The organism is Alteromonas sp. LOR (assembly GCF_000753865.1).
Lineage (GTDB): Bacteria > Pseudomonadota > Gammaproteobacteria > Enterobacterales > Alteromonadaceae > Alteromonas.
In genome coordinates this window covers 115,344-173,014 of sequence record NZ_JQFW01000001.1, presented here as the reverse complement: position 1 = coordinate 173,014, position 57,671 = coordinate 115,344, and the positions used below count along the sequence as shown (strand labels likewise).

53 protein-coding genes and 1 tRNA gene (2 of these 54 cut by a window edge) are annotated in these 57,671 nt (G+C 44.6%); 30 read left to right on the top strand and 24 right to left on the bottom strand.

Annotation, left to right across the window (positions count from 1 at the left end):
• The 5 genes from JV36_RS0100730 to glpG form a co-directional block, all read left to right on the top strand.
• Positions 1-2,194 carry the 3' portion of a putative bifunctional diguanylate cyclase/phosphodiesterase gene (locus tag JV36_RS0100730; RefSeq protein ID WP_032094745.1) on the top strand. It extends 299 nt beyond the left edge of the window, so only the last 2,194 of its 2,493 coding nucleotides appear in the window; the start codon falls outside the window, past its left edge; the stop codon is at positions 2,192-2,194.
• Between the two features lie 141 nt (positions 2,195-2,335).
• Positions 2,336-3,532, top strand: a complete 1,197-nt coding sequence (locus JV36_RS0100725; protein ID WP_032094744.1) for a glycine C-acetyltransferase — start codon at positions 2,336-2,338, stop codon at positions 3,530-3,532.
• Positions 3,529-4,554: an L-threonine 3-dehydrogenase gene (tdh, locus tag JV36_RS0100720; protein WP_032094743.1), complete on the top strand. Its 1,026-nt coding sequence runs from the start codon at positions 3,529-3,531 to the stop codon at positions 4,552-4,554. Before JV36_RS0100725 ends, tdh begins: the two co-directional genes overlap by 4 nt.
• On the top strand, positions 4,554-4,865 hold the full coding sequence (gene glpE / locus JV36_RS0100715; RefSeq protein WP_032094742.1) for a thiosulfate sulfurtransferase GlpE: 312 nt from the start codon (positions 4,554-4,556) through the stop codon (positions 4,863-4,865). Before tdh ends, glpE begins: the two co-directional genes overlap by 1 nt.
• Before the next feature lie 231 nt (positions 4,866-5,096).
• Complete coding sequence (gene glpG, locus JV36_RS0100710; RefSeq protein WP_032094741.1) at positions 5,097-5,984, top strand: rhomboid family intramembrane serine protease GlpG; 888 nt, start codon at positions 5,097-5,099, stop codon at positions 5,982-5,984.
• Positions 5,985-6,015: 31 nt separating this feature from the next.
• On the opposite strand, the gene JV36_RS0100705 is transcribed toward glpG, so the two are convergent.
• On the bottom strand, positions 6,016-6,432 hold the full coding sequence (locus JV36_RS0100705; protein WP_032094740.1) for a flagellar basal body-associated protein FliL: 417 nt from the start codon (positions 6,430-6,432) through the stop codon (positions 6,016-6,018).
• 282 nt (positions 6,433-6,714) lie between these two features.
• Here JV36_RS0100705 and JV36_RS0100700 point away from each other — a divergent pair, with 282 nt between their 5' ends.
• On the top strand, positions 6,715-7,320 hold the full coding sequence (locus JV36_RS0100700; RefSeq protein ID WP_032094739.1) for a chorismate--pyruvate lyase family protein: 606 nt from the start codon (positions 6,715-6,717) through the stop codon (positions 7,318-7,320).
• A gap of 2 nt (positions 7,321-7,322) precedes the next feature.
• Entirely contained in the window at positions 7,323-8,183 is an 861-nt protein-coding gene (ubiA, locus tag JV36_RS0100695; RefSeq protein WP_032094738.1) for a 4-hydroxybenzoate octaprenyltransferase, read from the top strand.
• Positions 8,184-8,258: 75 nt separating this feature from the next.
• Here the strand turns inward: ubiA and ubiK are convergent, their stop codons facing one another.
• A complete protein-coding gene (gene ubiK, locus JV36_RS0100690) occupies positions 8,259-8,507 on the bottom strand; it encodes a ubiquinone biosynthesis accessory factor UbiK (RefSeq protein ID WP_032094737.1) in 249 nt (82 codons plus the stop codon).
• A 120-nt stretch (positions 8,508-8,627) separates the two neighbouring features.
• Here ubiK and rep point away from each other — a divergent pair, with 120 nt between their 5' ends.
• On the top strand, positions 8,628-10,643 hold the full coding sequence (rep, locus tag JV36_RS0100685) for a DNA helicase Rep (protein WP_032094736.1): 2,016 nt from the start codon (positions 8,628-8,630) through the stop codon (positions 10,641-10,643).
• Positions 10,644-10,675: 32 nt separating this feature from the next.
• Here the strand turns inward: rep and JV36_RS0100680 are convergent, their stop codons facing one another.
• Complete coding sequence (locus tag JV36_RS0100680; protein ID WP_032094735.1) at positions 10,676-13,276, bottom strand: sensor domain-containing phosphodiesterase; 2,601 nt, start codon at positions 13,274-13,276, stop codon at positions 10,676-10,678.
• Between the two features lie 104 nt (positions 13,277-13,380).
• Positions 13,381-13,788: a c-type cytochrome gene (locus JV36_RS0100675; RefSeq protein WP_032094734.1), complete on the bottom strand. Its 408-nt coding sequence runs from the start codon at positions 13,786-13,788 to the stop codon at positions 13,381-13,383.
• A 246-nt stretch (positions 13,789-14,034) separates the two neighbouring features.
• Here JV36_RS0100675 and JV36_RS0100670 point away from each other — a divergent pair.
• The 5 genes from JV36_RS0100670 to JV36_RS0100650 all read left to right on the top strand — a co-directional run bounded on the left by JV36_RS0100670 (position 14,035) and on the right by JV36_RS0100650 (position 18,647).
• Positions 14,035-14,111, top strand: a tRNA-Arg gene (locus JV36_RS0100670).
• A 201-nt stretch (positions 14,112-14,312) separates the two neighbouring features.
• On the top strand, positions 14,313-15,509 hold the full coding sequence (gene zigA, locus JV36_RS0100665) for a zinc metallochaperone GTPase ZigA (RefSeq protein WP_032094788.1): 1,197 nt from the start codon (positions 14,313-14,315) through the stop codon (positions 15,507-15,509).
• Between the two features lies 1 nt (position 15,510).
• Positions 15,511-16,152, top strand: a complete 642-nt coding sequence (locus JV36_RS0100660) for a DUF1826 domain-containing protein (protein ID WP_032094733.1) — start codon at positions 15,511-15,513, stop codon at positions 16,150-16,152.
• Positions 16,153-16,509: 357 nt separating this feature from the next.
• A complete protein-coding gene (locus JV36_RS0100655) occupies positions 16,510-17,751 on the top strand; it encodes a beta-propeller fold lactonase family protein (RefSeq protein WP_032094732.1) in 1,242 nt (413 codons plus the stop codon).
• Positions 17,751-18,647: a sulfite exporter TauE/SafE family protein gene (locus tag JV36_RS0100650; protein ID WP_235207724.1), complete on the top strand. Its 897-nt coding sequence runs from the start codon at positions 17,751-17,753 to the stop codon at positions 18,645-18,647. The genes JV36_RS0100655 and JV36_RS0100650 overlap by 1 nt, the downstream gene beginning before the upstream one ends.
• Before the next feature lie 92 nt (positions 18,648-18,739).
• Here JV36_RS0100650 and JV36_RS0100645 read toward each other — a convergent pair whose 3' ends face one another.
• Positions 18,740-19,642, bottom strand: a complete 903-nt coding sequence (locus tag JV36_RS0100645) for a LysR substrate-binding domain-containing protein (RefSeq protein WP_032094731.1) — start codon at positions 19,640-19,642, stop codon at positions 18,740-18,742.
• Positions 19,643-19,740: 98 nt separating this feature from the next.
• Here JV36_RS0100645 and JV36_RS0100640 point away from each other — a divergent pair, with 98 nt between their 5' ends.
• Entirely contained in the window at positions 19,741-20,865 is a 1,125-nt protein-coding gene (locus tag JV36_RS0100640) for a TauD/TfdA family dioxygenase (protein ID WP_235207723.1), read from the top strand.
• A gap of 10 nt (positions 20,866-20,875) precedes the next feature.
• Positions 20,876-21,499, top strand: a complete 624-nt coding sequence (locus tag JV36_RS0100635) for an HD domain-containing protein (RefSeq protein ID WP_032094730.1) — start codon at positions 20,876-20,878, stop codon at positions 21,497-21,499.
• Positions 21,500-21,639: 140 nt separating this feature from the next.
• Here JV36_RS0100635 and JV36_RS19170 read toward each other — a convergent pair whose 3' ends face one another.
• Both JV36_RS19170 and JV36_RS19165 read right to left on the bottom strand, forming a co-directional pair.
• Positions 21,640-22,887, bottom strand: a complete 1,248-nt coding sequence (locus tag JV36_RS19170) for a sensor histidine kinase (protein WP_052010043.1) — start codon at positions 22,885-22,887, stop codon at positions 21,640-21,642.
• A gap of 8 nt (positions 22,888-22,895) precedes the next feature.
• The gene (locus JV36_RS19165; RefSeq protein ID WP_052010042.1) at positions 22,896-23,441 is read right to left on the bottom strand and encodes a heme NO-binding domain-containing protein; all 546 of its coding nucleotides are present in this window, start codon (positions 23,439-23,441) and stop codon (positions 22,896-22,898) included.
• A 367-nt stretch (positions 23,442-23,808) separates the two neighbouring features.
• Between JV36_RS19165 and JV36_RS0100620 the strand changes: the two genes are divergently transcribed.
• On the top strand, positions 23,809-25,551 hold the full coding sequence (locus JV36_RS0100620; protein ID WP_081926472.1) for an amidohydrolase: 1,743 nt from the start codon (positions 23,809-23,811) through the stop codon (positions 25,549-25,551).
• Between the two features lie 12 nt (positions 25,552-25,563).
• Here the strand turns inward: JV36_RS0100620 and JV36_RS0100615 are convergent, their stop codons facing one another.
• Positions 25,564-26,325, bottom strand: a complete 762-nt coding sequence (locus JV36_RS0100615) for an SDR family oxidoreductase (protein ID WP_032094729.1) — start codon at positions 26,323-26,325, stop codon at positions 25,564-25,566.
• A 19-nt stretch (positions 26,326-26,344) separates the two neighbouring features.
• Positions 26,345-27,214 (bottom strand): acyl-CoA thioesterase, encoded by an 870-nt coding sequence (locus tag JV36_RS0100610; protein ID WP_032094728.1) that lies wholly within the window; start codon positions 27,212-27,214, stop codon positions 26,345-26,347.
• 524 nt (positions 27,215-27,738) lie between these two features.
• On the opposite strand from JV36_RS0100610, the gene JV36_RS0100605 reads away from it, so the two are divergent.
• On the top strand, positions 27,739-29,748 hold the full coding sequence (locus tag JV36_RS0100605; protein ID WP_032094727.1) for an ATP-binding protein: 2,010 nt from the start codon (positions 27,739-27,741) through the stop codon (positions 29,746-29,748).
• Positions 29,749-29,994: 246 nt separating this feature from the next.
• Here JV36_RS0100605 and JV36_RS0100600 read toward each other — a convergent pair whose 3' ends face one another.
• Genes JV36_RS0100600 through JV36_RS0100590 form a run of 3 tightly spaced genes read right to left on the bottom strand, consistent with a single transcriptional unit; the run spans position 29,995 to position 31,462 of the window.
• Positions 29,995-30,549, bottom strand: coding sequence for a DsrE family protein (locus JV36_RS0100600; RefSeq protein WP_235207722.1), 555 nt, complete (start codon positions 30,547-30,549; stop codon positions 29,995-29,997).
• Between the two features lie 45 nt (positions 30,550-30,594).
• A complete protein-coding gene (locus tag JV36_RS0100595; protein WP_032094726.1) occupies positions 30,595-31,014 on the bottom strand; it encodes a YeeE/YedE family protein in 420 nt (139 codons plus the stop codon).
• Positions 31,015-31,030: 16 nt separating this feature from the next.
• Entirely contained in the window at positions 31,031-31,462 is a 432-nt protein-coding gene (locus tag JV36_RS0100590) for a YeeE/YedE family protein (RefSeq protein WP_032094725.1), read from the bottom strand.
• Between the two features lie 293 nt (positions 31,463-31,755).
• On the opposite strand from JV36_RS0100590, the gene JV36_RS0100585 reads away from it, so the two are divergent.
• The 7 genes from JV36_RS0100585 to JV36_RS0100555 all read left to right on the top strand — a co-directional run bounded on the left by JV36_RS0100585 (position 31,756) and on the right by JV36_RS0100555 (position 39,443).
• On the top strand, positions 31,756-32,547 hold the full coding sequence (locus JV36_RS0100585; RefSeq protein WP_235207721.1) for a hypothetical protein: 792 nt from the start codon (positions 31,756-31,758) through the stop codon (positions 32,545-32,547).
• Positions 32,548-32,897: 350 nt separating this feature from the next.
• Positions 32,898-35,135: a TonB-dependent hemoglobin/transferrin/lactoferrin family receptor gene (locus tag JV36_RS0100580; RefSeq protein ID WP_032094724.1), complete on the top strand. Its 2,238-nt coding sequence runs from the start codon at positions 32,898-32,900 to the stop codon at positions 35,133-35,135.
• A 118-nt stretch (positions 35,136-35,253) separates the two neighbouring features.
• The gene (locus JV36_RS0100575) at positions 35,254-36,186 is read left to right on the top strand and encodes a heme/hemin ABC transporter substrate-binding protein (protein WP_081926471.1); all 933 of its coding nucleotides are present in this window, start codon (positions 35,254-35,256) and stop codon (positions 36,184-36,186) included.
• Positions 36,179-37,273 (top strand): FecCD family ABC transporter permease, encoded by a 1,095-nt coding sequence (locus JV36_RS0100570; RefSeq protein WP_081926470.1) that lies wholly within the window; start codon positions 36,179-36,181, stop codon positions 37,271-37,273. The genes JV36_RS0100575 and JV36_RS0100570 overlap by 8 nt, the downstream gene beginning before the upstream one ends.
• Positions 37,274-37,288: 15 nt before the next feature.
• Entirely contained in the window at positions 37,289-38,107 is an 819-nt protein-coding gene (locus JV36_RS0100565) for a heme ABC transporter ATP-binding protein (RefSeq protein WP_052010041.1), read from the top strand.
• The gene (locus JV36_RS0100560) at positions 38,085-38,813 is read left to right on the top strand and encodes a HugZ family pyridoxamine 5'-phosphate oxidase (RefSeq protein WP_032094723.1); all 729 of its coding nucleotides are present in this window, start codon (positions 38,085-38,087) and stop codon (positions 38,811-38,813) included. Before JV36_RS0100565 ends, JV36_RS0100560 begins: the two co-directional genes overlap by 23 nt.
• 237 nt (positions 38,814-39,050) lie before the next feature.
• Positions 39,051-39,443 (top strand): OsmC family protein, encoded by a 393-nt coding sequence (locus JV36_RS0100555; protein ID WP_032094722.1) that lies wholly within the window; start codon positions 39,051-39,053, stop codon positions 39,441-39,443.
• A 61-nt stretch (positions 39,444-39,504) separates the two neighbouring features.
• Here JV36_RS0100555 and JV36_RS0100550 read toward each other — a convergent pair whose 3' ends face one another.
• From JV36_RS0100550 to JV36_RS0100520, 7 genes are all read right to left on the bottom strand, one after another.
• Positions 39,505-40,314, bottom strand: a complete 810-nt coding sequence (locus JV36_RS0100550) for a substrate-binding periplasmic protein (RefSeq protein ID WP_032094721.1) — start codon at positions 40,312-40,314, stop codon at positions 39,505-39,507.
• A gap of 85 nt (positions 40,315-40,399) precedes the next feature.
• Positions 40,400-40,969 (bottom strand): hypothetical protein, encoded by a 570-nt coding sequence (locus tag JV36_RS0100545; RefSeq protein ID WP_032094720.1) that lies wholly within the window; start codon positions 40,967-40,969, stop codon positions 40,400-40,402.
• Positions 40,970-41,076: 107 nt separating this feature from the next.
• Positions 41,077-41,445 (bottom strand): plasmid pRiA4b ORF-3 family protein, encoded by a 369-nt coding sequence (locus JV36_RS19040; RefSeq protein ID WP_326938217.1) that lies wholly within the window; start codon positions 41,443-41,445, stop codon positions 41,077-41,079.
• Positions 41,446-41,625: 180 nt separating this feature from the next.
• The gene (locus JV36_RS0100535) at positions 41,626-42,939 is read right to left on the bottom strand and encodes a type II toxin-antitoxin system HipA family toxin (protein WP_081926468.1); all 1,314 of its coding nucleotides are present in this window, start codon (positions 42,937-42,939) and stop codon (positions 41,626-41,628) included.
• A complete protein-coding gene (locus JV36_RS0100530) occupies positions 42,939-43,205 on the bottom strand; it encodes a helix-turn-helix domain-containing protein (protein ID WP_052010038.1) in 267 nt (88 codons plus the stop codon). Before JV36_RS0100530 ends, JV36_RS0100535 begins: the two co-directional genes overlap by 1 nt.
• Before the next feature lie 295 nt (positions 43,206-43,500).
• Positions 43,501-44,832, bottom strand: a complete 1,332-nt coding sequence (locus tag JV36_RS0100525) for a type II toxin-antitoxin system HipA family toxin (protein ID WP_052010037.1) — start codon at positions 44,830-44,832, stop codon at positions 43,501-43,503.
• Positions 44,822-45,130: a hypothetical protein gene (locus tag JV36_RS0100520; RefSeq protein ID WP_032094719.1), complete on the bottom strand. Its 309-nt coding sequence runs from the start codon at positions 45,128-45,130 to the stop codon at positions 44,822-44,824. The genes JV36_RS0100525 and JV36_RS0100520 overlap by 11 nt, the downstream gene beginning before the upstream one ends.
• A 397-nt stretch (positions 45,131-45,527) precedes the next feature.
• On the opposite strand from JV36_RS0100520, the gene JV36_RS0100515 reads away from it, so the two are divergent.
• Positions 45,528-46,028, top strand: a complete 501-nt coding sequence (locus JV36_RS0100515; protein ID WP_032094718.1) for a hypothetical protein — start codon at positions 45,528-45,530, stop codon at positions 46,026-46,028.
• A gap of 17 nt (positions 46,029-46,045) precedes the next feature.
• On the opposite strand, the gene JV36_RS0100510 is transcribed toward JV36_RS0100515, so the two are convergent.
• From JV36_RS0100510 to JV36_RS0100500, 3 genes are read right to left on the bottom strand one after another with little or no spacing between them, the layout of a single operon-like run.
• Positions 46,046-46,867: a restriction endonuclease gene (locus JV36_RS0100510; protein WP_032094717.1), complete on the bottom strand. Its 822-nt coding sequence runs from the start codon at positions 46,865-46,867 to the stop codon at positions 46,046-46,048.
• Positions 46,868-46,923: 56 nt separating this feature from the next.
• The gene (locus JV36_RS0100505) at positions 46,924-50,220 is read right to left on the bottom strand and encodes a DUF3427 domain-containing protein (RefSeq protein WP_032094716.1); all 3,297 of its coding nucleotides are present in this window, start codon (positions 50,218-50,220) and stop codon (positions 46,924-46,926) included.
• Entirely contained in the window at positions 50,217-50,936 is a 720-nt protein-coding gene (locus JV36_RS0100500) for a class I SAM-dependent methyltransferase (protein ID WP_081926467.1), read from the bottom strand. Before JV36_RS0100500 ends, JV36_RS0100505 begins: the two co-directional genes overlap by 4 nt.
• Before the next feature lie 130 nt (positions 50,937-51,066).
• Between JV36_RS0100500 and JV36_RS0100495 the strand changes: the two genes are divergently transcribed.
• Entirely contained in the window at positions 51,067-53,133 is a 2,067-nt protein-coding gene (locus JV36_RS0100495) for a diguanylate cyclase (RefSeq protein ID WP_052010036.1), read from the top strand.
• Positions 53,134-53,173: 40 nt separating this feature from the next.
• On the opposite strand, the gene JV36_RS0100490 is transcribed toward JV36_RS0100495, so the two are convergent.
• Positions 53,174-53,899: a hypothetical protein gene (locus JV36_RS0100490; RefSeq protein WP_032094715.1), complete on the bottom strand. Its 726-nt coding sequence runs from the start codon at positions 53,897-53,899 to the stop codon at positions 53,174-53,176.
• A gap of 136 nt (positions 53,900-54,035) precedes the next feature.
• Between JV36_RS0100490 and JV36_RS0100485 the strand changes: the two genes are divergently transcribed.
• The 4 genes from JV36_RS0100485 to JV36_RS0100470 all read left to right on the top strand — a co-directional run bounded on the left by JV36_RS0100485 (position 54,036) and on the right by JV36_RS0100470 (position 56,535).
• A complete protein-coding gene (locus JV36_RS0100485) occupies positions 54,036-55,193 on the top strand; it encodes a sensor histidine kinase (protein WP_032094714.1) in 1,158 nt (385 codons plus the stop codon).
• 72 nt (positions 55,194-55,265) lie between these two features.
• Positions 55,266-55,925 carry a response regulator gene (locus tag JV36_RS0100480; RefSeq protein ID WP_032094713.1) on the top strand — a complete coding sequence of 220 codons (660 nt, stop codon included), beginning with the start codon at positions 55,266-55,268 and terminating at the stop codon, positions 55,923-55,925.
• Between the two features lie 69 nt (positions 55,926-55,994).
• Positions 55,995-56,243 (top strand): type II toxin-antitoxin system Phd/YefM family antitoxin, encoded by a 249-nt coding sequence (locus JV36_RS0100475; protein ID WP_032094712.1) that lies wholly within the window; start codon positions 55,995-55,997, stop codon positions 56,241-56,243.
• A gap of 1 nt (position 56,244) precedes the next feature.
• A complete protein-coding gene (locus tag JV36_RS0100470) occupies positions 56,245-56,535 on the top strand; it encodes a type II toxin-antitoxin system RelE/ParE family toxin (RefSeq protein WP_032094711.1) in 291 nt (96 codons plus the stop codon).
• A 67-nt stretch (positions 56,536-56,602) separates the two neighbouring features.
• Here the strand turns inward: JV36_RS0100470 and JV36_RS0100465 are convergent, their stop codons facing one another.
• Positions 56,603-57,671, bottom strand: the 3' portion of a protein-coding gene (locus tag JV36_RS0100465) for an alanine racemase (protein ID WP_032094710.1). Its footprint extends 116 nt past the window's final position; 1,069 of the gene's 1,185 nt are visible here — the last part of the coding sequence; its start codon lies beyond the right edge, outside the window; it ends in the stop codon at positions 56,603-56,605.

Genomic DNA, 57,671 nt, shown 5'->3' with positions numbered 1-57,671 from the left:
CCAAGTAGAAGAGCTTTTGTTGTTTGATGAGTCTGGTGTCGTGGGCACCAACATGAGCCACTCTCGTGAAGCAGTCGCCCAATTAGTCAGCTCAACCCGAACCAGCTTCGAAAGCCGTTCAACGATTGTCTGCGACAAAGTTTGTACTCACTATATGTCGATTCCTATTATGAGCGGCAGCGATACCGTACCTGTTGTAGTGGTATCTACTTCAATGCGCGAGCTGCTTTACCTATTTAATCGCGCAGCGGGAGTACACAAAGTTGCGATTGTGCAAATTACACAATCATTACCAACCGGGCAATCAGCGCCAACCAACGCAGAAAATGCTAACAAGGCAGGCACACCCTCGTTGACGCTATCCAGTCAATTGTCTGCAGCGAATCGAGAGTATTTACAGCAGGTTTTTGCTGGGCTACCTGCTGACTGGTCGGTGAATCGCTTAGTCACAAGGGGCAGCAATATAACCCTGAATAAAGAGCAGCTGCTTGTTAGCTTGCTACCATTTTCAAAAAGCAACGCCAACCGTCCTTATCTGCTACTTGTGCAAGATGTCACTGCAGCCGTTCAGCAGGCCAATCAATATCAAGCCATCGTTGTTGGCTCGGCCGTTACTTTGTTTGTTATCTTTTCAATATTGCTTTACCTATTTTTGAATGGATACAACCAGCGTTTGCTGTCTATCAGCGAGCGGCTTCCCATGTTGGCAGAGCACAAATTTACTGAATTTCATGCTAACGCCGCCAAACAGCGAAAGATGTCGAGTGTAAAGCTAGTAGATGAATTAGACGTTGTAGAAAGCGCGGCGAATAACCTGGCAAAGCAGCTTGAAGACTTTGATGGTCAAATGGCAATTAATACCGCCAAGCTAGAAAAAATGGCCATGTTCGATGTGCTGACTGGCTTGCCCAATCGGAACATGCTGACGTTTCAAATTGAAAAGCAGTTAGCCCGTTCATTTCGCGATGAAAAGCTTGTTGCTCTCATGTTCATGGACCTAGATGATTTTAAGAAAGTTAACGATAGCCACGGTCACGATGTAGGTGATGCGCTGTTGAGAGCCGCGGCCATGCGGATATCACGGCCTATTCGGGAAACAGACATTGCCTCTCGCTTTGGTGGCGATGAGTTTGTGGTATTGCTTTCAGACATTGAGAGTCGTTCACAGGTCGATCTTATTGCTAATAAACTGCTCAATGAATTTGCCGAACCCATTGTCATCAATGGTCAGAAATTCTATATCTCTGTGAGCATAGGTATTGCCATTACAAGCCATGCTCAAGCCACACCCGTTGAGCTATTGCGACACGCTGATATTGCGATGTATGCAGCAAAGTCAAAGCAAGGTGCAGCCTACCGAGTGTATGAAGCGAAAATGAATTTAGCGGTAATGCAAAAGGTGGAGCTAGAATCTGAGGCCCGCGAAGCACTGAGAGGTAATCAGTTTAGTCTTGCCTTGCAACCTCAAATAGAAATGCATACGGGTAAACTCATTGGCTTTGAGGCTCTGCTTCGTTGGTTCCACCCGACCAAAGGTGCAATTTCGCCTGCCGATTTCATACCGCTATTAGAAAATACCACTTTTATGCTTGAGTTAGACTACTGGGTTATCGCTAGAGCTTGCTCTCTTACTCAAGAGCTCGGTCATAGCGGTTATCGCAATATGAAACTGGCCATTAATGTGTCGGCAGGGCAATTTATCGATCCTAGCTTACCCGATTATCTACAGCAGCAAATACAGCGCAATGAATTAGCACCTGAGCAGATATGCTTAGAGCTTACAGAAACGGTGTTAGTCTCTGATATCAAAAGAGCCCGCGCTATTATGAACACCATTCATGAAATGGGTTGCATGTTGGCTATCGATGATTTTGGCACCGGTTATTCCTCATTGAGTTATCTCAAATCTTTGCCTGCAGATTTTATTAAAATCGATCGATCTTTTGTTTCAAATATTACCGACGATGCCGACGATAGAAACATTGTGAACTCCACAGTATCTATGGTGCGTAATATGGGAATGCAGGTGGTTGCCGAGGGCATAGAGACACAGGCGCAGTACGATTTGCTATGCGAGTTTGATTGCGACTACGGGCAAGGCTACATGATAAGTAAACCTATTCCAGAGCAACATATTTGGCGCGTACTAAGCACAAATGTTGAAAATGGTTATTGGAAACCACCTCAAGCGTAACGCCTAAAAGCTAGCGTATTTGGCAAGGTGTGCTAAATAATTTACACACTTCATCGGCTTTCCTACTAAATAGAGCGCATCACTGTATACCCACCTGTAGGCTTTTACTAAAATATCCTTTTACGAATTTCGGAGAACGGCATGTCAGCGGCATTTATTTCCCATTTGCAATCGCAAATTGAAGCCACCAAACAAGATGGTTTATATAAAAAAGAACGCGTGATCACATCTCAGCAGCAAGCTGATATCGATGTGGCTAACGGTGACCATGTCGTTAACTTCTGCGCCAATAACTATCTTGGGCTAGCAAATAATGAAAGCCTCATTGAGGCAGCTAAGGACGGTCTGGACTCTCACGGGTTCGGCGTGGCTTCCGTACGATTTATTTGCGGTACGCAGGATATTCACAAGCAGCTTGAATCGTCTATCAGCGAATTCTTAGGCACAGAAGACACCATTCTTTACCCGTCTTGTTTTGACGCAAACGGTGGGTTGTTTGAAACCATTCTTGGTCCTGAAGATGCCATTATTTCAGATGCCCTTAATCATGCGAGCATCATCGATGGCGTTCGCTTGAGCAAAGCAAGACGTTACCGCTATGCAAATAACGACATGGCAGCATTAGAAGAGCAGCTCATCAAGGCAAACGAAGAAGGCGCACGCTTTAAAGTTATTGCTACCGATGGCGTATTTTCTATGGACGGTGTTATTGCCGATTTAGCCTCTATCTGTGACCTTGCAGATAAATACGATGCCATGGTAATGATTGACGATTGCCATGCTACCGGTTTTCTCGGGGAAAACGGCCGCGGAAGCCACGAATATTGTGGCGTTTTAGACCGCGTAGATATTATTACCGGTACACTGGGTAAAGCACTTGGTGGAGCATCAGGTGGTTATACGTCGGGTAAAAAAGAAGTGGTTGAATGGTTGCGTCAGCGTTCACGCCCTTACTTGTTTTCAAACTCAGTAGCGCCTCCTATTGTGGCAGCGTCGCTGAAAGTATTTGAAATGATGAAAGAGGGCGATGAGCTGCGAGCTAAACTATGGCGCAACGCAGAACATTTCCGCAGTCGTATGGAAGATGCTGGCTTTACGCTATCAGGTAAAGACCACGCTATTATTCCGGTTATGCTTGGTGATGCCCGTTTAGCGAGTGACATGGCAGACAAGCTGTTAGAGAAAGGTATTTACGTGATTGGGTTCTCTTACCCAGTGGTACCAAAAGGGCAGGCGCGAATTCGCACCCAAATGTCTGCGGGGCACTCTATTGAGCACGTAGACAAAGCCATTGACGCGTTCATTGAAATTGGCCGCGAAATGGGAGTGATTTCATGAAGTCATTGGTAAAAGCAAAAGCCGAGCGCGGCATTTGGTTAGAAGACTCGCCAAAGCCCGAGGTGGGGCACAACGACCTGTTAATAAAAATTCGTAAAACCGCTATCTGCGGCACCGATATGCATATTTACAACTGGGACGAATGGTCACAAAACACTATTCCCGTGCCTATGGTTGTGGGTCATGAATATGTGGGTGAAGTGGTTGGAATGGGTCAAGAAGTTAAAGGCTTCGAAATAGGCGACAGAGTGTCTGGTGAAGGTCATATTACCTGTGGGCATTGCCGTAACTGCAGAGCGGGTCGCAGACACCTTTGTCGCAACACCGAAGGGGTAGGCGTTAATCGTCCTGGCGCCTTTGCTGAGTTTCTCGTTATTCCTGCTTTTAACGCGTTTAAGATACCTCATAATATCAGCGATGAACTTGCGTCAATTTTCGACCCGTTCGGCAATGCCGTGCACACCGCGCTCAGTTTTGACCTTGTTGGTGAAGACGTACTGATTACCGGCGCGGGACCCATTGGCATTATGGCAGCAGCGGTTGCAAAACACGTGGGCGCACGTCACGTTGTGATTACAGACATCAATCCATATCGTCTAGCCCTTGCTGAAAAAATGGGCGCTACCCGTGCTGTCGATGTGTCTAAAGAAGACCTGAAAGATGTCATGAACGACTTGGGGATGACAGAAGGCTTTGATGTGGGGCTCGAAATGTCGGGCGTGCCCGTTGCGCTTCGCGATATGCTTAATAAAATGAATCACGGCGGTAAGGTTGCCATGCTAGGTATTCCACCTAGCGATGTGGCTATCGATTGGAATCAGGTTATCTTCAAAGGACTCGTGATCAAAGGCATTTACGGTCGCGAAATGTTCGAAACCTGGTACAAGATGGCAAGCCTGCTTCAAAGCGGTTTAGACCTTACCCCAATCATTACTCATACTTATAGCGTAGATGACTTTCAGAAAGGGTTTGATACCATGGGGTCAGGGCAATCAGGTAAAGTTATTTTGGACTGGCAATAATGAGCACATTTTCTCATATCAGCGTGCAAGACGTTGCTGATTTTTCGGGCACGGTATCTATTGTTGATATTCGCGATCCACAATCTTACGCGAACGGGCACATGCCTAACGCAGCGCCGCTGAACAATGACAATTTCGCTACGTTTGTAGAGCAAACGCCAAAAGACACGCCTGTTGTTGTGGTGTGTTATCACGGTGTGAGCAGTCAGCAAGCTGCCCAAGTTATCGCGCAGCAAGGTTTTGAAACGGTATACAGCATGGATGGAGGCTTTGAGGCCTGGCGTTTAGCTAATCCAGTAGAAACCGAGTAAACCAGCTAGCTAGTTAGAAGCTTAATGAAGGTGCTCATTTCAACACGCCCTAGGGTGTGATGAGATGAGCACCTTTATTTTTATCCTTTCCCTCATAACGCTTTATCAATACACTTGTTCAATAGATAGACTGGTTTACCGTGTTATTTTCCTTTTTACACCCATGTTTATTGTATTCATATTTATTAGATTCGGTATTTCGAGTCATGTGTTTTGGAGCTACCTCAGCCTATGGGCCAACCATTAATCGCGTTCAATCAGCAAAGTGCTGCGCACCTTCTCGCCAATTATCTCAATAGCCAAGGGGTTACCGCTTCTGTTAAACAACAGGCTTCACCACAGCAGTCTGCATCGTCAGAGTTTGTTGTATTTATTGATGATGCTGAGCACACCGCGCAAGCAGAGCTTATCGCTAAAGACTTTATTGCAAACCCAGGTCACCCAAAATATCAACAGGCAGCATGGGACAATGGTCAAAATGTTCAGCTAGCAGCGTCGCCCAGCGGGTTCTCCGTTAAGCACATTGCCGCAAATGCTATTTCAGCGCCGTTTACGTCTTTGGTGTTTATTTTGTGCTTATTAGTATACGGCTTATCGTTGCTAGGACTATTTGCGCCTATTGCACAACATTTGCTGATGCAGCCTTTTGGCCTGCTGGCAGAAAACCATCAGTGGTGGCGGCTATTAGGCCCGGCATTTATACATTTCAGTGTGTTGCACATTGTGTTTAATTTATTGTGGTGGAGTATGCTTGGCGCCAAAATAGAGCGTACTTTTGGTATTACTATGCTCATCATTGTTTTTATAGTGTCAGCGGTAGTATCTAATGCGGCTCAGGCGCTATTTAGTGAGCCAGTGCAGGCTAACCTATTTCTATTTGGTGGCCTTTCTGGTGTTGTATATGCCGTTATGGGATTCGTGTGGTGGCTAGGTTGGCTGCGCCCCAGTTGGGGACTATCTCTACCCAATTCTATTGTCGGCTTTATGTTGGTGTGGCTAGTGCTTGGCTTTGCGGACATATTGTGGGTAAACATGGCAAACGCAGCGCATACGGCGGGTTTGATCACCGGATGCTTACTGGCTGCGATGCTGAGCTTAGGTTCCAAAAAGCCTGGATAAGAACGCTAGCGTGCAGTCGGTTTTGTATAGATTAATCGCCTTGATATAGATACTTAGTAAATATCACGTTTTTGATCACTTCGCCGCCAGTCTCTTCTTTCATGTGCTCTTTTAATGCTTTTAAAAGCGCTAATCGAATGTCTTCACGGCCCGTAAGAGACTTCACTTTTTCAGCGGGCTGTTGACCAAATATTTCGATAGCAGTAGAGCGTAAAAGCGGCATGTGATGCTCCGCAATTTCCAGCTGCTCTATGTCGTATACCATGAGTTCAACCTGTACACGAACATAACCAAGCTTACGCGCACTGTCGCTAATGTAGTTAGTGACGATTTCTGGCTCTAAGCCAATATAGGCAAAGTTGGCTTTCTCTTGTGCTTGAGCGCTAAACGAAGCGCTCAGTAAAAGCGCAGTTATTGCTAAACAATGTAAAATTAAAGACTTAAGCATGGTAAGAACCGAAAAAAGGATAAGTTAAGATCAACCTTATTGTAGCAAAGCTGAGGTTAAACGCACTACTGCAAAAGTAGTACGCATCTTAATAAGCAAAAAATGTCTGTCAAAGGCTTACAATCAAAGTGACGTAAATATAGAGTTTAGCTTTTCCTGAAGATTACAGCGCAAAAATAAATGTTATGATGTTGCCAGTTCAGAAGCTGTGTGAATAGCGCCAGCAGTGAGTTTTTTCTAGTAGGTTTTGTAAAGTGAGTCTTTGTAAATGGGTGCTTTAAAGTGAGTCTTACCGCCGACTTTCCCGTTGGTCTTGCCGTTAATTGGCTTTCCTTAGCAGAAGCAAACATACCTGAGCCAACGTTAAAAGACTGGTTGTTAGATACTGGCTCTCTAACCGAAAGGGTGCAATCGGCCTGCGGTGAATTTTCGCTCCAGCTGTTAGGTCAGCAAGCGTTAGAGCCTCACAGAACTGAGTTATCTCTGTTACAAGCGAACGGCCAAACAGCCTATCAAATACGAGAAATTGTATTGTGTGGTGATGAACAGCCTTGGGTATTTGCTCGCTCAGTCATTCCTCAAGCTATTATCGAAGCAGAGCTATCTAACCTAGGCAGTGAGCCATTAGGCAAACGATTGTTCAACGACAAGCGGTTTGTACGCTCTGAGTTTCAAGTGTGTACGCTACCTTTTGAGCAGTTTTCTCAGCACCTCGCTGAGCAATCTGACTCGCAGTTAAAAAACGATACAAAGCAAAACTTGTGGGGTAGGCGGTCTGTGTTTACCTTTGAATCGCATCATTTGATTGTTGCAGAAGTGTTTCTTCCTGGCTCTCCGGCCTACGCGCAAAATGATGGGCAGAAACAAGTGATAAAAAGAGAAACGTGAATATGACACAGCACAACTGGGGCGCTTATGCCCGCCTAATGCGCCTAGACAAACCCATCGGGTTTTACCTTTTACTGTGGCCCACATTATGGGCACTGCTTATTGCCTCACAAGGTATGCCAACGCTTGATATAGCCGCTATTTTTATTGCTGGTGTTGTTGTTATGCGCTGTGCGGGATGCGTTATTAACGACTATGCAGATAGAAAAGTTGATGGCAGTGTAAAGCGCACTGCTACACGCCCTCTTGCTACTGGTGAGGTAACTGCTAAGCAAGCATTGCAGCTGTTTGCGCTATTAATAGGCATCGCGTTTGTGCTCGTGTTATTTCTCAATTGGCAGACTATCGCACTGTCGGTTGTGGCGCTGCTGCTGGCCGCATCATACCCATTTATGAAACGCTACACGCACCTGCCTCAGGTGGTACTGGGTGCTGCATTTGGCTGGGCTATTCCAATGGCGTTTATGGCAGTTTTAGAAACTGTACCCGCTTATGGCTGGTGGTTATTTATCGCAAATCTTACCTGGACAGTGGCCTACGATACGATGTATGCCATGGTCGATAGAGATGACGATCTTAAAATAGGCGTAAAGTCTTCCGCCATATTGTTCGGTCAGTACGATGTTGTGATTGTGATGGCGCTGCAGGTTTTTACACTGGTGACTTTATGGTGTGTTGGCTTAACCATTGAGGCGGCTTGGCCTTATTTTGTAGCGGTGTTATTTGCAGCGCTTCTGTGTGTTAGGCAGTATCAACTTATTAAGCGAAAACAACGAGAGGGCTGCTTTACCGCGTTTTTAGAAAACCATTTAGTGGGCTTATCAATTACCGTAGGGTTGGCAATTAACTACCTGCTCTATTAGCTAAAGTCAGTGAACTATAAAAAAGGCACTAAAAAGTGCCTTTGTGTACATCGAGATTATTGGCTGTCTAGCCTATTAGCCATTAAGCTTGGTTTCAAGCTCTGCAATACGAGCTTCCATCGCCTCTAGCTTTTCGCGAGTTCTAATCAGTACCTGGCTTTGAATATCAAACTCTTCACGAGTTACCAAGTCGAGTTTAGAGAGCTGAGACTGCAACACAGTTTTAACTCGTGTTTCTGCGCCTTCGGCCATATTTTTTACGCCCGGTGGAACGGCATCAGCAATCTGTTTAGCCAAATCTTCGAGTTTTTTCGGATCCAACATGGATTTCCCTTATAATACGCAACTCAAATTAGTGTCACTATTCTATCGGTATCGACACGACATGCAATCAAAACTGTGAACTATGCATTTACTGCCTGTTAACCCTGTTTTAGGAAAAAAATGAAACTAAATGAAGCTCAAGAGTCTGCCGTTACATTCGTATCGGGCCCATGCTTAGTGTTAGCCGGGGCAGGCAGTGGTAAAACTCGTGTAATCACCAATAAGATAGCTCATTTAGTTAGAAACTGTGACATGCCTGCTCGATATATCGCAGCAGTAACCTTTACCAATAAAGCAGCTCGAGAGATGAAAGAGCGGGTGGCGCAAACCTTAGGCAAACCAGAAGCGCGAGGGCTTAAGGTTTCAACGTTTCACACCCTTGGTCTAAATATTATTAAATCTCACGTGAAAGACTTAGGGCTAAAGCCAGGCTTTTCCTTATTTGATGACAAAGACTCTCTTTCTCTTTTAACCGACCTTACCGCCGACACCTTAGACGGTGATAAAGACCAGTTGAAGCTACTGCAAAGCTGTATTTCAAATTGGAAAAACGATTTGGTGCTGCCCGATGCCTTATTAAAACAAGCACAGAGCACCGGCGAGCAGGAGTTTGCGCAAGCCTACAGACGCTACCAAGACAATTTAAAAGCCTATAATGCCTTAGACTTTGACGATCTTATTTTATTACCTACGCTGTTGTTAAAAACAAACGAGCAGGTTCGAGCTAAGTGGCAAAACAAAATACGTTACCTACTGGTTGATGAGTATCAAGATACCAACACCAGTCAGTATGAATTGGTGAAGCTACTTGTTGGTGAGCGCTCTCGTTTTACCGTGGTAGGCGATGACGACCAATCTATTTATTCTTGGCGTGGGGCCAAGCCACAAAACCTGAATTTATTGCAAAAAGACTTTCCCCGTTTAAACGTTATTAAGTTGCAGCAAAACTATCGCTCTTCGGGGCGTATACTGCATTGCGCGAATATCTTAATTCAGAACAACCCCCACTTATTCGATAAAACCCTGTTTTCAGAACTTCACTACGGTGAAACGTTAAAAGTCATTGAAGCCAAAAACGAAGAACATGAAGCTGAGCGTGTGATAGCAGAGCTATTAGCCCATAAATTCATGAACCGAACCAAGTTCAAAGATTACGCTATTTTATACCGTGGTAACCACCAAAGTCGTTTGTTCGAAAAGCTACTAATGAGCAACCGCATTCCTTACAAAATAAGTGGAGGCATGTCGTTCTTTGGGCGTACCGAAGTGAAAGACATCATGGCCTACTTGAGGCTGTTGGTGAATCAAGACGATGACAATGCACTGCTGCGTATTATCAACACTCCGGGTCGCGGCATTGGCCGAGCCACACTGGAAAAACTCGGCAATTTTGCAAATAGCCTGGGTGTGTCCATGTTTGAGGCTGCAACACACAACAACCTAAACAGCGTATTGCCCGATAAAGCGTTTCATTCGGTGTCTGGGTTTGCCCGGTGGGTCGTAGAGCTATCTGATAATGCAGAGCGCGGCAATACGGCAGATGCAGTAAGAAGTATGATACGTACGATGGGTTATGAAGAGTGGCTTTACGAATCGAGCGCAAGTCCTAAAGCTGCTGAAATGGCCATGGCCAATGTAAGTACACTTTTTGGCTGGGTTACCGATATGCTTGAGGGTAACGACCTTGATGCTCCGATGACCCTCACCGAGGTAGTAAATCGTCTCATACTTCGCGATATGATGGAGCGTGGCGAAGAAGATGGTGAAAGCGACCAAGTTCAGCTAATGACGCTGCACGCTTCAAAAGGACTAGAGTTTCCTATTGTGTTTCTTGTGGGAATGGAAGAGGGGTTGTTACCCCATCAAAGCAGTGTAGATGAAGACAATGTAGAAGAAGAGCGACGTTTAGCGTATGTAGGCATAACGCGGGCGCAACGAGAGTTAATATTTAGTTTAGCGAAGGAGCGCAGGCAGTTTGGTGAGGTGATTCAGCCAGAGCCCAGCCGGTTCTTGTTCGAACTACCGCCAGATGATGTTCAATGGGAAAATCAAAAGCCCAAAGCGTCTAAAGAAGAGCGTCAACAAAAGGCTCAGGTGGGCATTGCAAACCTAAGAGATATTTTGGGCAAAAAGTAGTGTAATGTGGGCGCTTACTAACTTTTTGGGGCTCAGTCAGTTGCTTTAGTCATATCTAAAACAACGGCGCGCTGCAGTGTTTTACCTTGGCCATATACACATTCAATGTCGTTTAATGCACTAAGCTGAGAGGGAGAGTCTACGCCTTCTGCAATCACATTAAACTTCAAGTGTTCTGAAATTAACATTACCGACTGAATCAGCTTAAGGTTACGCTGAGACCTTGGTAACGATTTCACGAATCGATGGTCAATTTTAATAAAGTCGAAGGGGTAGGCAAATAGGTAGCTCAGCGAGGCTAAACCACTACCAAAGTTATCGAGTACCAGCGTTACGCCAGCACGTTTTAACTTTTTAATGGCCGGCAGTATAAACTGCGAGCGACGATTCAAATCATTCTCATCGAACTCAAACACTAATCGATTTGGTTTAATACCCGAGTCAGCAATAACCTCGGTCATTTGATTCACCATTGAAGGTTGTAGCAAATGATTGATAGATACGTTAACGGCAATGCGCTCAATCGCTTCGTCGGTGTCTTCAAAGCGCTTTATTAGCTCACATGCCTTAGCTAACTGGAAGAGATCTAAATCGATAGTTAATCCACTATGATCTGCTACTTGTCTAAACTGCTCTCTCGCAATCTTACCGTAAGTAGGGTGCGACCAGCGTACGTACATTTCCTTATATAAAATGCTGTTGTCGATAAGGTTGATGACGGGTTGTAAGAAAAAATCAAACTCTTCGTCTCTAAGAGCGCGTCTAAATTCGTTTTCTAGTTCAAGCTCTTCAATTAAGCGTTCCCGCATGCTCTTATCGAACATAACAAAGCGTCCGCGGCCAAGTGTTTTAGCTTGGTACATAGCGGCATCGGCGTCGCGCAGTACTTCATCAGCACTATTGTAATAGGGCTCAAGATGAGCAATACCAATACTCGCGCCGGAATACATTTCACGGCCATCAAGCAGAAACGGTTCTGATATTGACGAGATAATACGACTTGCTACTTCTTCAACATCTGCGTTTTCATCAAAGTTATCCAGTAGCACAACAAATTCATCGCCGCCTAATCGAGCCAGTAAATCGTGGCCTCGAATACACAGTGCAATGCGCTTAGATACTTCAATTAAAAATTCATCGCCAGCATGGTGACCAAGGGTATCGTTAATCACTTTAAAGCGATCGAGGTCGATAAATAAAACGGCAAACATGTTTTCGGTATAACGCTGTTTGCTTGCTACCGCAAGTTCTAGGCGACTGGTAAACATTGCTCGGTTTGGCAAGTCGGTTAGCGAATCGTGGTGGGCATCGTGAATGAGTTTAAGCTCAATCTCTTTACGTTCGTCTATTTGTTGCTGTAAAAACGAGTTGGCGCGATTAAGCTCAGCGGTGCGCTCTTTTACTCGCTCTTCAAGTTGCGTGTTGTACTGCTGAATGGCTTCCGTATTACTTTTGCGCTCCATGGCCACCGCAATATGGTGGGATACAAAGCGTAAAAGCTCTTGATCACGAGCGGTGTACTTGGCGTGCTTTCCATAGGTTTGAACGGCAATTACACCAGCTATTTCACCATCTACCACAAGTGGAGAGCCCAGCCAGGAGTTCGCGCTTTTCAGCATTTTCTGCGCTACAGTCACGTCAAGCTCACCACTTTCAGCAAGCTGCAGCACACGAGGTGGGTTAATTAGCTCTGCCTGTCCGGTGCGAAGCACAAATTCTGTTAATCCTAGACTTAGCGGTCTAGGGTCAATGGTTGCTTGTTTGATGTCACTAAAATACGGGAACTCAAGTTTATTTTGAGCCTTATCCACAATCGCTATATAGCAGTTTGGTGCGCTTATCAGCCTTGCAAGGATCTCATGCAAACTTGAATAAAACACGTTCATGTCGCCTTCAAGATTAGCGGCGAGTTCGGATATCTCAAACAATGCTTGTTGTAACGACTCTACCTTTTGGCGTTCAAGAATTTCTTCTTGTAAGTCATCGTTAGTTCTTCGTAGCTGACGGGTTCTATCACGAATGGTGCGTTCGGTTAGCTCACGGTTTTTAACACGGTCAACAGTGGTAACAATGTGCTGTGACACAAACAGCAGTACTTCTAAATCTTCTTGGTTGTAGTGCACACCTTCATCGTAAGTTTGCACAACCATAGCCCCAATAACTTGGCTGCCGCGCTTAAGCGGAACGCCACATAATTCATAAGGGGGAGAGCCGACTAACTTAAAGCCAAGTTCTTCAGCAAACTTATGTTCTTCGTCACGCTTGTAAAAAAGATGATTACCCGACTTAAGAATATAACCGGTCATGCCGTCCATTAACGATTCGGCAGGAAGCTGACGCACTGTCTGCTCGTCAAATTCATCAACGAAATAGGAAAAATCGACAATGTTGCTTTCAGGGTCGTAAAAAGCGACGTAAAAGTTATCGGCATTCATAAAATCACCAATGATTTCATGAATAGATGTGTAGAGGTGGTTAAGGTTACTTACTGAACTGGCGAGTTCGGAAATGTCAAAAAGGGCTTTCTGAACACGTTCAGCACGCCTATACTTATCTGTAAGCTGTTGAAGCTGCGGAATAAGTTCCCGCAGCTCTTCTTCAGACAGCTCAGATTGAGTCGAATTTGATGACATTGTGCTCGCCAATGTAAAATTAACATTTGATTTAGCGGATTAACTTACCCCATCCGCGGAAAAAACGCTAATTTTTCAAACAACTTAAACTATCAATTAATAGTTTAAATACCTTCAATCATATACTCGATTGCGGCTTTAATATCGTCTTCTGAACAGTTTCCACACGTACCCATTGGAGGCATTGCGTTAATACCGTTAATTGCGTTTTGCCATACGCCGTCAAGACCGCGGTCGTCTAGGCGAGGTTGCCAATCAGCGGCTACCTGAAATTTAGGAGCACCAAGAACGCCTGCGCTGTGACACGCTACGCATGCAGAGTTGTAAATATCTTCGCCAGATTTTGCTCCGCCTGCAGCAGCGGTATCGCCTTGTGCAGCTGCACCGGCAACGTGCACTTTACCAAGTGGCTTAATACGATCTGCAATTTCATCGTTACTCATTTCTTGCGCTTGAGCCGCAAAGATAGTTAGCGCCGTAGCAGCAACAGTTAACCAAGTCTTTAATTTCACATCTGTCTCCAGGCAATGATGAATTTGTTTAAAATATAACTGGCCAGATTATAACGGTAAATGGCGGCTGAACAACTATTAGAATCCAATTACCCATAAAAAGTAAGGATTTTTAACAATCGAACATCGATTAGATTGAAAGAAAAGAACAAACTAGTTGATGCCTGCCCATGGCCTAAGTATCATTACGGCGCGTTTGCTAATGTGTTTATTAACATTCATTAATTTCTACAAACGTCATTTTTAGCACCTGTAGCTCAGCTGGATAGAGTGTCGGCCTCCGAAGCCGAAGGTCGCGCGTTCGAATCGCGCCAGGTGCGCCATCTCCTCATAGCTCCGAATTTTCGCTCACTATCAAATTCATCATTACCATTTAAGAGTGGTTATAGCATTTACAACATAAATCTTTATTGTTATGTTATAACATAATTTGGTGGTGGCGAATGAGCAGTCTCAATGCAAAGTTCTCCGCTGACTCACTATTAGAATTTACTCTTTGGGCTCTAACGTAGGCTAAAAGCATGATGCAAAAAAAGTTACCAGTAACGGTGCTATCTGGATTTCTAGGTGCAGGCAAAACCACTGTGTTAAATCATATTCTTAACAATAAAGATGGGTTAAAAGTTGCGGTTATTGTTAACGATATGAGCGAAATCAACATTGATGCAGCAGTGGTGCAAAATGAAATAAGTTTCAACCGCGCTGAAGAGAAGCTTGTTGAAATGAGCAATGGCTGCATATGCTGCACGCTTCGCGAAGATTTACTGGAAGAAATTAATCGTTTAGCCGCAGAAAATAAGTACGACTACCTTGTTATTGAGTCCACGGGGATCTCTGAACCCCTGCCAGTAGCAGAAACCTTCACCTTTGCTGATGAAGAGGGTGAAAGCCTCTCAGACGTTGCAACGCTAGACACCATGGTGACTGTTGTAGATGCGCTAAACTTTCTAAAAGATTATGACGAAGCGAAATCACTTCAAGAAGTGGGTGAAAGTTTAGGTGAAGACGACGATCGCAGTATTGCCGATTTACTGGTCGAGCAGGTTGAGTTTGCAGATGTCATCTTGATAAGCAAAACGGATTTGGTATCAGAGCAGGAGCTCAAAGGCTTACAAAGCATTTTGAGTACGCTAAATACAGAAGCCCAACAAATACCCATAAAAAACGGCAATGTGCCCGTAGCAAAAGTATTGGCGACAGGTAGATTCAGTTTTGAAAAGGCGCAGTTAGCACCTGGCTGGCTCAAAGAAATGCGTGGAGAACATGTCCCTGAAACTGAAGAGTTCGGTATCAGTAGTTTTGTGTTTCAAGCAAGACGCCCTTTCTACCCACAAAAATTCTATGATTTTATACACAGTAAAGAAATAGCGGGAAAGCTTATCCGCTCCAAAGGTTTCTTTTGGCTAGCAACACGCCCACATTTGGCGGGCAGCTGGAGCCAAGCTGGCGGAATGGCGCGCTATGGAGCAGCCGGCCTTTTCTGGAAAGCGGTACCGAAAGAGGAGTGGCCGGATGATCCCGAGTACCTCGAATCTATACAGCAGCAATGGGAAGAGCCCTTTGGCGATATGCGACAAGAACTGGTGTTCATTGGCCAGGGGCTCAATAAGCAAGACATTATCAATCGTTTGAATGATTGCTTGCTGAGCGAAAGCGACCTGTTAAAAGGAAGGGCAGAATGGTCAACACTTCCCGATCCATTTCCATCTTGGGGGCACTAACATGCTTGCATTGAAAGAAAAAACGACATGCTCTTGGAGCAGTGGACAGTCTCCTATCGTACTTGGCGATATTATCTGCGATACAAAAAGCGTCACCATTTGGGAGCGAGAGAAAAATGATGCTATCACTCGTTACTTTGAGGCGGTTTTTACATCGTTAGGGTTAGGCCTAAAAGGTGTGTTTGAGGTTAATACCCTTAAGCAGCAGCTAGACACTATGCTGCCTAAGCACGATGGCAAAGCTGAAGTTATCGATGATATTTATTTACTGACCGATATGCTCACATGCTTGTTCGATTGCAAAGAAGTGGGTCTTCGGCTAGTGCCGCTCACCTCAGCAATGTGTCCTAGCTTTCATCGGGACAATATACCCGTGCGCCTTGTTAACACCTATCTTGGTGCTGGAACTCAGTGGCTTCCGCTAGAGCAATTGTGCCCAACGCCTTTTGCTGAAAGTCAGCAGCATGTATCGCAAACGAATTTTGGTATGTACTACAAACACGACGATATTCAAACAATGAATGCGTTTGAGGTAGGTATGCTAAAAGGTGAGGCTTGGCATGAGTCGTTAGGAGCCGTGCATCGTTCATGTCCTGTTGCAAAAGGCGAAAAAAGAGTGTTACTCACATTAGATCCAATGTGAGCATTCTATTGCATTTAATTGAATCAAATTGAAAGTTTACTCTCCCACTTGATGAATTGGGTCCGTTGGACTCAATTCATTTTTTTACTTCCTCGTTTTTACATCTCCTTCTTTTTATAAGCACCAAACCAGCATTAAAACTGCTTTTTCCTTGTTAATGTTGGCACGTTGTCCTCGTATCGTTACTACATAACCGGAGGGCTATAAAAATGAGCGTCTGCAACTAACTATTCCCGTTTTCACTGAAATAACGCAGAAGTGTGGAGGTTCATCGTTAAACTTGTGCGAAGCGATATGTTTAGCCATAGGATATTGTCTGTCCAAATCCCTTGCCCTTAACACTATGGAGGTGATGTTATGCATCGCACTTTATCAACGCTTATGGTCTTCAGCTTACTGAGTACGCCTTTATTTGCTGCAATGAAAGAAGACGGTAATTCACCTTCAGTAGCTCCTGCTAAAGAAAAAAGACTCATTGAAGCGATAGTGCCCATTGAAACTTATCCCAATGGAAGTGTACCAATGCCTCGCTTTTCTGTGGATGCTAACTGGCCTACGCTGCCAGATACATGGTTGCTCGGACAGGTAAGTGGACTATCCATTGATAAATACGACCACGTATGGATTTTGCAGCGTCCTAACTCCCTCGGCAAATTCGATACAGGCTTAGCTGCCACGCCACAAACGGCGTTGTGCTGCGAGCCTGCACCTCACGTTATTCGTTTTACGCCACAAGGTGAGGTCGCCACCGCGTGGGGCGGGGCGTCGCATGCGCCCACAGTGGATGGGGTTAATCAGTGGCCGGTAAATGTGCATGGTTTATATGTCGACCCTAACGATTCAGTCTGGATTGCTGGAAACGGTGAAGGCGATCACGTGGTGGCTAACTTCAACTTCGATGGCAAGTTCATCCAGCAATTTGGTGAGCGAGGAAAAACAGCCGGTAACGCCGATGATGCAACGCTAGGCAATCCGTCTGATGTTTTTTATGACCCCAATGCCAATGAGGTGGTTATTTCTGACGGCTATATTAATGCCCGTATGGTGGCTTTTGATGCTGAAGACAAAAAAGCGGCACATATCTGGGGGGCTTACGGCAATAAGCCAACAGGGCCAACTCGCGAAGGCGCTTTTGATCAGTCTCAAGCAGCGCAGCCGCAGGCCCAAGGCGTCGATGTTGAAAACTCGCTGTTTGGCAACATTGTGCACTGCGTTAATCAGTCATCAGACGGCTTAATTTATGTTTGCGACAGACGCAACAATCGCGTTCAAATCTTTAAACGGGAGAAAAGCGGTGATATTTCGTTTGAACACAACCTCGTGGTAGCCGCAACTACCGGCGGCGTAGGTTCGGCAACCGACGTGGCATTTTCACCTGATGAAACTTACCTTTATGTGGCCGACATGATGAATGGTCGCATATGGATTTATGAGCGCGAGTCGCTCACGCTTTTAGGTTCAATAGGCAGAAATGGTCGCTATCCAGGGCAGTTCACTTGGCTTCACAGTATTGATACCGATAGCGATGGTAACCTGTACACCACAGAAGTTAATACCGGACGCCGAGTGCAAAAGTTGATTTTTGAAGGCGTAAAATAATGACCCTATTGTCAGCTGATACGCTATGGTTATTTATTGCCATGTTGTCAGCTGGCGCCTGTGCAGGCTTTACTGCAGGCCTCTTTGGGATTGGCGGAGGCTTTGTTGTTGTGCCTGTTCTACTTATCATTTTTAACAAGATGGGCGTGGTGGAAGATGTTGCCGTGCATTTGGCCATTGGCACTTCCCTTGCCACTATTATCACTACCAGCCTGCGAGCGGCTCGTTCTCATTCAAAGCGCAACGCTGTAGATTTTACTGTGGTAAAAAGCTGGGCACCTTGGATTATATTGGGCGTTGTTGTGGGCTTAGTGATTGCCTCAGACGCCAACGCGTCGCTGTTAGTGGGAGTATTTGGTGCGGGTGTTCTGCTGCTATCGGTACACTTTTTATTTCCCAATTGGCTTGCCCACAAGCGACTAAATAAAACCATGCCAGAGGGGCGCGCCAAAGCAACGCTTGCCACATTTTTAGGTGGTATATCAGCACTGCTTGGCATTGGTGGCGGCACCATCACTGTGTTAACCATGACCTTATCTAACCGGCCTATTCATCAGGCCATAGGAACAGCTTCTGCTTTCGGCGCGCTAATAGCCATACCCGGTACACTGGGGTTTATTATTATTGGTTGGAGCAAAACGGGCTTACCGCTGGGCTCCCTAGGGTACGTAAATACCATCGGTTGGATTGCTATAAGTGCTGTTTCACTCCTTACCGCTCCATTAGGCGCAAAGCTTGCCCACAACCTCAACCCCAATATGCTAAAACGCGCATTCGGCATATACCTCGTAGTAACAGGCAGCTTTATGCTGCAAAAGAGTGTGACGTCAATGTCTTCTAACTCGGTATCAGGCAATAGCGATGCCGTGGTATCTATCCAAGCTTTTCTTTATTAGTTAGGCATGTCTTTTTTAGTTTTTCTCTGCTTCGCGTTGCTCGTTTTGCAATATGATTCTCAAAAAGAAAAAGCCTTTTCATTTATTGATGGTTAAGCGTCGTTCACCAGCCATTTAATAACGTTGCCTATGGCGAAAGTGGAGTGATAGTTGGAGCAAATGGTATAGCCACGGCCTGGCGACGTTAAGCTGGGGCCAAGTGGAATGAGCTTTCCCTCTTCGATAAATGAGGTAATTAAGCCTTTCCAACCAAGGCACAAACCTTGCCCAGCCACAGCGGCCTCAACAATTAATGGGAAATTGTTATAACGAAACACAATAGGGTTGGTGGAAGGCTTTATTTTTACGCCCTTCGACCAGCTTTTCCAATTAGGCCAGCGAGGGTCGTCAACATCCTTGTGAAGCAAGGGTATATTGCTTAAATCAGTCAGGTTTTGTCCAGCTTTAAGGCCCAGCTTGTTTGCAAGTTCAGGTGAGCACACAGGAAACACCTCTTCCTCAATCATCATATGTTCGTATTCATATTTACCCGCCAAGCTTGAGTAGTGAAAAACAATGTCTGCTTGGGAGGCGAGAAGATCAGATAAGCTGTTTGTTGGCTGAATTTCAAATAGGTAATCGGGAAAGGCTTGCTGTAAACGCTGCAGCCTCGGCATTAACCAATGAAACGCAAACCCAAAATAGGCGCTAATAGAAATTTTGGTTCTGAAATCGTTAAAGTCAGTTTTTGCGCTATCGGTAGCTCGCTGAATAGTGGCAAGGGCCTTTTCTATTTCATTATAGTATTTCATGCCGGCCATGGTGGGAGACGTAGGTTTGTGTTCCCTATTAACCAATACACCGCCCAGTACCTCTTCCAATGCCCGTATTCGCTGCGACACTAAGGGCTGGCTTATGCCTAACTCTTCAGCAGCAAGGGTCATCGAACCGTGCTTTACGGTAGCATCAAACGCAATAAGGCTATTCAGTGTTGGTGGTTCGTTGCGCTGCTTCATAATGAATTTGCATGTTTCCTATAAGTCGTAGCTACTGTGTTGCTAGGTAATTTTGCTTGATACTCGCAGCCTGACATTTCACAGAGGAAAAATCAAAAGTGCAACAGGTGCAAACACTCAATTACCGCATAGATGAACAACAAGCTCGCGTACTGGCCTCCATTGATGGCAAAGAAATTTCATTACCAGCGCTGTGGCTAAGAGAGCGTTGCCAGGATACGGAAAACGTGGATAAGACAACCAAACATCGCCTGTTCGATCCGCATCAGCTAGATACCGATTTAGCACTCACACGGGTGGAAAAGAGAAGTGAGCTGCGCGCCAGCTTAACCTTCAGCGATGGGTACAGCGGTGAATACGACCTCAGCGAGTTTAACGCCGATTTCGATCATCTTGATGGCGCTCCAGCCCCACGTCCTTGGAAAAGTGATATCGATAAGTCGGTTTTTCATGTGGACTATCATTCGCTGCATTCCGATAAAGGGCTTATTGCAGGAATTGAAAAGTTTCTTACCTATGGCGTTATCATTGTTGATAACGTGCCGCAGAATCTTGAGGCCACCATTGAGGTTGCCGAGATTTTTGGCCACGTAAGAGAAACCAATTTTGGTAAATCTTTTGAAGTTTATTCCCGCCCTAATTCAAGCGACTTAGCGTATCGCTCGGTACCACTTGGGCCGCACACCGATAACCCGTATCGCGACCCGATGCCAGGAATTCAACTACTGCACTGCTTACAAAACCAGGCGGGTGAAGGTTTATCAACGCTGGTGGACAGTTTATCTGTATTAGAGCAGCTAAAGAAAGAGCAGCCAGAGGGCTACAAAATGCTTAGCGAAGTGCCGGTGCGCTTTCGTCATTTCGATAGTGAAGTCGATTTGGTTGAGCGTCGCACCATTATTGAATCTGATGCGACCGGAAAAGTAACCGGCATTGCCTACAGCCCGCGTTTAGACAATTTACCGTTGTTAAGCGATGACGACCTTATTACTTTTCACAATGCTCGTAAGCGCTTGGGTCAGCTACTGAGTTCGCCAGAGTTTGAGTGGAAATTCTGCTTACAGCCTGGTCAGCTTCAAATGTTTCACAATACCCGCGTGTTACACGGCAGAACAGGCTTCGATCCAAACAAAGGATTGCGTCACCTGCACGGCGCTTATATCGATTACGATGCACCGAAAGGGCGTTATAAGTTGTTAAAGCAAAAAATGAGTGGTCAATAAGGGGCGCTGTATGGAAACCGTAGCATTCAAACAAATGAAAGACGGCACGAAAGAAGAGTTCCAATTTCTTGATAAGCACGAAGAAGAGTTTGCCAAAGGGCTGCCCGATAGAATTTTAAAGGCGCTAGCGCAATTAGAGCATACGCTTTCTGGCTATCAGGTGTCGCGATTAGAGCACTCGCTGCAATCGGCGACGCGGGCAGAAGAAGACGGGGCAGATGATGAGATGATCCTTGCTGCCCTTATTCACGATTTAGGCGATGATTTAGCGCCGCACAACCACTCTCAGTTTGCGGCCTCTATTTTACGTCCTTACGTGCGCCCTGAAGTGACGTGGGTCATTAATCAGCACGGCTTGTTTCAAAATTTCTATTACGCCCATTATTTAGGTGGCGACAGAAATGAACGTGACTACTTAAAAGACCACCCGTGGTATCAGTCGTGCGTAGATTTTTGTGAGAAATGGGATCAGGCGTCTTTCGACCCAGACTATCCCACTAAGCCACTGTCGCACTTCGAGCCTTTAGTTCGCCGTATTTTTACTCGTACTGCGTTCGACCCGCAATATGTTGGCAATCAAACCATGGGAAAAAGTGCGGTAGACATTGCTATGTCTGGGGTAGAGCAATCATAGGTTTTGTATGGTTACTCCGTGGTTGAGTTTTTTAGACACGATGTGTAAATACTAAAGTGTCGGCGCTGGCCCGTATCTCTAAAAGCACTCCTTTGGGCTGGCGCTGACACTTGCTAAAACGTATCGATATAACGAGGCATCTATAAACGAGCGGCGGGCAGTGTAATAGTGAAGCAAGTGCCTTCGCCCACCTGACTTTCAATACTTATTTTGCCGTTGTGGCTTTCAATAATACCGTGGCTTATGGCAAGGCCTAGCCCGGTACCAGTGCCAATTTCTTTGGTGGTAAAAAACGGTTGAAAGAGTTTGCCGAGGTTCTCCGGTGGAATGCCGCAACCGTTGTCTTTCACGCTCACCACAACGTTTTTATCAGTAGCCTCAATATTTATTTCAATCGCTCCGTTTTCACTAATAGCATGTACTGCATTTACCAACAGGTTTACAAATACCTGGCTGAGTTCGGTTAAATTACCGGTAACATAAAAGTCGTCACCTGGTTCATAGTGAAGCACGGCATTGTATTTTAATTCGTTTCGAACCAATGATATGGCAAGGTCGATAGCCGATTGAATAGAAAGCTGTTCCTGCTTCGAGTCAGAAGGGTGGGCAAAACTGCGTAATCCAGATACCGTTTTGCTCACGCGTTGAGCGCCTTCTACACTTTCTTGAATAAGGGGCGAAATATCCTCAGCCATAAACGCCAAGTCGTTCCAATTAATATTGGTTTGCGAGAGGTCTTCTATGTGTTTTTTATCAGCCTCAGATAAATTAGATAACGCCGTGACTAATGGAACAACGCTTTGCATATACTCATCAAGGCTAGATAGGTTGCTCAGCAAAAAGCCAATAGGGTTATTAATTTCATGGGCAACACCAGCTGCAAGGGTACCTACAGAGGCCATTTTTTCAGATTGAAGCAGCTCCTTGGTTCGTTGGTCTACTAACGACTCTAAATGCTCAGCGCTGGCTTTTAGTTCACTATTTAATTCTTTAACGTGCCTGTACAGGCTTTCCTTAAGCTGAAGAGTACCGATATAAAAGTTGATAGGGTCGTGATTAACAAAGTCGTTAAGCGACAGGCTCATGGCTTCAAGCTGCGCCATATCGGTAAGCTGAGGGTAACCGATAAAATAATATCCTGTAGGAATTTGATAAAACACCCCACCAAACACAAAGTCTTTTTTGTCGCACGGGCAAATAGTCACTAATTGCCCGTTAAACATAGTAAGGAATTGCTTACTTACCGGAATTTTTGGCGTAACCAATTCAAACGCACTCAACAAGGGCATATCTTCATGCAATTGCTCGCAAATTTTGCCAAATGCCGGCGAAAAACTTTTGATGTTGAGCTGTTGGTCTAGCTCAAACTGAAAGGTATGAATTTGCAAAGTGCTTCCTAAACAAAGTTAATACGAAACGTGCTAAACGGTGTATCTTCAGTTTTCGACTCTACAAACGTGATAGTGGCTGGCTCATTAAAGTAGTTGCACACGCCTAAAAGCAGCCCCTCTACAAACGGCTCTAATCCGTCCCGGGTAGAGTAATAATGGATAGTAATACTATCGTCATCATTTTTCTGACATAGAAACGACGGCGGCACGAGCTCTTTTAGCTGCGCAGAAATTACTTGATGCATATTGTTTAAATTTGATAGAAATTCAAATGCACCGCCAGACACCAGAGCATACATAGAGCGGTAACTACCTTGAGAGGTCTCTTTCACCCAATCCTCACCCATCTGACGTAAAAACGTTGCTGCATCAACATTTAAATGAGTTACACAGGCACCCACCAAGTTAAAGGTTACGTCATCGCTGTAAGGCTGCATTTCAACGAAAGACGACTCATAGTCATCAAGAGACTGATTAATGTCTTTCCAGTCCTGCTCGCTGTAGCGGTTTATTACCGTGGTAGATATGAATTTGTTTACCATGCCGTACATAAAAAACTCCCACACATTCCTCTTACAAAACATAGCACAACACTCAAAAAAAGAACGTAATTCAAAAGTAGCGTTTTTTATATCTATAGAGTTTATATCTATAGAGAATGCTGCCTGTGCTAGTTTCTGTGTTAGCTAAGTTAGCGGGGTAAGCAAGAAACTATTGTTAGTCTTATCAAACAATGGTGTTATACGTTTTATTGCTGATTATTATTGAAAATAAGGTTTCTGCGGTGAGTGATTCTTTGACGCCTATTATGTTGCTTGCACCGTCGTCTTCTTTTCTGCGGGTGTACCAGTATAAATTCCAATGTTTCACTGCGAATGAGTGAAGCCTTAAAGCACTGAAAAAAACAGAGAGAAAGGAATGCCTACACTATCTATTTTACTGTTTGCAGCGGCGCTGGCCGTGGCTCAATCAAGCGTTGCTGAAACGCCTTCTAACGCAGCGGTTACCTCACCCGCTACAGCTACTCTTACTGCAATATCTGCATGCGAAAAAGCCGATTTAGTGCTGCACAACACCACTGTTTATACGGCAAATGACTCACAGTGGAAGGCGCAAGCGGTGGCGAGCTTAGGCAGTAAAATAGTGTTTGTAGGCTCAAACGAAGCGGCCAAAAAATACATGTGCGGTAATGCCAATAGTATTGATATGGCCGGGAAAACGGTATTTGCAGGCTTTACCGACAGTCACCAACATTTAGAAGGCGTAGGTAAACGCACAAAAACCTTAAGCTTATTTGGGGTGCCCACGCTAAAACAAACCGTAAAAGAAATAGAAAATTGGGCAAGCAGCGTACCTGATAACAATTGGGTATTAGGTCGCGGGTGGATAGAGCGGGAATGGACCGATGAACAGCGCTTTTTAAGTCGCCATGATGTAGATGGCTTTACCGCAAATAAGCCGTTATTTATGCCCCGTGCTGACGGTGTGTCTGCGCTGGTAAACAGCAAAGCGTTAGAACTAGCAGGAGTAACTCGCCATACGCCAGACCCAGAAGGCGGCAAATTTGAGCGCGACGAGTCAGGCGAGCTAACGGGGTACGTGCTTGCCAACGCCATGAACGTATTTCGCGATATTATTCCCAAAGATACCGATGCCTATTTAAAAGATAACTTATTAAGAGGCTTGCAGGCCAATGTGGCTATGGGCTGGACCCAAACTCAAGACGCCGGCATGCCGTATCGCTTAGTCGATTTAATGCAGCAAATTCATCAACAAGGCGACATGTTGCACAGAGTGTACGCGTCAATTCCCGTTTTACAGGCCGAGCAGTTATTCACCCGGGGGCGTGAAAAAACCGCCGATGATATGTTTGATGTAAGAGGCATCAAGGTATTTATCGACGGTACATTAGGCTCGCGAGGTGCTGCACTATTAGAAAACTATTCCGACGCACCGCACAATGGGTTTATGAACCGCATTACTCAAGAATCCCTAGTGCCCATATTGCACAAAGCACTGCAACATGGTGCGCAAGTACAAACCCATGTTATTGGCGATAGAGCAGTACGCTCGCTGCTGAATTGGTACGAAGAGGCGTATAACACAGTGCCTAAAGAAAAGTGGGCACACCAAGATTTACGCTGGCGTATGGAGCACGCTCAAATAATAACGCCACACGATCAGCAGCGCTTTGTAGATTTAAACGTTATTCCCTCAATGCAGCCTAGTCACGGCATCGGCGATTTAAACTTTGCTGGCGCTAGATTAGGCCAAGCGCGCCTAGCCTATGCTTACCCATGGAAGTCGCTAGTTGATAAAGGCTTAAAAGTGGTAGCAGGCTCAGACGCGCCGGTAGAAGTGGGCGATCCACGGATAGAGTTTTACGCTGCCGTAGCCCGAAAGCGACTGGATGGTACCTCGGGCGAAGGTTGGCATCCAGAGCAAGCGGTTTCAAGAGAGACCGCCCTTAAAATGCTGACTATTTGGCCTGCCTACGGGGCATTTCAAGAGCACCTGCGCGGCTCTATAGAGGTGGGTAAATACGCCGATTTTACAATATTTAATTGCGACTTAATGACAATAGACGAAGCTGATATTCTCAAAGCAGAGGTAGCCATGACTGTCGTCAATGGGCAGGTGGTATACAGGAGAGAAAACTAACTCTCACTGCTGCTAAAGCGCAGTAAAACCACCTTCTATCATCAACTGATGACCCAACAAAAACGACGATTGATTAGAGCTTAAGTACATTACGCCGTTGGCGATATCCTGCGCTTCGCCTAGACGGCCAATGGGGTGTGCACGCGTTGCTAGCTGAGCGGTTTTAGGATCTTTTTCAAAAGCTCGTGTTGTCATGTCAGTATTAATAACACCGGGGCATACAGAATTCACGCGAATGCCTTTTCTGCCATATTCTACGGCGGCGGTTTTCGTTAAACCAACTACAGCGTGCTTTGTAGCGCCATAAATTCCCATTTTAGGCGCAGATACCACTCCGCCTATAGAGGCGGTATTTACAATTACGCCGCCGCCTTGCTTCATCATTTGCGCAATTTCGTATTTCAAACAAAGCCATACGCCTTTCACGTTGACCGCCATTAGCTTATCGAACATATCTTCTTCGGCGTCTGCTAGGTAGGTGTGATCTAAGTCGATACCTGCATTGTTAAAGGCAATGTCTAAGCAACCATAGTGCGCTACTACCGCATCAACCATGGCTTTTACATCTGCAGACTTAGAAACGTCTGTCTTTATCACTATTGCCTCGCCACCAAGAGAACGCACCTCTTCAGCTACCGCGTGCGCGCCTGCTTCGTCTATATCAGCAATAGCCACTTTGGCCTTATTTTTGGCGTATTCTAAAATAGTGGTGCGGCCAATGCCAAAGCTACCGCCGGTGACTAATGCTACTTTGCCTTCTAAATCTTGATACATATTTTATCCTTATAAAACATTACTTAATACGAATTAACCCTTCTTGTGCGACCGACGCCACCAGCTCACCAGATTGCGTGAAAATACTGCCGCGGTTAAGCCCTCGGCCATTGCCCGTCCAAGGCGTATCCATCAAATAGAGTAACCATTGGTCTACTTTAATGTCGTTGGCGTGAAACCATACGGTGTGGTCTATACTTGCAGTCGCTACATTCTCATCCATCCATAGCATTTCGTGTGGTCGGCCGCTTGTGCTCAATAGGGTTAAGTCGGTGGCGTAAGCCAATATGGCGCGGTGTAATGCGGTATTGCTCGGCAGTGCCTCTTTTGCTCGAAACCAGGTAGCCTGACTCAGTTTTTTGTCACTTCTTAAAAAATGAGCTTCTTCGTTAATTGGTCTCACCTCAACGCTGCGGTAGCGGTTAAGCATGGTATACACATGCTCTGGCAGTGAGGCTTTATGTTTTTCAGCCAATGCATTCTCGTTTAACAAGCTATCTGGTGGTGGAATATTAACTGGCATGTCAATTTGATGTTGATACCCGTCGCTTGTACCTTGAAATGAGGCAATTAAATTAAAAATAGGTTTATTGTGTTGAAGAGCAACCACCCTTCGGTTGCTAAAATTACGGCCATCGAGGTCGCGGTGTACCTTGAAAACGATATCTTCCTCGCAGTCACCTGGGCGAATGAAGTAGTTATGGCAAGAGTGCACACGTTTATCGGCTGATACCGTTTTCGACGCTGCCATTAACGCTTGTGCTAATACTTGACCACCAAATACTCGGCCGGTAGACGACGCTAATCTATGGCCTAAAAACTCGTCATTTTCTAAAGCTTTAACATCCAGCAACTCGGTTAATAAGTAGGTTGGTGACAATCCTTTCATATAGCTCCTTCATGTTATTCCTCGATGGTAAGCCAAAGTGATTGCTTGCAAAGCGATGGCTTACATTTATCACACGCTGTAAATCAGCTTCTGTGAAATGTTGAAGATGCCATTCACTATAAAGTGAAACGCTTTTTATATGTGGTAATTTTCAAGGAATTCCCATCATAAATTTGATTACTCAACTATAAGTTGGTGAGTGATTGTCATCCTAAACTTGCGCTCCAATTTTCAAGAAAAAAGTTAAGACTTACCCTTCTCGTTATTTTCACATCAAGACCATTTCGAGTTCATTTCAAGGCCAAATTTTATAGCGTCAGCACTATCTGTGTTTCTCAATTTCAAAACCTGCATTTTTGAACACCCAAGCCCCATAGGTATAACGAAATATTTACGCCAGTAATTATAAATGCGCTTTAAAGGTTAAACTAAAGTATAAAAAGTGGACTAAAATTCATGTAGTGCATGTAGTAGATAGCACAGGCATGCCTTAATTTAACGGTTACACGTTTGGTGAAAAATAGATGTTATATAAAAATACCACCATAGATGAGAGCGAAGTAGACACATTTACCACCGACTTTCCCGATGTTTTGCAGCACATGGTGCGCAATGTGTCTGATGGTGTTGTCATTTTCGATAGCCGATATCGTATTGTCGATTGCAATAACGCCTTTAAAGCAATGCTTGGTTACGACGCTTCCTCTTCACTGCAATTAACGTTAGCCGATATAGATACCCAGTTTTCCCACAGCTCTTCTACGGGTGACTTTAGCTACTTTACAGATGCCCTTGGCAACATTGAAAGTGACTACATTAAAAAAGACACCAGCACTATTAGTGTGCAGGTGTCGGCCATGGTCACCTTACTAAATCGTCAGCAGGTTGCGCTGGCCATAATCAAAAACACCAGTAACAGAAAAGAAATAGAAGCCGAGCTATTAGAATTTAAAAGTATTGTGGATAAAACCACCGACTGCGTGTTTATCTTCACTCGTGACTCCTTAGCGTTTACCTACACAAATAGGGGCGCAGAAAAGCAGGTAGGGTACTCGCTAGATGAATTAAAAAGCATGCATCCTTACGACATTAAGCCCGACTTTAACGAAGAGGAATTTAGAGCGCTTATTGCCCCGTTAATAAGAAACGATGGCGGCACCCTCAATTTTGATACCGTGCACAGACACAAGAACGGCGAACTGATAGACGTAAATATTATTCTGCAGTTGGTAGAAGGGCAGTCTGGCGAAAAGCGTTTTATTGCCATAGTGCGCGATATTAGCGACTACAAAAAGCTACAAGAGCAGTACCGCCACTCACAAAAAATGGAGGCCATTGGCAGGCTAGCCGGTGGGGTAGCCCACGACTTTAACAATCAACTGGCCGTTATACTGGGCTATTCCGACCTCATAACTCATCATAGTAGTCCAGATAAACATGGCCGCCTAAATGGCAGCGAATACGACAGTGAATACAGTAAAGAAATAAGCGGATATGCTAAGCGTATTAGCGAAGCTGCCTCGGTGTCGAAAAAACTGGTTGAGCAACTACTCATATTTTCAAGAAAGAGCGAGCTGCAGCTGGCCACAGTAGATATACACAGCGCCATTCGAGAAATGGAAGAGTTTTTAAACCATACTATGAGTAAGAAGGTGGCGATATCGGTTAGCCTGGCGGCTAGCTCTCACCACGTGGTAGCCGATAAAGCGCTGTTGAAAACTGCGCTGTTAAACTTAGCGCTTAATGCTCGCGATGCCATGCCCGATGGCGGCCATATATTTATTGAAACCGAGCGCTTGCCCTTTGCAGAGCTCAAGCCCGATACCTTTAACGAAGCCATACAAATTACAATTTCAGACACTGGAAGCGGTATACCTCACGATCAGCTTACCAAGATTTTTGAGCCTTTTTACACCACTAAGTCGCAAGGAAAAGGAACCGGGCTTGGCTTGTCTTCAGTAAAGGGCACTATAGAGCAACATGGCGGTATTATTAACGTAACCAGTAATGAGAATGCCGGCGCAACCTTTACGATTACCTTGCCGACCTATCGAGAACAGGTATTTACTAAGCAAACTGACCCTGTGCATGCAGGCGCAACGCAAGCGGCATCTAGCCTAGATGGGGCACTACAGACGCAAAACGAAGATACTATGCAAACATCGCCCAAAGACACTATTTTATTGGTTGATGACGAGCCCTTAGTAAAAGACGTATGCGCAGAGCTACTAACGCTATTGGGGTATAAGGTAATAACCGCAGGCAGCGGTAAGGAAGCTATTGATGTTTTTACACAGCAACAGCATGATATTGCGCTGGTAATTGTAGATTACATGATGCCAGAAATGCTGGGAACCGAAGTCATCGCGGCCCTCAAGGCCATAAAGGCCGACGTGAAAGTTGTGGTGTCTTCAGGCTATCTAGCCGATACCACGGTAGCCGAGTTGAGACAAACCGGCGTACTAGAAGTACTCGGAAAGCCATTTTCTACAGAAGAACTTAAACACGTACTTGCTCACTGTTTAAATAAATAAGCGGTATAGCCGAAAAAATTAAGTGTGAAAAAGATGGCTTTTCACACTACTTTTGTTGCCACAGCTGCCTGCCACTCGCTAGAAAATTCGGGAGCCGGTGGCATTGTAAAGGTTTTTGGGCTGCGGCCCTCCGTCACTGTGGCATAAGCAGCAAGTGGGTTACGAAGCCCAAACCTATCTTTCACACTTTTTGGCACATTATGCTAATACCGACAATAAGTTTGGCTTTGTATAATATCTCTAAAATTAAAATGGATTGACGGTATAGCCTTCTTGCTGAAGCAATGCGTGAGCGGTCATAGCTGATAATTGAATCTCCACCCCTTCAACCAATTCACTGCCTTGAACGGCATTTGCAGCTGCGCTTTGCCCGCATAAGATTACCCGTACATTGTTTTGTAAAAGTGCGCTTAAAAGGGGCTCATTTGGGTTGGTTGTTGCATATTTTTGTTGATAAGACGCGTTGTTTAGCAGGTCAAAAATCGCTTTACCGTGAACCACAAGGGCAAGGTGTATATTTTCTTTTTTCACACCCGCAGCAACATGCATGTTGATAAAGCGAGCTAAGCTATCAAACTTTCGATTTACCACGCCTTCACCACCGGTGCTAGCCACGTCAAATGCAACAGTAAACTCACTGTTTTCAGGCAAAGAGTGAGAGGGAACCGGCGCACTTTTTCCAAACCCTGATATAGCTGTTCCATCTTTAAATGTGGACATCTGAGCATTAACAGCAGAGTGAAAGCTAAAGAGAGCAACTAAACAACAAGCCATCAGGTTTACGTTTTTTATTTTTAACATAGTGAGTACCTTTTCAAAGAGTTATTTATGCATCTTTTGCTTTGCTTACGCCGTTGTTGGTTTCAACCAATGTTGCGCTAGCATGCCTACAACCATTGCGACGATAAATAGTAGCACGTCTGATTGAAGTGAGGTGGCAGCTACAACAACGGGGCCGGGACAAAAACCACTTACACCCCAACCAATGCCAAAACATGCCGACCCTAAAACTAACTTAGCATCGATAGTGGTACTTGTGGGAATGTCGAACTTATCAGCAAACAATGGTTTGCTTCTTTTGCGTACCCAATAAATACAAGGCGCTGCCACTGCTATTGCGCCGCCCATTACAAAGGCCAAGGTGGCGTCCCAATTCGAGCTAAAATCGAGAAAGTTAAGTACGCGAGCAGGGTTGCTCATACCCGAAATAATAAGTCCGAAACCGAACAAAAGGCCGCTAAATAATGAGGCTATAATGACTTTCATGAATGAATTCCTCCGTTTATAAGACGTGTCTGACAATGTTTGTGGTAACAACAGCTGCAGCCATAAAAGTGAGTGTGGCCACTATTGAACGTGGCGATAACCGAGAAAGGCCCGCTACACCGTGACCAGAAGTGCATCCACTGCCAAGGCGGGTTCCAAACCCTACTAGCAACCCCGCTATTATCATCCAGCCAGAACCCACCTGAGTCTGTACTTCAAAGCCACCTAAGAACACCTTATAAATTACCGCAGCTAACAACATTCCAATTAAAAATGCTAACCGCCAATATTGTTCAGATCCCCTTTGAGTTAGCGCGCCAGCAGCAATTCCTGATATGCCGGCTATGCGACCAAGAGTGAGCAATAGCAATACCACTGATAGCCCAATAAGAATGCCTCCTATTAAGCCGCTTAGAGGCTCAAAAGGGGTTGCAATCCAGTTTTCCATTTATCTCTCCTTTTCCGCTGTACCTCAAATGAGTTTATGAATCTCGTATCTACATAATCAAGTCATGTAAATGCGTTATTTCGCATATAATAATGCGGAATATTCCAACTGAGCTAGCGGATTGTTAAAACTCTTCGTATTTATAATACAGGAGTAGATAAACTAAATATATATATAAAATATACTTTATTTTATTACTAGCTAGGTTGCAGATAAAAATGCAGAGAGTACGCTATACAACAAGCTAATGGCTGTAAAAAACAACTATGCAAACACACTAAAACGAGGGCGCAATGGATTACAAAAAGTATTACGAACCCCTGGTGGCGGTGCATTCTGTCGACTTCAACAAGTGCTTTTACTGTGGTTGCGAGGCTTCAACGCCCGATTACATTCCTCCTATCTCGTTTATTCACGATTGGCGCGATGGCAGCAGAGATGCTGAGTTTATTGCCGTGCCTGCGTGCAGCGAATGCACCGATTTATTAAAAAAACACAATAGCGGCACATTGGGTGAGCGCTTCGATGCCCTCAAAAAACTATTAGCAAACAAATACAAAAAAGCGGTAACGGTTTATAACGTGTGGAGCCCAGAAGAGCTGGAAGAAATGGATAGAGCATTTCAAATAAGTTTAAGCGCAGGCATCAATTTAGGCAAAGAAACCGTATCTCGACTTCGCTTTAATGGCTTCGACCATGAAATAGGCGGCAGCATTACCAGAGTGGGCAAAGCGCCAGATAAGCGCTACCAGGTATTCGATGAAACCTTTGAAAACTTCAAACTGGCACTGGAATACGCCAGCAGCACCTATCAAATTAAAAAAGGCCGCTTAAGCGAGCTGTACTTTGAGAACGGCGAAAATTTCGATAGCGCTATAGAGGCGTTTCATCGCTCACTAGAAGCACGCAGATTATTAGACGCCATCGAAAAGCCCTGCGAAGCGTTTGCAACGCAGCACAATCAAAACAGAAACCTGGTTATTCGCGAGGTAAAAAAATACCTACGAGCCGATGAAAACCTTACCGTAAAAGAGGCGCTGGATAAGTTCTATTTGTTGAGGGTGAAAGAGGAGCGAAAAAACTAACAAGCTTCAGCAACATTGTTATAAAGCACCGGGCTCTCTTCATTTTAATATTGTGCCGACACTGCCTTATGAACATCTTTATATTAATTTTTATTCATCAATTACCACGCAGAACGCTCATTTTATAATAGGCGTTAGCACTGCTTCATCGGCTCTACCGTTGCGACAAGCCTGTATTGATGCGGGTTTACACTTTCACTTATTTTTTCTAACTCCAATCAAAAACGCCTCGTTTTGCTATTTGTAAAGTCTGCATTAATAAATTTGTTTCCCTAAAAACTTCGTGATAACTTAATCTAAATAATAACTATTATCATTAACATCCGCACTATTTGTAGGGTTTTAGACACATGAAGTTTTCAAAAATTGCTCTTGCTATGCTCGTTTCTGGTTTCAGTACATTCTCTTTCGCCGATGCATTAGAAGAGGCCGATTTCGAACAAATCACCGTTACATCCTCTCGATTTAATTCAGATATAGATGAAATTGCCTCTAGCGTAACCGTTATCGACACCGAACAAATGGATAAGATGGTGGCCACTGATATTCGTGACTTAGTGCGATTTGAGCCCGGTGTAGTGGTTGAAGGGGGCGGCCGATTTGGCCTATCGGGCTTTAATATTCGAGGTATTAATGCCGACCGCGTACTCATGTTGCTAGATGGCGCGCCTATAGCGGATGAATTTAGTTTTGGGCCTGGGCTTTCAGCGCGCCGCGATTTTATTGATGTCGATATGATAGACCGAGTCGAAATTATTCGCGGCCCAGCGTCTACCCTTTACGGAAGCGATGCTATAGGCGGTGTTGTGTCGTTTATTAGTAAAGATCCAAGCCAGCTGCTACAAAACGGTGACAGCATGGGCGGCCGTGTAAAAGTAGGGTATGCGTCGGTAGCCAATGAGAGTATGGCTAACGCTCAGCTATTTGGAAAAAAGGGCGACTGGGAATGGTTATTAAACGCGACCACACGAGATGGCGCTGAAACTGAAAACTTCTTTGGCGGCAGCGGCACAGGGTTAGAGCGCGATGCCGCAAACCCACAAAGTAATAATACCGACAGTGCGCAATTTAAACTTATCTATAAACCAAGCGATGCGCACAGAATAGAGTTTCTCGCCGACTACTTAGAAGGCGAAACTCAAACCAACGTTTTATCTCAGGTAGATACCTTCGTACGTGGTGTGCGCATTACCGAAAGCCAAGGTATTGATGAGCGCGATAGAACGCGGTTTCAAATTAATCACACCTATAGCGATAGCACCGCCATGTTCGATAAAGTGCTTACCCGAGTTTACTGGCAAGAAACCCAAAATAGCCAAGCAACTCGTGAAGGGCGCTTTGGCGCAGTATCAAGACAAGATCCAACTCCAGTACAGTTAGGCCGAACTCGTGATAGCGAATTCAACCAAACAGTAGAGGGAATCATTGTACAGTTAGACAAACAGTTCAGTGTAGGTGATTCAAAGCATTACCTTATTTACGGTAGCGAACTGCAGTACACCGACAGTGAATCGTTACGAGAGGGCAGTACATTTGTCGCCGAAACGGGTGCTGTGGTACCGGAGTTTTCTGTGTTTCCCGCACGAGACTTTCCTATTTCTGAAGCCAGAGAGCTGTCGTTTTTCATTCAAGATGAAATAACCCTGCTCAATGGCAATTTAACGTTAAGTCCAGGCGTGCGCTACGACGAATTTACATTAGCGCCTTACCCCGATGACATTTTTACCAATGCTAACCCCGGCGTTGTTGCAGTGCCCTTCGACGATTCGCAAGTATCATTTAAGTTAGGTGCAGTGTACGACCTAAGCGAAAACACCAATGTTTGGCTGCAATACGCAGAAGGATTTCGCATTCCTCCTTTCGACGACCTAAACGTGGGCTTTACTAACTTTGCCGGCGGTTATACATCGTTACCTAACCCCGACTTAAAGCCTGAAAGTGTAGAAAGCTGGGAGATAGGCATAAGACAAACCTTAGACGCGGTGAAGTGGAGCGTGAGTGCCTACCACAACAACTATGACAACTTTATTGAATCAAGAGCCACGGTAGGCTTTAACCCCGCCACGCAGCTCATTGAGTTTCAGGCAACCAATCGCGAATCTGTTGTTATTGAAGGAATAGACGCACAGTTTACATGGTTTTTAGGTGAGTCTGCTTCTGGCTTAACGGGTTGGGAGTTGCGAGGTGCGCTTACGTGGTTAGACAGCGAAGATAAAGCTACAGGCCAAGACGTAGAATCTATTTTACCGCCACAAGCCGTTGCAGGCATTGGCTATACCGATAGCAGCGACACGTGGTCTGTTGAGTTTATCGGTACTTTTGTGCAGCGCTTTGACTCACAAATTCAACCACAAGACCCCGCCGAGCCGCGACTATTTGAGGCCCCTGGATATGCGCAGTTCGATTTGCTGGCTAACTACAATGTGAACGAAGACCTTGCCATTAATGTTGGTGTATTCAACCTTTTCGATCGCAAAAGTTGGAGCGGCACTGAGGTGCGCGGCTTAGAAGTTGGCGAAGCGAATAACCTTAACTTTCTTACTCAGCCAGGCATGAATGCCGCCATTAATGCCACGTATGCATTTTAAGTTTATGCGCGAGGAATAATGCCAAGCCGCCTACAGTAAAATCGATTGGCACTTACTCAGTAAGTAAGGGCTTGGCAATACCTCGTAAGTTAAAACCCTTTATTAGGAACAGATTGCTATGAAAACCCAACCGCTTTTCTCAATCGCATTCTCAGTATCAGTAGTGAGCCTATTGTTCGCTTTTGGTTTATTAAGTCACAACAACGCCCATGCTAAAGAAAACACCTCGCAAAAGCTTATTACAGCGGGCGGCACCATTACCGAAATTGTGTTTGCCCTTGATGCTGGAGATAGTGTGATTGCCGTAGATCAGTCAAGCCAATATCCACAGGAAGTAAAGCAGCTACCCATGGTGGGCTATTACCGAGACTTAGCCGCTGAAGGCGTATTGTCTTTTGCCCCTGATAAAATATTGGCCATTGAAGGTGTGGGCCGAAATGAGGTTATCAAACAAATAAAAAGTACCGGCGTAGACGTTGTTGTTTACGACAAACCTACCGGCCCCGAAGGCCTCGTTGCGCTAATTCAACAGCTTGGCGCAGACCTTAGAAAAACAGCACAAGCACAACAGTTAATTGCGCAATTCAATGCCTCACTGCCAAGTAAAGCAACAAACAGCACTGCCAAAGCGGTATTTTTACTTTCAGCCTCCGATCGCGGGCTCATTGCGGCAGGCACAGAAACGGTACCGCAGTTAATATTTAGTTATGCGGGCATCGACAATGTGGCAGCGCAGCATAAAGGGTTTAAAGGCATAAATAGCGAGGCATTAGCACTGCAGCAGCCCGACTTTTTAGTTGCGCCTAATCACGTGGTAATGAGCGCCGGTGGCAAAGACAAGTTTTGCCAAAGCCCCAACTTACGCTTACTTAAAGCAGCGCAAGAATGTCGCTTGTTAGTCATGGACTCACTTCAATCGCTTGGCATGACCCCTCGACTTGCCCAAGCTATTGCCTTGGTGAAAAACTGGCGTGAAAAAGGCGCGAATGGGCAAACAGTTAAAAAGCAAAGCGCCTATATTCATACTGCTAATGGTAAAAGCGATGAGTAGCCTTACTTTTTCACATCAGTCACCGTTGCCTACATCACATAAAAGCTGGTTTGATAGCCAGCAGAAGAAAGTGTGGTTTTGCCTTTCATGGCTGCTTGCCATGTTAATAGTGGCAAGCGTAGTGTCGTTAAGCTTTGGGCCTGCAGGCTGGGATATACGCTTATCTGTTGCCTGGTTTTTACCCGACACTTGGCATTCAATCAGCACACTGCAGCTCAACATTATTAGCGAAATTCGCTTACCGCGTTTATGCCTTGGATTACTGATAGGCGCAGTATTGGCGCAAACTGGGGCCGCCACGCAGGCATTATGTAGAAATCCACTGGCAGACCCCTCCGTAATAGGAGTAAGTTCGGGGGCAGCAGTAATGGCCGTAGGCATGATTGCGCTTGGGCCTTTATTGCAGGCAACCTTTGGCATAAAAGCCGCGTTAATGCTGCCTTATGCTGCGTTTATTGGGGCACTTCTGGCTACGCTGTTGGTGTATCAATTTGCACAAAGCGAGCAGGGCGTGCAAGTTACCTCGCTCATTTTAGTAGGCGTGGCAATGAACGCGCTAGGGTTTGCCCTTATTGGGTTACTCAGCTTTTATGCTGACGACAGCTCCCTGCGGTTAATTAATTATTGGACCATGGGCTCGTTGGCGGGAGCCAATTGGTCTTCACTGTTTCAAGCCTTGCCATTACTGCTACTTAGCTTAATGGGTTTATGGAGCAAGCGGCAGCAAATGAGTTTGTTGTTATTGGGCGAGTCAGAAGCCAAATACATGGGAGTAAATATAAAAAGCTTAAAAAATCAGATAGTGGTGTTTGTTGCAATAGGGGTAGGTGCTGCGGTTGCACTTACTGGGTTAGTCGGCTTTTTAGGCTTAGTTATTCCCCACCTTTCTCGTATTTTGGTAGGCGCTAACCTCAAATACATGATGCCAGTAAGCATGTTATTAGGTGCCTTGGTGCTATTGGCATCAGACTGGATTGCCAGAGTGGCCGTTGTGCCTGCCGAGTTACCTATTGGCATTGTTACCGCCATTATTGGCGCACCCGTTTTCATCTGGATGCTGCGCCGCCAGCTAATGCCACAGGGTTAAAAGAGAGCAGCCAACATGACCAACCTACTTTCACTGAAGAACATAACCGTTAAGCGCGGCAAGCGAAACGTACTTAACAACATCACATGCCAAGTACCCGAAGGCAAACTCATCGCGCTGGTGGGCGCAAATGGGGCGGGTAAGTCTACACTTATTCACACCATTGCCGGTAACCTGCACTTTCAAGGGCTGCTAAGTTTAAAAGGGCGCTGCATAAGGCAATGGAGTGAGTCTGAATTAGCTCGTGTGCGCGCAGTAATGACGCAACAAAACGCGCTTAACTTTCAACTAGGTGTGCCCGAGCTCATTGCCATGGGGCGTTTTCCCATCGCTGAGTCAGAGCAGCAAAAGCGGCAGCGCGTTGCTGAATTTATAGACCACTTAGACTTACATAAACTGGTTAATAGGCACACAGGGCAACTATCTGGTGGTGAACTACAGCGGGTGAATATAGCCAGAAGCTTTGCTCAACTCGACGCTTTTACTAAGCAAAAGCACAGCAAGCTACTATTATTAGATGAACCTACTTCAGCGTTAGATTTACATTTTCAGCACCACCTTATGCAGCTAGTACGTAAGTTCACGAGTATGGGAAACACTGCCATAGTGGCCATACACGATTTGAACTTAGCATCGCTGTATGCCGACGACGTTATGTTATTAAGCGGTGGCGAACTCATTAAATTTGGCACTAAAGACACCGTATTAACGCCAGAATTTTTAGAGCCTGTATACGGCACGCAAATGCATATACAGCCTCATCCAAACCTACATATTCCAATGATATTTTCAGAACCCAAGGAGCTCCTTAATGAGAACGCAGGCATTAACTGACGCAAAAGCACTGCTTCGCGCGTGTGAAACGGGCGTCATTTCCACTATTTCGTATAACTTACGCGGCTACCCGTTTGGGTCGGTGTCGCCCTTTATCAGCTGTAGCGAAGGCAAGCTGTATTTTTACATCAGTGATATTGCGCAGCACGCTAAAAACTTAGAAAAAGACAGCCGCATGAGCCTAACGGTTTTCCATCAGGCAGAAGAGGGCGATCAAAATGCCCACGGCCGAGTTACCGTGGTTGGTGATGCTAAACCAATAAAAGGCGACAAAGCTCAGCAAATTCTTGAGCAGTACGTACTGCGCTTTCCAGAAGCCGAAACCTACAAACAAGCCCACGATTTTAAAATATGGCAAATGGACATAGTGCGCGTTCGCTATATTGGTGGGTTTGGTAAAATCTTTTGGTTAGAACAAGAAGAGTGGAACGCACCGGCAAGCCCTTGGGACTTCGAGGCAGAAACAGGCATGATTGCGCACATGAACGAAGACCATCAAGACGCTATGGCGCTCATATTAGCTCATCATCAAAGTGTGCAAGACGACGCACCCACCATGACAGGCGTAGTCACCGACGGATTTTACATTCGCTCGCAAGATAAAAATTACTATGTGCCTTTTGAAAACGTGTGCACTAGGCACGAAGACGTGCGCATGGAACTGGTAAGACTAACCAACCGCGCTAGAAAATCGCAGGCGGCATAGCCTAACAGGCATGTGAGGGGCATACTTAGAAGGCGCTGTTAAATAACGGTGCCTGAAATACATTGCTCGTTTAGTGCTATTGACGTTTCATAATTGCTTCGGGCGATTGGGCTACCTTAAACCTTATTGGTAATGAAACGAAGGTGACTAATTAAGCTATTAAACTTGACGCCGCGTACAACTCCTTTCAAGATCAGCAGAACATTTATAAAGTTAATTGAATATAAGGGCACATTAATGAAAATAGATATCGCACTTTTAGAAGGGCAAAAACTACAGGCGAGCTTTGGCAAGCATCAAATAATTAGCGATCAAAGCATATCTGCAGGGGGCGATGAGTCTTACCCTGAGCCTTTCGATTACTTCTTAGCTAGCATGCCGTTATGTGCAGCGTTTTTTATCCGCAAATTTTGTGACGCGAGAGACATCAGCACAGACGGAATAAGTATTAGCCAAGACCATAGCAGCAGCGCCGAAGATAAATTTAAAAAGGCATTTGCTATTAAAGTAACCTTGCCTGACGATTTCCCTGAGAAATATAAAAAGCCACTTTTAGCGTCTGCTAACAGCTGCACAGTAAAGAAAGTCATTCAGGCAATGCCCGAGTTTACTATTCAAATTGAAGAATAGTATTGAAATTGCAGAGTAGTATTTAGATTTAAGCGGAGGCGGGTAAAACAATCCTCTTCATTTACTCGCTATGGTTGGCTGTATAAGGCGTTTCAAAAACGCCTTTGCTTTTAATTAAGCGCAGAGCTTTACTGAATGATTCTTCTAGCCCTGAGTGTTCAGAGCGCTTAGACAGTGCGAGATACACCTTTCTGTCGTCTCTTACTGTGTAGCTTTGTTGTAAAATTGTGTCTGTTAAGCCTTGTTCTTGCAGCAAATAGTTAAGCCGTTGTTCAGAGCCAATAAAAGCATCTATACGTTCGTTGAGTAATAAGTTGATAAGCTGCAAGTGAGAGTTGGCAGGTACTTTTGCAAAACTGGTGGCGTTATCAAATTCTGGAAAGTACAAACTAAAGCGAGTAAGACCAATAATTTGCCCGTTTAGGTCGGCAAATGAATCAAGAGAGGTTTCTGACCCTTTTCTAGCGTAAAAGGTTTGAACGCTACCATCTGCCACAGAGGGTTCGATAAAGTGTAAAAACTCTGCTCTTTCGTCGCTATAAGTTAACCCAATAAAAACATCTACCAACCCCTTTTCAAGTAACACAATGCAGCGGGCAAATGGGCACTCAACAAATTTCAAACGCATGTTCAACCGCTCGGCAATCAGCTTCATGGCAATAACGTTTATACCTGCTGGTGGCTTACCTTCTGACAATATGGAATAGGGAGGGAAATGATTTATCGCCAATCGTAAAACGGGTTGGGTTTCAGGCCACTGCGCGTTATTTGTTTCAGTTGGATGCGCAGGCTCAGCATTAATGTGTGTTTCACTAGCAAGCCCAAAGCTTACTACAGCTAAAAAGAAAAACATTGTTGCTTTACACCACATACCTGCTCCAACGAATTAGTAACACTTAAGCAATTACACTTCGTGTTTAACAGTATATCAGACTATATCAGGTAGATGATTAAACTCAGTCGACAATAACAACCACAGCAGAATGATAGGTAATACTTAACGGGCCGCTAGTAACAAAGCGCTCGAATGTTGGGTTGTCGGTTCTGTACAGCGTAACTTTGGTTGACGCCATAAAGCCAAGAGGCAACGGCAATGGGTGGGTATCGAAAGAGAAGTTATACATTACATATACGCGAGCATTTTCAAAACGCAGTTCATAAGCGAAAAGCTTGTTGTCTACATCTACCTCGTAAATACGCATATCCGCTGTGGTAAGTGGGCCATATTGTTCAATAAAAGAGGTAAGCTTTTTTACCTCAACATTTGCATTAACAGCAACATCCGCGTCAGCCTCGACATTATTAAGCGGCATGGTAGGGAATACGGTGACTGCTTTTAACGTTTCAAACAAACGCACTTCCCGAACAGATAAATTAGCAGACAAACTCCCCAGTGCAGGGCAGCGTTCAACTTCAGCCCCTGCCTCTTCATTACCCAACGCCTTAGATAGCCCCTCATTCAGTAACGCCACATCACGCTTATCACTACTTACCGAAAAAAAGCGGCAGACCGCGTTGTTCCACACCGCATTTCGCCATGGCTCAGCAAACCCAGGCGTTGGTTGGCTATATTGGGTTTGAAAAAACCAAACAGCGCCAGCTAGTGCTAGGGCGGTTAGCAGTAGTAGAAATATTAGCGATTTTTTGATGACAGCCTCGGTTTTGAATGTGTTGGGTTTAGGGATAGTTGAAGCGTAATTAAGCGCTTATGTGTTGTTACGGTGTAGGGGAAGAGCAGTGCTGCTAATGTCGAGTCAACTATTTGATGCTCCCAATGATCACCAAAGTCATAAATATAGGTAAACCGCTTGCTACTTCCTAACAATTTATGAAGCTGCTTTCTGCGCTGGTCAATTAAATAATCATCATCTAAATCGAAAACTTCTCCATAGTGCTCATCGCCAAAGGTAAACATATGCAAATGGTAGCTAAACCAACCCATTGCTTCGTTAATAACTTTACTCAGCTTTATCAGGGTAATGTTTTGCGGCACTGAGACCACTCTTCTCACTTAAGGAGACGAAACATTTTTTAAATGGATGTCTAATATAAAATGAGCGTTTTTCATGGAACTACCAACATTTTCTTGTGGTTCACCTGCGTATTCCGGTAAAAACAGTCAGTCATTTCGGTTTTATCCGATCGCTTCATAACCTTCTTTTTTTCCCATTCTCTTTTTACGCTATCCGTTCAGAAAAGTCGTTATTTTACGCAGGCAAGTGAGTGTGCTTTCGGTTATGACCTCACCTACACCCATATCAAAATGTGCATTCGCCTGCTTGAGGGTGGAAGTTAGCGCTTCCTCTACCTTTTCGTCTAAGGAGGCTAATATGCCGAGTGTTTGCTCCTTATCTATACCTTGCCGCTTGCCATGCTCTGGCCAGTGTCTAGGCATAATTTCATTCCATTTGTAGTGTGTATTTTTACTATGGACTTTCATTGCCATTTTTATTTTTTTTGCCTGAATATTGCCTTGACCAAAGTACGGGTAAGCGCTTAGCACATCGTAGAAGGGGGTTAGACGGTATCCATTCTGATTCAGTGCGATGCTGAAGTTTTTTGCATGCCCATCAATAGCAGCAAGCAACCAAAATACGATTTGTACACGAAAAAATTCGAGTCGATCGTCATATGCGTTTTTTGAGCTCGACAGCAGTTCCATGACCTGCTGAGAGCCAGGACCACCTTTTTCTTCATACTTTGAACCACTTACTTTCCCTAATGCCTGACACATATCCTCTTGGGGAAGCCGGAAAATAGTATCTTCCTCGATTCTGCGATCAAAGCGTTCCACCACCAATACTTTCTGCTCTTCAAATTGCGCAATTTCACAATCTGCCACATCCAAGCCCAGGTTTTTCATAAATGTTTGGCAGAACCATTCGTTGTCTACACTCGAAGATAAGTCTATTCCTAGGCTTTCATGATGAAGAATGGGCGGCTTAAAGATATGCGTGGTTGGCGTTGAGCTATGTGGTCGGCACCACCTTCCTTCCCATAAGGTTAGAGCGGTCTTTTCCTGCGCTCCAGCAAGAGAAATTCTGAAGTCATCATCTGAGTTCATACCTAACATTTTTTCAAGGCGAGTGTCTTTGATAATTTGTGCGACTTCACTCTCAGATAAAGGAGTAAGTGACAGTGGAGGCATTTCTCCTTTTGCAGGCGCTTGAGTGAATGTGAGCGCACCCACACAATCTTTCCCAATCTTGGCTAACAAATCGAATGGCTTGGTACTATCGGCGCCTAAGCGGTCTTTCATATGCTTTCTGATAGCGCTTGTATCTGGCAGCAAATTATCAAAATAAGCATGAACAGCGTCTCCTGTAATTTCAGCTTGTTGCATAGGTAGGCTTAGGGAGATAGCGCGGCTTCCCTCTACCTCTAGCCAGTTGGGCTCGTACTTAAAGCTCATGCGTCCATTTTTTAAATACAACTCACCCACCGGGAATCCGTTCATGGAGCAAAAGAGTGTGCGGGTATGTGATTTTCGTCCCATCAGAATCTCAGTGATTTTTTCGCGAGTGGAGTAGTCAGTGTGGATACTTCATCCTTGGACAGGCTGTCGACCTTCAGCGCTAAGTCTAGTGACGCGCAAAGTTTGATGAGCATATTGACCGAGATTTTTTCAGGTTTGGTTTCACAGTTAGAAATATCTCGTTGATATACACCAATGCGTTTTGCCAAATCAGCTTGAGTCCATCCTTTGGCTTTTCTTCTGTCCTTGATAATGGCGCTAAGATCCTTGGGCGTATTAATCTTCATGTTAGTCTCTTATACCGATTTTTGTATAGAACAAAAATATACGGATTAATGCATAAAATTACTATATACAAAAATCTGTATAAATCAAGTTTATACAGATTTGTGTATAAGAAACCCAATCTAGCCAGAGTATTGATTTTCTAATCTCACCAGGCCAACACTGCTGATTGATACTAACTTAACGACCTTATCAGGCGTTATGGGATTTCCATAACGAAAAGCCTCTCATTTAAATGGAATTCACGCGGCTTGAGTCAGTTCGCCGAGCTACTCCAAGACCGAAGAAATGCCTTGGTTACGAACAGCCTGAAGTCGTTTTTACAATCCGCCCTAGCGTGCTACATCGCTCACTAATACGGGTTACGATTTGTTGATACATGTCATTGGGTATGGATGTTTCAAGATCGCTTTCCAGCACTTTTAACACTTTGCTGGTGAGTTGTTTAAGCTGTTTTTCAACAAGTGCTTTAGGTAGCCCTATATTTACACCTAACTGCACAAAGTCGTGCTTGGTATAGTAACCAAACGAGTTATATGCATCACTGAAATATCCATCATCTCCCTCTTCTATTGCGAGAACGCCAATCGACATAAAGCAAGCGCGATCAAATTGTGGGTAGGGCGCCAGACTAAGAACGTCATACACTGGCGTTAACATGTCCATGGTTGTGCTGTGTCCGCGAGGTCTGCGCATCAAAGAGAAGTTTTTTAGATGTAAGTCGTTGTTACCCACAATGTAAGAAAACACAACGTGTAAGAACAATGTTAGTGTCACCGCTTTGCTATTCCCTGCTGCTTGGCTTAACCGCTTTAACACGGTTTCATAACTTAATGCCTCGCTGTCTTTATGTTTGGGATGCACTAAGCATAAGGATGCGCCGTCTTCTATTAAGTAGCGCTCATCTTCATTTAAAATGTCGAAACGCTTTGTTACGTATGCAAGCTCTCCGTCTTCAAAAGGCACAAGGCCACATTCCGCGGTATTAAACCCCACCTTGTTGGCCAAGCTCATAATAAAAAGCTCATTTTCAGGGCAATACGGTACCCCTTCTGGAGCGGGCTTAACAATGTACTGACCCCCACGAGAAGTAGGCACAAGTTGATTGTCTTGCAACTTCATCATCAGCTTTCGCTGCACACCTGAAATGGATTGGCCGTTCGCATGATCTACTGCGTAGTCATTAAACGTTTTCGACGTGCCAACAATAACAACACCTTTGTCTTTCAAAGTGCGTGGTTTGGGTATGGGAAGCTGAATAAAACGGTTTGGTGGCAATGTATCAACCTCGCCAGCCACTACCGAAACCGCCCCGATAAGCTCTTCTCCATTGGCGCACAGTAAACCAAACTCATCACTTTTATCGAGTCTTGCCTTTGTAGCCTGATGCGCTCTTAACCAACCCTCAGAAAGCACATTAGAAAAGAAAGGGGGTAAAGCATCAAACTCGTATCGCGTTTTTGTTAGTGGAAAGTGATGGCCAATGGGAGCACCATGCATTAGATACTCTTCTGCATAGGTAAAAACATAAGACTCGCGAGCAGCTAAGTTATTAATGTCGCGATACTCTGCAAGCGTTCCCGCCTTATTTGCATTAACAAATACAGTAGCTAGACGGTTAATTTGCATCTACACGGCCTACGTATAACCGGTAGTTTCCAAAAACTGAGATAATAGCCTCTATAGTGGCGCGCTTAGTTGAACCTGGCGAGTTAAATGCAGCATATAGTGTGGTTTTACTTATCATCGCAAGTTCGCAGAATGTGTCGATAGTAATATCGTTGTCTTTCACATAACGGGTTACGCGCTGTTTTAACTCAGAAAGCGGAAACATCTCTTTGTTTTCAAGCTCGCTAGCCTCTAGGCGTTCAAGCTCTTTTAAGAGTGCGTTAACACGCAGCTTAATTTCTGTGATATCACTTTTCATGTATTCCACCAGTGCCAAGTTATGTGTGGCGAACTTTAATGTAAAAAATATCACTTTTGTTTGGTAAAGTGAACTTTAATGCGGAAAAAGAGAAAAAAGTAAACTGAAAGTGTAATTATGAGTGAAATAGTTCACTACGATGAACTATTATCTGAGCCACTTTTTTAACAGCCTTAAAACTGCACAACGCTTTGCTGCACACGAGCACTCCATACTCCACTCTGAACTGCGCCATAGTTGGCAGTAACTTGGTTTATGTTCACTATTTTGAGTTTGAAAAAACAATAGCGCCAGTCAATTGCATATTGCTTGATTTTAATTACACGCTAGCACTGAAAATCCGTACCATCCAATATCATCTGGTTACAGTGAATAACAGAATAATTGGAGAGCCAACGTGGTATACCACGCAATTATTAACGCCTTTATCGACAACATATCCAATCCACGCTTTTATCGGTCTATCAAAGACATTGCTACTCGGCTCAATGCAGTCGACCCTGCGGTGTTATTTATGATGGCATGCAGCGAAAATAATGTGGCTCAAAAATCAACAGGCAGTGAGCGCAAAACAGAGAGCATCGACTTAATGGCTAAGCAGATTTTAGGCCACGCGCTTTCATCTGCTGGGTATACAGAAGCCATGCTTGCAGAAGATTTTGAAATAATGAAAAGTAAGCGAACAAATGGATTATCCCCTAGTCAGCAAATATTGTTGGAACAGCTAGCTTTGCTGAATTCCCTAATAAATAACGATATCGATTACAACTTTTTGGCTGTTTGTCTCTTCCTGTATAAAGAGCAGCCCGACGCATACAGTAAACAAAGCGTAAGCCTAGATGTAAAAAGCAATACGGCCACGAAAAGGCTGATGTGTTATGTGAGGCAAAGGTCATAGGTTCATTACCTCTGCCTTTATTCCGTATATCTACACTTTGGAAAATTAGAGCATCCCAAAAACTTATTTCCTGCATTTGGGCCGCGTTTCGCAATACGCTCGACGAGCGTGTTTCCGCATTTTGGACACTGTGCTTGTCTGAACGCCTCCTTAGTCTTCAGTGTCTCGGCTGTCTCTATCGTCTCCACTTTCTCCATTGCTTCTATCGTTGCAACAGTCGGCGCAGCCTGCACTTTTTGAATAAGTGATAAGAGTTCTACACCACTTAATAATTCAATCGGTTTGCCCTTCGCGAAGTCAAAAGCTTGCTGAGTGAACTTACCTGAGCAGATAACAATGACTTTTTCGGCATTACTGGCGGTGAGTACGCCATACATCTCTCGTATTACGCTCACTCCCACTTTTTGAGACTTCCATTGTTTGCACTGAACTAATGTATGCTCTCCGTTTTTTATCAACTCTAAGTCTATTCCACCGTCAGCTCCGTAACCTCCCTCCGTCACTCGAAAGCCCTGTCTTCGAAAAGCTTCTGCGACTAATTCTTCAAAGTTGCGCCAATGCATTTGCCGAATAGTTTCGATGCTTTTTTGAGTGTCTAATTGCTTTGCTTTACGTCGTGAGTTAAAAAATGAAAACGGAGCAATAAGCAGTATAAATAACGCAAAGTAAGGTCCTGGAACTGCTATGCCCTGAAGTAACATATTGATGAGTTGATTTTCTGTTTGAATAGAAGGAAGAAAATGGGTCATACCGAAATAGGTAATGCCTGCTGTCATAACTGAAGCCCACCATGGCGCCTCAAAAAGTAAATCGGCAAATGAAGTGTTCTTTCTTGGCATATGTAAACATCCTTGTTTTGAGTATTTATTCAGTTTCGCTAAATTCAGACTTAGTTTTAGTTTTTATCTAACAGCTCCCAAGTGACATTCATCGGCTTTTCACCCTCATGACCTTTATACTTCACTTCGCCATAAAAAATAAAAGGGGAAGCAGTTTTCCCTCTGAGCTTACTCTCTCGAATAAACAAATAGACTGAACTATCTATTTTTTCATGTTGAACAATCTCTCGACCGCGCTTATTCGCTGGCGAAGTGCTATTTTGAGATTGCCAATGAAACTGTTTATCGTCAATAAAATAGTCATGATACTGATGGTCTTCTGCCTTACCTTGTTTGTTTAATGTAACCAGAAGAATTTGTGCATTTTTTTCCTTCAATACCACATGTCCTGATTGCCAGTTCCCTGGGTTGAACTCTTCATTAAACAGCGGCGGAATATCCTCTCGCATAAATTCCTGACCAACAAACAGTTGCAGTGGGTCTACTTTTCCTTTTAAGCGAGCAAATGTCACCATGTCTTCGCTAGCGTTAATATCATCATAATCGGGATTAGCGGCCCTAAGTGTATATGTGCCGTCATTATTTTTTCGCACTTTCCTTAGTAAGTACTGATTATCACCAGAAGTATCTTGCCGCTCTATCGCTACTGTTGTGTTACTTATACTTCCTGCATTATTTGAGGTGATTTGTTCTAGTAACAAATAGTCACCGTCATAAATTGGGTCCCTACCACCGTTCATAGAGTTGCCCGATGCACGAGCTACAAAGTGCTTTGAACTATCCAAGTTTCCGAAACCAATTGGTGCATTTACAAGTTCTGAGGCTTCTGCGTTTCCTGTTTTGAAATGACCACACGCAATCTTTATATCTGGGAAAAACGGCAGCTGCTCGACACTTGGAAAGTCAATGACGTTATTTGCGCTTTTGTGAGTGGTTAAATGTCTAAGCTTGTAGGCAGCTAAACGTTGTCTATTAACTTCATTGGTCATTTCTAAGAACGTAACAGTGTGAGATGCCTTAACACTCTGATTAAATCCGAAACGCTGCGCGTTGATATCAAACCAAGCTACCTTGGATTCTGGTTCTTCAGTACACCAAAACTTAATTGGGTTGCTGCGCCAATGGCTTTTCCAAGCAGTTCTACTGAGTGTTTTTAAGTCCTGTTTACTCTCTGGTAAATCGGCAATCCATTCAGGATTACTTATAAACCATTCTCTAGCCCATTCAGCTAAATCCTCAATACTGGTTTGCGTTTGAAAGGCGCGTTGTTCAATGAGTGTTGCCAGTAGCACTAGTTTGTAGCACTTCGAGATTCTTGTTACTGCTAAATCTTTAAACCATTGCAAATGCAGCTCTAGTGCTTCTAATTCGTCGGCAGTAAGGTCGCCTTTGCTATCAACAAATTCCCACCATGAACCCCGGTTTTTGCGAAGCTTATCCATGTTCGCACCGGCATTATAAAACTCAGTGAAAGTTGGTCTTCGTCCTAGTGTGTTTTTTAAGCTATCGTATTGCTTATCAAGCTGATCTTCCGAAAGGTTTTCAAGAAATTCGATGAATTCCAGTTCAAAATTAACGTAGCACCCGTCAGGTAGCAGTTGATTTGCATTCTTTGCCGCTCTTACGATTTGTTGTCTGTTCAGTGGTTTATCAACAATGCTTGAAAGTAACATTTCAGGGCGATTTAAAAAGCTGTGGTGGTTACCCACAAAATCAAGAATGACCAACCTTTCTTTTCCTTCGCTTTGACGTAAGCCACGGCCCATTTGTTGTAAAAATAAGATTTTAGATTCTGTCGGGCGTAGCAGAAGCACAGTATCTATTTGCGGTAAATCTACACCTTCATTGAAAAGATCGACTGAGAACAAAATATCAATATCGCCGTTACTTAAATTCTCGAGCGCCTCACTGCGAGTAAGTGACGAATCGGAGTGAACACTAGCAGCGTTAACGCCTTGCTGGTTGAAATAATCTGCCATGTAATCTGCATGTCTTCGAGACACACAAAACGCTAATGAAGTACGTTGAGCCTTTTCTTTCCATTCATTCAGCGCGTGTTTTGCACGCGACTTTGTCGCTAACTTATTAGAAAGTTTTTCTGGGTCGAACCTACCGTTTCTCCAAGGTAAATGTTCATAATCCACTTCCTTATCAAATATACCGTAATAAGAGAACGGACAAAGTACCTCCGCCTTTACCCCGTCAAATAAATCTTGTTGATAAATTAGGTTGTTATCACAAAGCTTTAAAATGTCACTTCCATCTGTTCTATTTGGCGTTGCAGTTAAGCCCAACATAAATTTAGGAGTGAAGTGTTCTAATAATCTCTTATAGCCATTAGCTGCGGCATGATGAAATTCATCAACTACGATAAAATCGAATGTAGTAGATTCGAACTGATTAAGGTGGCTTGCTTGACCTATTGTCTGCACTGAGGCAAACAGCATGTCGTACTCACGATCTTTCTGTTTTCCGCTATATCTGCCCACTTTTTTGTTTGGCAGTATTTTTAAAAAGCTCGTTTCTGCTTGCAGTAAGATCTCTTCCCTATGAGCAACAAATAAAACTTTTGTTGCATCGAATTGCGCCGCATCAAAAGCGGCTAAATAGGTTTTGCCCATACCGGTGGCCAGCACCACTAAGCCCTTAACTGTGCCACCTTCACGTGCTTGATTAAGCGCCTGCAGCGCAGCAGTTTGGTGTTCTTTGGGAGAGGGGATTTCATGTTCTGCTTCATCTGGAAGCGAAACTGAAGAGTATAAAGGCGTCACTTTTCTAGCTGCGTTGTAGCGAATTTCGTATTCTTTTATCCAATCAAAGGTGAGTGGCTTAACCTGTTGAAGCGTGAATAGATGACTATACTCACTACGAATTTGCTGGATTCTATCTGTCGCCTCACGATCTTTTTCATTGGGGAAATCTATTCGGTAATTCCACTCTATGCCGTCGGTAAGAGCTGTTTTACTGATGTTGCTTGAGCCAATAAAAGCACTAGCTTTTTGCATACCGTATTCATTATTTTTTACGAAAATGTATGACTTTAAATGAAAGCTGGTGGCTTGTTTGCTCTCAAATATTCGAATGTCGGCACCACGCTCGCTAAGCAGCATCAATTGCTTGAGAGCTTGAGGTTCGGTGATGTTCATATAGTCTGATGTTAAGAGCGATAAGCTTACCTGTCGCTCTTTTGATTGCATTGCATCTTCAATATCCTGAAACAGCAGGTTTAATCCAGAGTTACGGATAAAAGAAACTGCAATTTCAATATCGGTAGCCGTTTTAAGAGCACTACGAATTTCATGTATAAGATAGTTTTCGCTTCTACCCGTTATTAAATGATTGCTAACTGTCATTTGCTTCCTGCACTAACCAACTCTACCGTCACCCATTCAACATCACTACGCTTTAACCCGTCTTTACTAGGAACCGGATTCAAATTACGCGCTGTTAAACCATTTTCTGCTGCCAATGCTTGCAGCTCTTCATAGCTAACAGGGTACATAGGCCGTTCTGGGTCGCTAGGGCCAAAACGCAGGCTTATGTACATTCGTCCATGTGCTGAGAGTAATTCGGCAAGGCGTTTTATAGCCCTTGGCCTGTCATTTATTGGCAGGTGCATCCACACGGCAGAAAGCAAAATAAGGTCGAAGTGTTGGTGTTTATGTTTGTATTGATGAGCGGTAGGTAAGTTTGCCAGCGCGGGTAGGGCGGCGTTACACCAAGTCACTTTTTCCTTGGAGTGTTGCTTGGCTAATTTCAGTAATGCTTCGGCAGGCTCTGTTGCTGTTACCTGCCAACCTTTTGCGGCCAGCCAATTAGCGTCGCGACCACTGCCTGCACCAACGTCTAATGCAGTAGATGGCGGTGTGTTTGCAAGTGCTTGCTCTAGGTAGCCGTGCACACTGTCTGCACTTATCGATTGATAAAGCGAGTAGTAGTGTTCTGCGTTAGCACTGTAATGGCTAATGGTTGTTTTCAATACTAAAAATCCCTCTTTGTATGCGGCGCCAGTATTTCTGCGCTTTTTCTGGTTCTGCGTATACTGCCACTGCAATTCCAAAATTAGCATACCACTAATCGCCTTTTAGGTAAGTGAGAAGTGTTGGTTATTCAATATAAGGCTTTTTTAATTTAAAAATGTTTATCATTGGGTTTTACTGTCCTATGCTTAAAATTTGGGCGCTTACTCTGCGGTATTTATGGCAAGTCTCATCACACATTTTCGGCTCTACTTTTTTGTATTCGCCATAGGCATTTCCACCGCCAGTCATGCACTCACTATCGACGATATTGTTTCCGCTAGAGAAGAAGGTAATTTGGATGTAGCTGAAGAGATGGCCCAACAGCTTCTGTCCGAAGCTAAGTCTTCCGGTAATGTATTGCTGCAAGCCGATGCAGTATTTCAGATAGGCCGGAACGCGATGGAGCGAAACAATTATCCAAGCGCACAACAATCGCTGAGCCAGGCTTTGAGCTTGTATCAAAATTTGGATAACCAGTCTGCATTGGCAAGTACTTACAGGCAGCTGGGTTTAATATTTCGCTATCAATCAAACTATTCTGCCGCGCTAGAATATCTCTATATGGCACTCGCCACTTTTCAACAATTAGAAGAAACGCGCAAAATCGCCTCGGTTCACAACGACCTAGGCATTGTATTGGAAAAAATGGGGCAGTTGGCTGAAGCTGCAACTTATCTCCAGCTTGCCTTAGAAGCTAACCATCAGCTCAACGATTCTTCTGGTATTGCATCGGCACTATACAATTTAGCGGATATTCGCCGTGTAATGGGCGATCTTACTTTGGCGTTAGATTACTTTGAGCAAGCATTAGCACTGGATGAAGCATCTACCAATAAGAAAAATATTGCCTATAGCCGCTACAAAATCGGCTTTGTGAATATGCAAATGGGCAACTTTTCACTCGCACGTGAAAATATGCAAGTTGCCTACACCCTTTTCATGGAGATAGGGGCTAAGCGTGATGAAGACTGGGCGTTATCGGGGCTGGCCGAGCTAGATTTCAAAGAAGGCAATATTGAAATGGCGCTGGAACGGGCAACGGCTATCAGAGAGCGAACTATGGCCAATAACTACAACAGTTTACTCATGGATATTTACCTGCTACTAGTTGATATTCAAATGTACAACAAAGCTTATAGCGTGGCTGGGGCATTGATAGAGGAGGCGCTGACCCTCGCTCGCAAACTTGAAGAAGCCAGTAATATTTCACAATTACTTGCCTCAAAAGTTGAGGTGCATGAACAGCTTAATGAGCTGGCCGCCGCATACACTTCATTAAAACAGCAAAAAGCGTTAGACGATTCGCTGCTTGATAAAAAACGTGTTGATGCTATTGCGAGTATTCAAGCTCAAACCGAGTTTGTTCGCCGAGAAAACGAGATTACGCTGTTAAAGCAACAGCAAGCACTAGAAAACGTTCAGGAAGAAAAAGAGCGTGAGCAGCAGCTATTTATCGTTATTGCCGGTGTAGCCGTTTTACTTCTAGGGTTTTTGGTTTATTCACGAGTCGCCCAATCAAGATATACACGGCAGTTAGAGCACGAAGTAAAAAAGCGCACTGCCGAGCTTCAAATAGCAAATACAGAATTGGCCGAGTTGAGCCTAACAGATAATTTAACTGGCCTTAAAAACAGGCGGTTCTTAGAGCATCAAATTGAAAACGAAATCTTCAAGGCCTCCCATAAATCCGCTAGTTCAAAAGATAAAAGAGAGCGGCGTGAACAAACCGTTTTATGTCTTTTTGTCATCGATATTGATAACTTCAAAAGCATTAATGATACCTATGGGCACGTTGCGGGTGACTCAGTGTTAAAACAAACCGCCGAGCGTTTGCAGCAGGTAATGCGAGCATCGGATTATTTGGTTCGTTGGGGAGGTGAAGAGTTTGTTGTCGCAGCAGAGTGTAGCGACCGCCTAATGGCCGCTGACTTAGCTGACAGAATAATTCAAGGAATGCGCGGCGAGCCATTCTTAATAGATGAAAATGTGCGCGAAGCAATTACCTGTAGCGTTGGGTTTCTGTGTTTTTCACATCAAATGGCGTTACCCAGTGAAAACCAGATGCCAGCCCTATTTAATGTGGCCGATAGCTGTTTGTATGCCGCTAAGGCCGCAGGGCGAAACCGCTGGGTTGGTATTACTGAGTTAAACCAGCCCGTTTCAGCTCAACTGCCTAACACTGTTGATGCGCTAGAAGTACTTGATAAGCGAGGCGCGCTTACGCTAGCGCTGTCGAAAACCTAAACCCAAACTCAAACTCAAGCCTAAACCTAACCGCGAGAGATTACGCGTTGCGTGTTGAAGCTCTCACACTGTACTTACGGGAAAGACGACTTATTGCAATGCCGCCTATTAGCCCTGGCAAAACCCAAAACGCATACTGCCATGCGCCAATATCGCTAAATAAGGTGCGCCCACCAAATGCTGCAAACGCAGTGTAAGCCGCAATACCAGAGCCAATATAGCCACCAAGGTGTTCTATCAGCCAAGCTTTTGGCGCTACCTGTTTGGCGAAGATAAAACGCAGCTGGCTTATGCTTAACGTGAGCCCTAGTGGGGCAAAAACTAGCATTAAAATGTGTTGGTGCATAATGCCAATTACCCCAATAAACAGGCTAGTTGCAGTTAAAAGTACCGCTGGTGCAATGCGGCTAACGCGGCGAAGCGACAGGCGGCTTTGCTTGGCGTCTAAAGCCCATTGCCCCATCATAACCGATGCATACATTTGTACCGCTAAATGCAGTAAAAATATGGCGAAGCGCTGTAAGTTGGCCACAGCAGCAGGGTTGTCTGCCAAGTTAGGGTTAACCGCAACGGGGGCAAATAGCCACACGCCAGCTAACACCACACCGCTAAAAATAGTCCACTGCATAGCGTGGCGATAATGAGCGCCAAATTTACGATGATTTAATGCCCCTTTCTTAGCGGTAACAGGAACCCAAAACAATATTAAAGCAATGGCGCCGGCAAGAATGTGGCTGTACAAAACAATTTGGTATGAAATAGTCATTGTTATCTCTTCTTTGTAAACTTGAGGTGATAAGTTTACCGAGATGGGCAAGGGCGCATCAGTGCACAAAGTCACTATCGCAATAGTGACTTTTGGCCTATTCCAATACCAGTGAAATTACCCAATACTAAGCGCTATGACATTATCTCAATTACGTATAGCTCCAGAACAAAGTGGAGCGCTAGTCACCATATTGGTTGTGGCTTGCACCAATGCCTGGTTACTCGCGGGCTCAGAAAGCGTAAGCACCACTCAGTTTGTGGCTATTCTGTTGTGCTTTGCGGTTTTTGCCTTGGTGTTTTTATTGATAAGCCAAGATGAACCCTTCGGTCACGACAAACAGATTCGTACTGTATTCGTTGGTATTGAATATGCGCTGGTACTGGTACTCTTTTCCCTAAGCCCCATTACCTTTAACGCCATTGTGCTGGTAATTTGGTCGGCGGTATTACCGTACTTTATGTCGTTTAAGCGGGCATTGTTGCTGTCGCCACTTTGGTCTGCTGTGCCTTGGTTGGTGTTTAGTTTTGTTTGGCAGTCTAATAGCAGTTTGTGGATAAACGCCCTGTTATTCTGGACGTTTAATTTATTCGCGTTAGTTATGATGGAAAGCCGTAAAAACGCGGAGCGCCAAACTCAGCGCGCTGAAGAAGCGAATAGGGAACTTCGGGCTTTACAAGATTTAATGCAGCAGGCTAGTCGTAAAGAAGAGCGTACCCGCATTGCCCGCGACATTCATGACCTGGTAGGGCATCATTTAACGGGGTTGTCGCTGCACTTGCAGGTGGCCTCACGCACAGCATCGCCAGATCAGCGCCCAGCGATAGACCAGTGTTTAGGCATTGCTAAGTTGCTACTTGCCGACGTGCGCGAAGCAGTATCTGACATGCGTGAATTTGGGCAGCTTAATTTACTGCAAGCCCTCGAGGCCCTCACCGAACCATTGAAAAATAAGATACAGGTTAACATTGACTGCCAATCCAATATCAATCATTTAACGCTGTTACAGGCCACTAATTTACTGCGCTGTATTCAAGAAAGTCTGACTAATACTATGCGCCATAGCCGGGCCAATGAGCTTGCGATCAGAATTTACAGCAACGCTAACCAATTGCACGTAGACATAAAAGACAATGGCGGCAGTTCAAGCGCCAGCCCTAGTGCTAATAGTGTTGTTCAGGGCAACGGATTAAAAGGTATTGAAGAGCGCATGAGTGAGCTAAACGGCACTGCGACCTTTAGTAACAGCAGTTCCGGCTTTCATACTTTGCTAATACTGCCGGAGGCAAAATGATTGCCAGCGCCGGAGGCGCAATGAAGAAGATAGGGCCGGAAGCGAAATGAAAAGGATAGGGCCGGAGGCGCAATGATTAAGGTATTAGTAGTAGACGACCAGCAATTATTACGACAGGGGTTGTGCAGCCTGCTGGGTCTTTCTGACAAAGTAGAAGTGGTGGGCCAAGCTAATGATGGCGTAGAGGCTATGAACTGGCTACACGATAATCCGAATGGCGCCGATGTTATGCTGTTAGATATTCGCATGCCGCGTATGACAGGCATTGAGCTGCTCGAAGCCCTTAACAAGGCCAATGCTTCTATTTCTAGTATTCCAACTATTATGCTGACTACCTTTGACGATCATGAAAACCTAATGGGCGCGCTGCGTGCTGGCGCAAAAGGGTATTTGTTAAAAGACGTGTCGCTAGAAACCTTGGTAGAAGGCATAGAGGCCGTTAATGCTGGTGAATCACTGATTCAGCCCGCCATTACCACTACGCTTATTAACAGTTTACAGGGGCTCAATACGTCGTGTGACGAGCCCGAGCCTATTGAGCCGTTATCGAGTAAAGAGAAAGAAATTTTGCGCTTAATGGCCTCTGGCTGCAGTAACCGAGAAATTGCCGGAGCGCTGCATAAATCGGAAGGCACAGTAAAAAACCAAGTGTCGACTATTTTAGCTAAGCTGGGTGCGCGCGATCGCACTCGTGCCGTACTTCGAGCAGTAGAGCTTGGTATTTTAGGTTAGTGTAAATTGCGCTATCGCTTAATTTAGCTAAAATAGCTAAATTAACTAACAACAATAGGTGGGTGTCTTATGAAGTCAGTTTCAGCGACAGAAGCAAAGAATAATTTTGGTGAGCTACTACTTGGAGCCCAGGCTAGTCCTATCTCGATAACGCGAAATGGAAAAGAGCAGGGCGTTTTATTGTCAGCAAACGATTATGCTTTACTCAAGAAAAAAGCGATGCAAGCTGCTGTAAATGAGGGGATTAGCAGTGGTTCGGCGGGAGAGCTGGATATTGAATATATTAAGCAAAGTGGCAGAAAGCTGTTAGGTAAGTAGCTTGAAAATAATACAAACTAATGCAGCAAGGACAGATTTGATTGAAATCTGGCTTTATGGCGCAGAAAATTGGGGAATAGAATGTGCAGACGCATACTTAGATGAACTAGGTAGCTACATAAAAAGCTTATGTAATTTTCCCGAAAAATATCGTCTTCAAAAAAGTTATGTACCGCCGGTCAGAATCGGTTTGTACAGGAGTCACTTGGTCATCTATACCAATGAGATTGATACAATCTCAATAATTCGTGTCCTTCATAAAACCATGGATGTTCCAGGTCAATTAGATTAAAAATAGGTCTATTGTTACGCTGAGTTGTAAATACCAGTGCGGACAAAGATGCAACTCACTTCGTTCTTCACCATCCCCCAACCGAATGCCATTTGTCTACGGCAACGCCATTTTCTACTAGGTAGTAATGGTCGTATTGCGCTGCGGTGGCGCATGCATGATTAGGGAGAATTTCTACGGCTTTGGCCGCCGGAAAATGGGTGAAAATACCGTCAGTGCTTTTTGATTGGGGCTCTGACTGGCTTTCGGGGCTTGCGTTTGAAACCGCAGTAATAATGCCGTGCTCTTGGTTCGCGTCGCTCATGATATAACGCGTATTGTGGCTACTTGAAGGGGCAACTAGCCCATAGCCATAATCTTGAACGTGATCGGCGGTGCCGCGATCTCTCGACATGGCCATCCAGCCTGCATCGGTTATTACCCAGCCTTTGTCTTTCTGATGACCTATTACCGTGCCCAATACCGACATAGCAATATCGTCTATGTCGCATACGCCTAACCCTGCCATTACCAGGTCGAAAAATACGTACACTCCTGCACGCACTTCGGTGATGCCGTCGAGTTGGTCAACGGCAAATGCGGTAGGAGTAGAGCCAATAGACACCGTATTACAGTGTATTCCCTCTTCAAACAAACGTTTAACAGCATGTAGAGTCAGGTCGCGCTCTTGTGCCGCCATGTCTTGCTTTGCTTTTTCAGTAAAGCAAGCATAAGACTCGCCAGCATGGGTCATCACCCCTTCAAACGTTGCATGAGCACTATTATTAATGTGTTTAGCAATACAAATGAGTGTGTCAGAGTGAGAGTTTACGCCAGAGCGATGTCCGTCGGTATCAAGTTCAATAATGACTTTAAATACGCAGTTGTGTTGTGCCATTTTCTCAAAGATAAGTGACAGCATATCCTCATTATCAATGACAACCGTTAGGTCACAACCTTGCTGAATAAGCTGTGCTACGTGGGCTATTTTGTTTGGTGTAATGCCCACCGCATATAAAATATCGTTTATGCCGTGTTTAAAGAAATAGTCGGCTTCTTTTAGCGTTGAAACCGTAATGCCCTTAACGTTGCCAGCATCGATAATGGCCTGGGTTACTTCAATCGATTTATGCGTTTTTACGTGAGGGCGTAGCGTG

What these genes read in the sequence shown, in the direction of transcription:
- JV36_RS0100725 (WP_032094744.1), top strand. Translation starts at nt 2,336, where the DNA reads ATGTCAGCGGCATTTATTTCCCATTTGCAATCGCAAATTGAAGCCACC.
- tdh (WP_032094743.1), top strand. Translation starts at nt 3,529, where the DNA reads ATGAAGTCATTGGTAAAAGCAAAAGCCGAGCGCGGCATTTGGTTAGAA.
- glpE (WP_032094742.1), top strand. Translation starts at nt 4,554, where the DNA reads ATGAGCACATTTTCTCATATCAGCGTGCAAGACGTTGCTGATTTTTCG.
- glpG (WP_032094741.1), top strand. Translation starts at nt 5,097, where the DNA reads ATGGGCCAACCATTAATCGCGTTCAATCAGCAAAGTGCTGCGCACCTT.
- JV36_RS0100705 (WP_032094740.1), bottom strand. Translation starts at nt 6,432, where the DNA reads ATGCTTAAGTCTTTAATTTTACATTGTTTAGCAATAACTGCGCTTTTA.
- ubiA (WP_032094738.1), top strand. Translation starts at nt 7,323, where the DNA reads ATGACACAGCACAACTGGGGCGCTTATGCCCGCCTAATGCGCCTAGAC.
- ubiK (WP_032094737.1), bottom strand. Translation starts at nt 8,507, where the DNA reads ATGTTGGATCCGAAAAAACTCGAAGATTTGGCTAAACAGATTGCTGAT.
- rep (WP_032094736.1), top strand. Translation starts at nt 8,628, where the DNA reads ATGAAACTAAATGAAGCTCAAGAGTCTGCCGTTACATTCGTATCGGGC.
- JV36_RS0100680 (WP_032094735.1), bottom strand. Translation starts at nt 13,276, where the DNA reads ATGTCATCAAATTCGACTCAATCTGAGCTGTCTGAAGAAGAGCTGCGG.
- zigA (WP_032094788.1), top strand. Translation starts at nt 14,313, where the DNA reads ATGCAAAAAAAGTTACCAGTAACGGTGCTATCTGGATTTCTAGGTGCA.
- JV36_RS0100660 (WP_032094733.1), top strand. Translation starts at nt 15,511, where the DNA reads ATGCTTGCATTGAAAGAAAAAACGACATGCTCTTGGAGCAGTGGACAG.
- JV36_RS0100655 (WP_032094732.1), top strand. Translation starts at nt 16,510, where the DNA reads ATGCATCGCACTTTATCAACGCTTATGGTCTTCAGCTTACTGAGTACG.
- JV36_RS0100650 (WP_235207724.1), top strand. Translation starts at nt 17,751, where the DNA reads ATGACCCTATTGTCAGCTGATACGCTATGGTTATTTATTGCCATGTTG.
- JV36_RS0100645 (WP_032094731.1), bottom strand. Translation starts at nt 19,642, where the DNA reads ATGAAGCAGCGCAACGAACCACCAACACTGAATAGCCTTATTGCGTTT.
- JV36_RS0100635 (WP_032094730.1), top strand. Translation starts at nt 20,876, where the DNA reads ATGGAAACCGTAGCATTCAAACAAATGAAAGACGGCACGAAAGAAGAG.
- JV36_RS19165 (WP_052010042.1), bottom strand. Translation starts at nt 23,441, where the DNA reads ATGTACGGCATGGTAAACAAATTCATATCTACCACGGTAATAAACCGC.
- JV36_RS0100620 (WP_081926472.1), top strand. Translation starts at nt 23,809, where the DNA reads ATGCCTACACTATCTATTTTACTGTTTGCAGCGGCGCTGGCCGTGGCT.
- JV36_RS0100615 (WP_032094729.1), bottom strand. Translation starts at nt 26,325, where the DNA reads ATGTATCAAGATTTAGAAGGCAAAGTAGCATTAGTCACCGGCGGTAGC.
- JV36_RS0100610 (WP_032094728.1), bottom strand. Translation starts at nt 27,214, where the DNA reads ATGAAAGGATTGTCACCAACCTACTTATTAACCGAGTTGCTGGATGTT.
- JV36_RS0100605 (WP_032094727.1), top strand. Translation starts at nt 27,739, where the DNA reads ATGTTATATAAAAATACCACCATAGATGAGAGCGAAGTAGACACATTT.
- JV36_RS0100600 (WP_235207722.1), bottom strand. Translation starts at nt 30,549, where the DNA reads ATGTTAAAAATAAAAAACGTAAACCTGATGGCTTGTTGTTTAGTTGCT.
- JV36_RS0100595 (WP_032094726.1), bottom strand. Translation starts at nt 31,014, where the DNA reads ATGAAAGTCATTATAGCCTCATTATTTAGCGGCCTTTTGTTCGGTTTC.
- JV36_RS0100590 (WP_032094725.1), bottom strand. Translation starts at nt 31,462, where the DNA reads ATGGAAAACTGGATTGCAACCCCTTTTGAGCCTCTAAGCGGCTTAATA.
- JV36_RS0100585 (WP_235207721.1), top strand. Translation starts at nt 31,756, where the DNA reads ATGGATTACAAAAAGTATTACGAACCCCTGGTGGCGGTGCATTCTGTC.
- JV36_RS0100580 (WP_032094724.1), top strand. Translation starts at nt 32,898, where the DNA reads ATGAAGTTTTCAAAAATTGCTCTTGCTATGCTCGTTTCTGGTTTCAGT.
- JV36_RS0100575 (WP_081926471.1), top strand. Translation starts at nt 35,254, where the DNA reads ATGAAAACCCAACCGCTTTTCTCAATCGCATTCTCAGTATCAGTAGTG.
- JV36_RS0100570 (WP_081926470.1), top strand. Translation starts at nt 36,179, where the DNA reads ATGAGTAGCCTTACTTTTTCACATCAGTCACCGTTGCCTACATCACAT.
- JV36_RS0100565 (WP_052010041.1), top strand. Translation starts at nt 37,289, where the DNA reads ATGACCAACCTACTTTCACTGAAGAACATAACCGTTAAGCGCGGCAAG.
- JV36_RS0100560 (WP_032094723.1), top strand. Translation starts at nt 38,085, where the DNA reads ATGAGAACGCAGGCATTAACTGACGCAAAAGCACTGCTTCGCGCGTGT.
- JV36_RS0100555 (WP_032094722.1), top strand. Translation starts at nt 39,051, where the DNA reads ATGAAAATAGATATCGCACTTTTAGAAGGGCAAAAACTACAGGCGAGC.
- JV36_RS0100550 (WP_032094721.1), bottom strand. Translation starts at nt 40,314, where the DNA reads ATGTGGTGTAAAGCAACAATGTTTTTCTTTTTAGCTGTAGTAAGCTTT.
- JV36_RS0100535 (WP_081926468.1), bottom strand. Translation starts at nt 42,939, where the DNA reads ATGGGACGAAAATCACATACCCGCACACTCTTTTGCTCCATGAACGGA.
- JV36_RS0100530 (WP_052010038.1), bottom strand. Translation starts at nt 43,205, where the DNA reads ATGAAGATTAATACGCCCAAGGATCTTAGCGCCATTATCAAGGACAGA.
- JV36_RS0100525 (WP_052010037.1), bottom strand. Translation starts at nt 44,832, where the DNA reads ATGCAAATTAACCGTCTAGCTACTGTATTTGTTAATGCAAATAAGGCG.
- JV36_RS0100520 (WP_032094719.1), bottom strand. Translation starts at nt 45,130, where the DNA reads ATGAAAAGTGATATCACAGAAATTAAGCTGCGTGTTAACGCACTCTTA.
- JV36_RS0100510 (WP_032094717.1), bottom strand. Translation starts at nt 46,867, where the DNA reads ATGCCAAGAAAGAACACTTCATTTGCCGATTTACTTTTTGAGGCGCCA.
- JV36_RS0100505 (WP_032094716.1), bottom strand. Translation starts at nt 50,220, where the DNA reads ATGACAGTTAGCAATCATTTAATAACGGGTAGAAGCGAAAACTATCTT.
- JV36_RS0100500 (WP_081926467.1), bottom strand. Translation starts at nt 50,936, where the DNA reads ATGCTAATTTTGGAATTGCAGTGGCAGTATACGCAGAACCAGAAAAAG.
- JV36_RS0100495 (WP_052010036.1), top strand. Translation starts at nt 51,067, where the DNA reads ATGGCAAGTCTCATCACACATTTTCGGCTCTACTTTTTTGTATTCGCC.
- JV36_RS0100490 (WP_032094715.1), bottom strand. Translation starts at nt 53,899, where the DNA reads ATGACTATTTCATACCAAATTGTTTTGTACAGCCACATTCTTGCCGGC.
- JV36_RS0100485 (WP_032094714.1), top strand. Translation starts at nt 54,036, where the DNA reads ATGACATTATCTCAATTACGTATAGCTCCAGAACAAAGTGGAGCGCTA.
- JV36_RS0100480 (WP_032094713.1), top strand. Translation starts at nt 55,266, where the DNA reads ATGATTAAGGTATTAGTAGTAGACGACCAGCAATTATTACGACAGGGG.
- JV36_RS0100475 (WP_032094712.1), top strand. Translation starts at nt 55,995, where the DNA reads ATGAAGTCAGTTTCAGCGACAGAAGCAAAGAATAATTTTGGTGAGCTA.